Genomic DNA, 57671 nt, shown 5'->3' with positions numbered 1-57671 from the left:
TTCCCTCACCGGTATCGTGATGCTGTTTTTCAGCGAAGAGACGCGCGGCGTGATGCAGTGGGGCAGCGGCTCCCTGGTGCAGGACAGTTGGCGCGATACGTTGGGGCTTTTGTGGCGGATTGCCGTTGCCGCCATACTTACCGCCTTTTTAATCAAACCGTTAAACATCATGAGCCTGGGCGACACGCAGGCGGAATCGGCAGGCATACCGGTGAAGAAAATCCGTCTGCTGTCTTTGGCGGTTGCTGCATTTTTGAGTGCGGGCGTGGTCGGCTTTGTCGGCATGATGGGCTTTGTCGGATTGGCGGCGGCGACGCTGGTGCGGCAAATGGGCGTACGCACGCTGTCCATGCGCCTGATTTGTTCCTTCATCGTCGGCGCACTGCTTTTGATGCTGACGGACAACGGCCTGATGCTGCTGAAACACTACCGCGGCACCGATCTGCCCGCCGGCGCTGTAACTGCCCTCGTCGGCGCGCCGCTTTTGTTGTGGCTGACGGCGAAAGCACCTCCGCGTCCTTCGTTTCAGACAACCTCCAATATTTCAACCGCCGCGCCGCACGTCCCGCGCCTATTGCGTTTTCTGCTGCTTATCGCCGTCGCCGTATCGGTATTGGCGTTTACGGTCGGACGCTATGACGAAACCCTGCGCCTGACCATAGACCCGGAATATTTCGTATTCCGCTACCCGCGCGTGCTGCTCGCCGCCGCCACCGGCACCATGCTCGCGTTGACCGGCGTCATACTGCAAAGGCTGACGCAAAACCCGATGGCGGGACCCGAACTCTTGGGCATCAGCTCTGGAACGGCATTCGGCGCGATGTCGGTAGTGATGCTGTTCGGCATTACCTCGGGCAGCGGCTGGTTTTGGCTGACAGGTATCGTTTCCGCTCTCGTATCCTTGGGGCTGTTGATGCTGTTCAACCGCAAAAACGGATTTACTCCCGAAAAAATCCTGCTTACCGGCATGGCGCTGGCCGCACTCGCCGATGCCGCCATCCGCATTTGGATGGCAACCGGCGATTTCCGCGTACAACTGCTTTTATTGTGGATGTCAGGTTCGACCTATCAGGCAACGCCCGAATCCGCCCTTACCGTCAGCCTCCTCGCCGCCGCCTCGCTCCTCCTCATCCTCACGCTGCAACGCTGGCTCGGACTGCTCAGCCTGAACGCAACAATCGCCCGCTCCGTCGGCATCAACGTCCCCCTCGCACGGCTGGTGCTGATCGTCTCAAGCGCAGCGTTAACCGCCTTATCCACACTGCTTATCGGCCCCTTGAGCTTCGTCGGACTACTTGCGCCGCATCTGGCCCGTATGCTCGGCGCACGCCTGCCCAAACAGCAACTTGCTGCCGCCGCACTCATCGGCGCATCGGTTATGATGACGGCCGACTGGCTGGGCAGGCAGGTAATGTTCCCTTACGAAGTCCCCGCCGGAATGATGGCCACGCTCATAGGCGGCGCATATTTCATGATGATGATGCGCAAGCTTTAATGCGAACGGAGATACAAAAAGGTCGTCTGAAAACAGTTTCAGACGACCTTTTTGTTTAACATGTTTATTCGATAATAAAAATCTAACAAAAATAAAATTTCAATTAATAATAACAATATTAAATTGAAGTCATAGTTCCAATAGTCAAAACCTTTCTGTATAGTTCTTTTCATAGCTTAAACAAAAGGAAAAACAAATGTCGATACAAGAAATTTATGAGAGTCAAGAAACCGGCTACGAATATGCTTTTCGGCAAATCGTTTTATAAATCACTGACCATTTTGCAAAGGAAATCATCATGACCGTCTCTAAATGCCCTGTTACCCACCTGACCATGAACAACGGCGCGCCCGTTGCCGACAATCAAAACAGCCTGACTGCCGGTCCGCGCGGCCCTCTGCTGGCGCAGGATTTGTGGCTGAATGAAAAACTCGCCGACTTCGTGCGCGAAGTCATCCCCGAACGCCGTATGCACGCCAAAGGTTCAGGCGCGTTCGGTACGTTTACCGTAACACACGACATCACAAAATACACCCGCGCCAAAATCTTCAGCGAAGTCGGCAAGAAAACCGAGATGTTCGCCCGTTTCACCACCGTGGCAGGCGAGCGCGGCGCAGCAGATGCGGAACGCGACATCCGTGGCTTTGCATTGAAGTTCTATACCGAAGAAGGCAACTGGGATATGGTCGGCAACAACACGCCCGTGTTCTTCCTGCGCGACCCGCGTAAATTCCCCGACCTAAATAAAGCCGTCAAACGCGACCCGCGTACCAATATGCGTTCTGCCACAAACAACTGGGACTTCTGGACGCTGCTGCCCGAAGCCCTGCACCAAGTCACCATCGTCATGAGCGACCGCGGCATCCCCGCCAGCTACCGCCATATGCACGGCTTTGGTTCGCATACTTACAGCTTCTGGAACGAAGCGGGCGAGCGTTTTTGGGTGAAATTCCATTTCCGCAGCCAGCAAGGGATTAAAAACCTGACTAACGAAGAAGCCGCAAAAATCATCGCCGACGACCGCGAAAGCCATCAGCGCGACCTGTACGAAGCCATCGAACGCGGCGAGTTTCCGAAATGGACGATGTACATCCAAATCATGCCTGAAGCCGATGCGGAAAAAGTGCCGTATCATCCTTTCGACCTGACCAAAGTTTGGCCGAAAAAAGACTATCCACTGATTGAAGTGGGCGAATTTGAGTTGAACCGCAATCCCGAAAACTTCTTCGCCGATGTGGAACAATCCGCCTTCGCACCGAGCAACCTTGTTCCCGGTATCGGCGCCAGCCCCGACAAAATGCTGCAAGCCCGTTTGTTCAATTACGCCGACGCGCAACGTTACCGCCTGGGCGTAAACTTCCGCCAAATCCCCGTCAACCGCCCGCGTTGTCCCGTCCACAGCAACCAGCGCGACGGACAAGGCCGCGCCGACGGCAACTACGGCAGCCTGCCGCACTACGAACCCAACAGCTTCAGCCAATGGCAGGAGCAGCCCGACTTCGCCGAACCGCCCTTGAAAATCAACGGCGACGCAGCGCACTGGGACTACCGCCAAGACGATGACGACTATTTCAGCCAACCGCGCGCCTTGTTCAATCTGATGAGCGACGCACAGAAACAGGCTTTGTTCGACAACACCGCCGCCGCTATGGGCGACGCCCCCGACTTCATCAAATACCGCCACATCCGCAACTGCCACCGTTGCGACCCCGCCTACGGCGAAGGCGTAGCCAAAGCTCTTGGACTGACTGTAGAAGATGCCCAAGCGGCACGAGCTAACGACCCGGCTTTAGGTCAACCTGGTTTGCTGTAAGGAGGCATTATGTGGATAGAAATTGAAGAAATCTTGTCTCAAGCTGTCCGATACAGCCGTTCGAGCAAAAAGTAACGGTTTAGATCATTAAGCAGGCCGTCTGAAACGCAAAATAAAGTTTCAGACGGCCTTTTTTGATGATGAAGTTTATTTGATTGCTTCTGATTCAATAGAACTGGCTACCCTTATTTCTCTGTAAATCATGGCATTCTCCTCACCATCTCATGCCTCTACTGCAAATAAAAAACCGCACGGCTGCTTGCCGTGCGGTTTTGCTTTTTGTCTGAAGGTTTCAGACGGCCTTACATCATGCCGCCCATACCACCCATGCCGCCCATATCAGGCATAGCAGGTTTTTCTTCAGGGATTTCAGCGATCATACAGTCTGTGGTCAGCATCAGGCCAGCGATGGATGCGGCGTGTTGCAGCGCAGAACGGGTTACTTTAGCAGGGTCGAGTACGCCCATTTCGATCATGTCGCCGTATTCGCCGGAGCCTGCGTTGTAACCGTAGTTGCCTTTGCCTTCCAACACTTTGTTCACCACCACGCTAGGTTCGCCGCCTGCGTTGGCAACAATTTGACGCAGAGGAGACTCAACGGCGCGCAATACGATTTGTACGCCTGCGTCTTGGTCGGCATTGCCGGTGTGCAGGTTTTCCAAAGCAGCACGGGCACGCAACAAGGCTACGCCGCCACCTGCAACCACGCCTTCTTCAACGGCTGCACGGGTAGCGTGCAGCGCGTCTTCCACGCGGTCTTTTTTCTCTTTCATTTCGACTTCGGTAGCGGCACCGACTTTGATCACTGCCACGCCGCCGGCCAGTTTGGCAACGCGCTCTTGCAGTTTTTCTTTGTCGTAATCGCTGGTTGCGGTTTCGATTTGTTGGCGGATTTCGGCAACACGCGCTTCGATTTGGGCAGCGTCGCCGAAGCCGTCGATGATGGTGGTGTTTTCTTTACCGATCTCGATGCGTTTGGCTTGACCCAAGTCTTCCAAAGTGGCTTTTTCCAAAGACAGGCCGACTTCTTCGGCAATCACGGTGCCGCCGGTCAGGATGGCGATGTCTTGCAACATGGCTTTGCGGCGGTCGCCGAAGCCCGGAGCTTTAACGGCAACGGTTTTCAGGATGCCGCGGATGTTGTTCACCACCAAAGTCGCCAAGGCTTCGCCTTCTACGTCTTCAGCGATAATCAAGAGCGGACGGCTGGCTTTTGCTACTTGTTCCAAAACAGGCAGCAGGTCGCGGATGTTGCTGATTTTTTTGTCGAACAGCAATACAAACGGATTGTCCAGCGCAGCGATTTGTTTTTCCGCGTCGTTGATGAAGTAAGGGGACAGGTAGCCGCGGTCGAACTGCATACCTTCGACGACATCCAATTCGTTTTCCAAAGATTTGCCGTCTTCAACGGTAATCACGCCTTCTTTGCCGACTTTTTCCATCGCTTCGGCAATAATCGCGCCGACTTGTTCGTCGGAGTTGGCGGAAATTGAGCCGACTTGGGCAATTTCTTTGGAAGTGTCGCAAGGTTTGGCGATGTTTTTCAGCTCTTCAACCAAAGCGGCGACGGCTTTGTCGATACCGCGTTTCAGGTCGGTCGGGTTCATGCCGGCGGTAACGTATTTCATGCCTTCGGCTACGATGGCTTGTGCCAGTACGGTGGCGGTAGTGGTACCGTCGCCCGCTACGTCGTTGGTTTTGGAGGCGACTTCTTTCACCATTTGCGCGCCCATGTTTTCGAATTTGTCTTTCAGTTCGATTTCTTTAGCGACGGTAACGCCGTCTTTAGTGATGTGTGGGCCGCCGAATGCGCGGTCAACCACTACGTTGCGGCCTTTAGGGCCCAAGGTTACGCGGACGGCGTTTGCCAGAGTGTTCACGCCGCTGACCATTTTTTGGCGGACTTCGTTACCGAACTGTACGTCTTTTGCTGCCATGTTATTAAATCCTCATTTAATAAAGTTAGTTATCAAGATATTCCAGAAAAATTTCCACAAACTTTTCATTATCAAAGCTTGAATTAGTCGCTCTTTCAATACGAATTACTCGAGTGAAAATATTTTTATCTTCTGGCAATACCACTATTTTCGTTTTAAAAAAAGGAAAATCTATTTCAAAAGAATTATCTACAAGTTCTTTCCATATTCTGGGTTCTTTGATATTTGGATTTTTCAACTCATCAATAAAAGCAATAGCTTTATCGGTAGATACACATCTCTCTATAACGACAGATGCTTCCATATACTTAGCTACCTTTCCGTTAAATAACTGACTTATTCCACAATGCCGAAGATATCTTCTTCGCGCATAACCAACAGCTCTTCGCCGTCGGCTTTTACGGTTTGACCGCTGTATTTGCCGAAGATGATTTTGTCGCCGACTTTAACATCCAGCGGACGGCGGTTGCCGTCTTTACCGATTTTGCCTGCACCCACGGCGATAACTTCGCCCATGTCGGGTTTTTCAGCGGCTGCGCCCGGCAAGACGATGCCTGATGCGGTTTTCTCTTCAGCTTCCAAGCGTTTGACGACGACGCGGTCGTGTAAAGGACGGATGGTCATGTTTTATGCTCCGATAAATAGTTTGAAAACAATCATCTGCCTTCATCCGGCAGATGCGGTTTGAAAAAGAAGGCGGCAAGTTTGTCAACAAACTTACCTTAACACAGCGGCAAATTAGGGTTCGGCACGATAAATTCAAGGGAAGAAGTAAAAATTTTCTATGTGGGGTCGTCTGAAAACGGGCATAACAGGTTGCGCACCATCACCACCCTACTTTCAATGCTGATCAAGCAGGCAGACATTTTCAGACGACCTTTTACAGACGGCGGGCTTCACATACTTCAATCAACAAAAAACCAGACACTATCGGCACAAATCTATGCACACCTTTACAAAATAATATCCTAGCTTTAAAATAAATAAAAATTATTATTAATAAATAATTTATCGATTAACTGAAACTTATCCAACAGAAGGAAATTTCCATGACTTCGCCCCTGTTCCGCTTCAGCCTGCTTTCAATGGCACTCGCCGCCGGTTTTGCCCACGCGGAAAACGAAGCAAAAGAAAGCGTTACCCTTGATACCGTTACCGTAAAAGGTGACCGCCAAGGCAGCAAAATCAAAACTAATATCGTTACCCTTCAACAAAAAGACGAAAGCACGGCAACCGATTTGCGCGGATTGTTGAAAGACGAACCTGCCATCGATTTCGGCGGCGGCAACGGCACGTCCCAACACCTGACTTTGCGCGGCATGGGTCAAAACTCGGTGGATATTAAGGTAGACAATGCCTATTCCGACAGCCAAATACTGTATCACCAAGGCCGTTTCATCATCGACCCTGCGCTGGTCAAAATCGTCTCTGTACAAAAAGGCGCAGGTTCGGCATCTGCCGGTATCGGCGCAACCAACGGTGCGATTATTACCAAAACAGTCGATGCCCAAGACTTGCTCAAAGGTTTGGACAAAAACTGGGGTGTGCGCCTCAACAGCGGCTATGCCAGCAATGACGGCGTAAGCTACGGTGCAAGCGTATTCGGCAAAGCGGGCAACTTTGATGGCTTGTTCTCTTACAGCCGCAACGATGAAAAAGATTATGAACCCGGCAAAGGCTATACACACAGCAACGGCGGCAAAACCGTACCATTCAGCGCGCTGGACAAGCGTAGCTATCTTGCCAAAATCGGCGCAAACTTCGGCGACCACCGCTTAGTGTTAAGCCACATGAATGATCAACACCGAGGCATCCGTACCGTCCGTGAAGAGTTTACCGCCACTAACAACCCGCGTCTGACCTTGGAACGCCAAGCCCCGACCTACCGTGAAACCAGCCTCTCCAACACCAACTTGGCATGGACAGCGAACAACTTGGGCTTTGTCGAAAAACTGGACGCCAACGCCTACCTCATGAAAAATGAACGCTATTCGGCCGATGACAGTAAAAACGGTTATGCAGGCAACCTGCCCGGCCCGAGTACGACCGTTATCGAAACCAAAGGCGCGAATTTCAATCTGGACAGCCGCATTGGCGAAAACACATTGATTAAATACGGCGTCAACTACCGTCATCAAGAAATCAAACCGCCGGTATTCTTCAGCTCAGCCTTGAGCAATCCGAAGAAAAGCGATGCCGGTATTTACGCTGAAGCCATCCACGACATCGGCGACTTTACCCTCACAGGCGGCTTGCGCTACGACCATTTCGATATCAAAACCCATGACGGCAAATCCGTTTCCGACGGCACAGTCAACCCGAGCTTCGGCGTGATTTGGCAGCCACATGAATACTGGAGTTTCAGTGCCAGCCACAACTACGCATCCCGCAGCCCGCGTCTTTACGATGCACTGCGTCAACATGGACGTAGAAACGCCATCACGTCGATTGCAGACGGCACCAAAGCCGAACGTGCCCGCAATACCGAAATCGGCTTCAACTACAACAACGGCAACTTTGCCGCCAACGGTAGCTACTTCTGGCAAAAAATTAAAGATGCCGTCGCAGGTCCGCAACAACGCCACGATGCTGCTGGCAACCCGATTGCAGGCGTACGCGAAATCGTCAATGCAGGCTACATCAAAAACCAAGGCTACGAACTGGGTGCGTCCTACCGTACAGGCGGCCTGATGGCGAAAGTCGGCGTCAGCCACAGCAAACCGCGCATCTACGACACCCATCCTGAAAACCTGTTAAGTGCCAACCCTGAGTTTGCCGTACAGACCGGCCGTACTTGGACGACTTCCCTCTCCTACCGCTTCCAAAATCCGAATTTGGAAATCGGCTGGCGCGGACGCTACCTGCAAAAAGCCTCCGGTTCGGTATTGGTTCGCGACAAGGGTGAGGTCAAACGCAAAGGCTACGGCGTGAACGATGTGTTCGCCAACTGGAAACCTCTGGGCAAAGACACGCTCAATGTCAACTTTGCCGTCAACAACGTGTTTAACAAGTTCTACTATCCGCACAGCCAACGCGGTGAAACATTGCCGGGTATCGGCCGCGATGTCCGCTTGGGTGTAAACTACCGCTTCTAAGCAATCAGCTTGAAAAAGCCGTCTGAAAACAAAAGTTTTCAGACAGCATCTAGCTTTATAATCCGATACAAGTTATCATTTCGATTTACTTTATTTCCGACTACAGAGAAACTCTATGTTACGTTTGACCGCTTTAGCCGTATGCTGCACCCTCGCTTTGGGTGCGTGTTCACCAAAAGATTCTGCTTCCAATCAGGCGCAAACTGCTTCCGCTTCTGCCGCACAAACCGAAGGTGCAAGCCTGACCATTAAAACGGCTCGCGGCGATGCGAAAGTGCCGCAAAATCCAGAGCGTATCGCCGTTTACGATTTGGGCATGCTCGATACTTTAAACAAACTGGGCGTGAAAACCGGTTTGTCCGTCGACAAAAACCGCCTGCCCTACTTGGACGAATATTTCAAAACCACGAAACCTGCCGGCACGCAGTTTGAGCCTGACTACGAAGCACTCAACGCTTACAAACCGCAGCTCATCATCATCGGCAGCCGTGCAGCCAAAGCGTTTGACAAGTTGAACGAGATCGCACCGACCATCGAGATGACCGCCGAAACCGCCAATCTGAAAGAAAGCTCAAAAGAGCGCATCGACGCACTGGGTCAAATCTTCGGCAAACAGGCCGAAGCGGACAAGCTGAAAGCGGAAATCGATGCTTCGTTTGAAGCGGCGAAAACTGCTGCGCAAGGCAAAGGCAAGGGTTTGGTGGTATTGGTCAACGGCGGTAAGATGTCGGCTTTCGGCCCTTCCTCACGTTTGGGCGGTTGGTTGCATAAAGACATCGGCGTTCCCGCTGTTGATGAATCGATTAAAGAAGGCAGCCACGGCCAGCCTATCAGCTTTGAATACCTGAAAGAGAAAAACCCTGATTGGCTGTTTGTTTTGGACCGCGGCGCGGCCATCGGTGAAGAAGGTCAGGCTGCGAAAGATGTTTTGGACAATCCTTTGGTTGCCGAAACAACTGCATGGAAAAAAGGACAGGTGGTTTACCTTGTTCCTGAAACTTATTTGGCGGCCGGCGGCGCGCAAGAATTGCTGAATGCTTCCAAACAGGTAAGCGATGCGTTTAATGCCGCCAAGTAATTCGGCGCGGGCATAGCCGCCCGTTTCTTTCAGACGGCCTGAAGGATTTGATGACTCACATGGTCAAGTTGCTTGATCTGAAGTCATTGGATTTAGGCCGTCTGAAAATACATGGTGCAAATGGACAATTTTTGCCTGTTTGCATCTGTTTTTATGATGGGCAAACCTGCCTTTTTTGCCAAATACCTTAACCCTTCTTTCAGACGGCCTTATTTTTTCCGAACCATTTTATGTTTCACAAACCTTCATTTTTAAATGCGGTCAACGGTGTGGCGCTGCTGATATTGTTTGCCGTCAGCCTGTCGGTCGGCGTGGCCGAATTCAAATGGTCCGCCCTGTTTTCGCTATCCGACAGTCAACAGGTCATGTTCATCAGCCGCCTGCCGCGTACGTTTGCGATTGTGCTGACGGGTGCGTCGATGGCGGTGGCCGGTATGATTATGCAGATTTTGATGCGCAACCGTTTTGTCGAACCGTCGATGGTGGGCGCAAGCCAAAGCGCGGCTTTGGGTTTGCTGCTGATGACCCTGCTGCTTCCGGCTGCGCCGCTGTTGGCAAAAATGTCGGTTGCCGCCGTTGCCGCGCTGATCGGGATGTTGGTCTTTATGTTGCTGATCCGCCGCCTGCCGCCGACCGCGCAACTGATGGTGCCTTTGGTCGGGATTATTTTCGGCGGTGTGATTGAGGCGGTGGCCACCTTTATCGCGTATGAAAACGAAATGCTGCAAATGCTCGGCGTGTGGCAACAGGGCGATTTTTCCGGCGTGTTGCTCGGGCGGTATGAATTGTTGTGGGCAACGGGGATTTTGGCTTTGTTTGCCTATTTGATTGCCGACCAGCTGACGATTTTGGGTTTGGGCGAAACGGTAAGCGTGAACTTGGGGCTGAACCGGACGGCGATTCTATGGTCGGGGCTGATTATTGTGGCGCTGATTACGTCTTTGGTGGTCGTGACGGTCGGCAATATTCCGTTTATCGGCTTGGTCGTGCCGAACATCATCAGCCGCCTGATGGGCGACAAACTGCGTCAAAGCCTGCCTGCGGTGGCCTTGCTGGGCGCGTCTTTGGTGTTGCTGTGCGATATTGTCGGACGCGTGATTGTGTTTCCGTTTGAAATTCCGGTCTCTACGGTTTTTGGCGTAATGGGGACGGCTTTGTTTTTGTGGCTTTTATTAAGGAAACCTGCTCATGCCGTCTGAAAAAAATATCGGTTTTATGGCAGGAAGCAGCCGTCCGTTGTGGGTCGCCTTTGCGCTGTTGCTGGTTTCCTGCGTCCTGTTTATGACGCTCAACGTCAAAGGCGATTGGGACTTTGTCTTGCACCTGCGTCTGACCAAGCTTGCCGCGCTGCTGATGGTCGCCTATGCGGTCGGCGTGTCCACTCAACTCTTCCAAACGCTGACCAACAATCCGATTCTGACCCCTTCGATTTTGGGTTTCGATTCGCTGTATGTGTTTTTGCAGACCTTACTGGTGTTTACGCTCGGCGGCGTGGGCTATGCTTCCCTGCCGTTGACGGGCAAATTCGGCTTTGAACTGGTCGTCATGATGGGTGGCTCACTGCTGCTGTTCTACACGCTCATCAAACAGGGCGGACGCGATTTGTCGCGCATGATTTTAATCGGCGTGATTTTCGGGATTTTGTTCCGCAGCCTGTCATCGCTGCTTTCGCGCATGATTGACCCCGAAGAATTTACCGCTGCGCAGGCGAATATGTTTGCCACCTTCAATACCGTCCACTCGGAATTGTTGGGCATCGGCGCAATCGTGTTGCTCATCAGCGCCGCCGTAATCTGGCGCGAACGCCACCGCCTCGATGTTTACCTACTCGGTCGCAATCAAGCCATCAATTTGGGCATCAACTACACGCGCAATACCTTATGGCTGCTGTTGTGGATCGCCGCGCTGGTTGCAACTGCGACCGCCGTTGTCGGCCCGGTAAGCTTTTTCGGCCTGCTGGTTGCCGCGCTGGCCAACCATTTTTCCCCGTCGGTCAAACATTCCGTCCGCCTGCCCATGACTTTTTGTGTCGGCGGCATCCTATTGGTCGGTGGGCAAACCATCTTCGAACACTTCCTCGGCATGCAGGCAGTATTGAGCGTGGTCGTCGAATTTGCAGGCGGATTGGTATTTTTATATTTGGTGTTGAAAAAGAAATAAATTAAACGTGCCCAAACGCTCGCAAAAATAAACTCAGGCCGTCTGAAACCTTCAGACGGCCTAAGCAAACCCATAAAGGACAACACTCATGACACAAGAACGCCTCCCTTCATTCTTCGATAATGCCCCAATCATTACCGTCCAAGACGCATTGGCCGACTTCCTCGGCGCGGCCGAAAACGGCATCCTCACTTACTGCTACGCCGATGCCGTGCGCCTGTGCGGCCACTCCTGCCCGACCGTCGCCGGTGCCTACCTGATGGTGGTCAAAGGTCTGAAAGCCCTTTACGGCGCAGAGCTGCCGCAACGCGGCGACATCGAAGCCTTTATGCAGGGCGAGCGTGACGAAGGCACAACCGGCGTTACCGCTTCCGTTGTCCAACTCCTTACCGGTGCGGCACCCGAAACCGGCTTTGGCGGCGTAGGCCCAGCCGGACGCTTTGCCCGCCGCCACCTCTTATCCTTTGGTGCAGGCGAAATCAACGGCACACTCGCACTCCGCCGCCGCGATACCGGCAAAACCGTTGCCGTCAGCCTCAACGCCGCGCTCCAACCCTTTGCGCCGCAAATGCGCGACATCATGCCCAAAGCCGTCAGCGGCAGCGCAAGTGCCGACGAACTCAAACAATTCGGCGAGCTTTGGCAAGAACGCGTCCGCGCCTTCCTGATCGACCAAGCCGACAATCCCGAATTTGTCACCGTCAGCGAAATCTAACCACACCATACAGGAATAAAATTCAGACGGCCTCACGCTGAAAGGCCGTCTGAAACCCCAATTTCCCATTTTCGGACCCGCCTATGATTACCATCCGCAACGTCAGCCACACCATCGGCAGCAACCCCATCCTCAACGACGTCAGCCTCGACATCCCCGAAGGCGGCATTACCGCGCTGATCGGTCCGAACGGCGCAGGCAAGTCCACCCTCCTCTCCTTTATGGCTCGCCTGCAGCCCTTGGTATACGGCAACATCAGCTACGCAGGCAAAGACATCAAAACCACCCCCACCGCCGAACTCGCCCGCACGCTCTCCATCCTCACCCAAGAAAACAGCATCATGAGCCGCATTACCGTGCGCGACCTGCTCATGTTCGGCCGCTATCCCTACCATCAAGGCAGGCCGTCTGAAAACGACAAAACCATCGTCGAAGAAGCGCTTGCCGAGTTCCACCTGCAAGACTTTGCCGACCGTTACCTGACCGAGCTTTCCGGCGGCCAACGCCAGCGTGCCATGATTGCCATGGTGTTCTGCCAGCGCACCGACTACGTTTTGCTGGACGAACCGCTGAACAACCTCGACATGTATCATGCCCGCTCCCTCATGCAAATCCTGCGCCGGCTGACCGATGAACACAAGCGCACCACCGTCGTCGTACTGCACGACATCAACCAGGCCGCCGCCTATGCCGATTACGTCGTCGCCATGAAAAACGGCCAAGTCGCCATGCAGGGCAAGCCCAACGATATTTTCACCGCCGAAAACATCAAAACCCTATTCGATATGGACGTCAACGTCCTCGATTACGAAGGCAAAAAACTGGTTATCCACCATATCTAAATCCGACAAAAAGGCCGTCTGAAACCCGATTGTTCAGGTTTCAGACGGCCTGAGACCTTTGCAAAAATAGTCTGTTAACGAAATTTGACGCATAAAAATGCGCCAAAAAAATTCAATTGACTAAAACCTTCCTGATATTGAGCAAAAAATAGGAAAAATCAGAAAGGTTTTGCATTTTGAAAATGAGATTGAGCATAAAATTTTAGTAACCTATGTTATTTGCAAAGGTCTCGGCCTTTGTCTATTCAAAGCGTTTATTTTTTATCGTACAAACCGCGCACCACACGACCGATCGCGGCAATGCCTTTTTCCAGCGTTTCCGCGTCCTGAGCAATGCTCATACGGATGCATTCGTGTGCGTGCGGATAATCTTGCGTATCGATGCCGACAAAGAAATGCTCGCCCGGAATAATCAGCGTGCCTTCGGCCTTGAGCATTTCGTACAAGGTTTGCGACGAAACGGGCAGGTTTTCAAACCAAAGCCACAAGAAAATCGCACCTTCAGGCTTATGAATTTTCAACGGATACGCGCCCAATTCGCGTTTGAGCAGGGAAACCGCCGTTTGCGCCTGCCGACGGTAAAACGGCTGAATCACTTCATCGGCCAACTGTTTCAGACGGCCGTCATTTAACAGCGGAGCCGCAATCGCCGCGCCGAAACGGGTTGGCGACAGGTTCACAATCGCATTCAAACTGCTGACGGCTTTGACCACTTCCGGCGCAGCAACAATAATGCCGGTACGCACACCGGGCAGGCCGATTTTAGAAAGGCTGAAGCAGAGGATGATGTTTTCGTGCCAGTTGAGCGTTACATCGCTGTAAATAATATTTGGGAACGGCATTCCGTAAGCGTTGTCGATAATCAACGGAATCCCGTGTTCTTGCGCCAAAGCGTCCAAACGCGCCATCTCGCCGTCGGTCAGCACATTACCGGTCGGGTTGGTCGGGCGCGAACAGCAAATCGCACCGATTTTGCCCTCTTTCAATTCAGGCAGGCTCTCCAGCGCGTCAAAGTCCACGCGGTATTTGAAAAATCCCGCTTCGCCTTCGTGTTCGACATTTTCGATTTTCGGTTTTACCGAAATAAAATGCTGCCCCTCGACATGCACGTCGGCATAACCGATATATTCAGGCGCGAGCGGCAACAAAATGGCTTTTTCAGCCGTTTGGCCGTCTGAAAGATTGAATTTGCCGCCGAACAGGTTGAACAAATAGAAAAACGCGTTTTGCGAACCATTAGTCAGCGCGATATTGTCCGCCGCCAGATTCCAGCCGTATTCACGGTTGAGAAACTTAGTCAAAGCCGCAATCAGCGCCGCGTCGCCCTGCGGATTGGAATAATTGCCGATATTCTCAACAGCGTGTTCCGCCGCCAGTTTAGAAAACACATCGGCAAACACCGCATTGACTTCAGCAATCTTCGCCGGATTGCCGCCGCCAAGCATATTGATGGGCTTGTCGCTTTTGAGCGCGTCGCCCAAATCGTCCATCAACTGCAAAATACCGCTGTGTTGTGTGAATTTTTCGCCGAATGCTGAAAACTGCATGGAAACTCCGTTGCTGAGTGTGTAAAAAAATAAACCGCTATTATAAGAACAAAGGCCGTCTGAAAACCAGTTATCCTGATTTTTCAGACGGCCTATTTGACGGAATGGTGGCTTGATACAACCTTATTGGTCTACAGGTATTATTTCTTCCTGCCAAAAATCAGTGATATCACCGACAAGATCAAGAAACCGGCAAATAAAATTTTGGCTATGCCTGCCGCACTACCTGCAATACCACCGAAACCTAATACAGCTGCAATAATAGCGATGATAAAGAAAACGATCGAATAATGAAGCATCATTTTTTCCTTTCGGTTTAATATAAAAACGGTCAAGGGAGATACAACCGTTTATGGTGAAATTCAACGGTCTTAGTTGTTCAACCAATCATCAATTTCTTTTTCAGCTTCATCTTTAGTGCGACCGTAACGCTCTTGGAGCTTACCAGCCAACTGATCGCGCTTACCTTCGATGATTTCTAAATCGTCGTTTGTCAACTCGCCCCATTTTTCTTTGGCTTTACCTTTAAGTTGCTCCCATTTTCCTTTGATAATATCTTCATTCATGGTTATACCATCCTATCTTATTGATTAATATTTAACTCACGGATAAAACCGCTTGCATTTAACCTTACTTGATAATTTTTTAATTTGCAAGCAATGCCAATGCTGATTTTTTAATCAGCTACCCAATATTTTATTAATTTCATAAATAATCAATAAGTTATATAAAATTGTTAAATTTTGAAAATATTAAGATATTATTGATTACCGCCTTTTAAGTGTATTCTTTAAATCAATCGACCTCACTATAAAAAACAGGCCGTCTGAAAATCTTTCAGACGGCCTGTACTATTCAATCTTTCCTTTAACGGCCAAAATTCTCGCGGCGTTCGCGCCAGTCTTGGCGGATGGAGCCGCTTTTGCCGACCGGTGTGTCTTGTTCGACTTCCCAAATAAAATTCGTTCCGCCGCCAATCGGATGCGAGCCGCGCAAACCGATGTGACTGCCTTGGTCGGCAACGGCGGTTCGGCTGTATGTTTGGCCGCCGAAACGGGTTTGCGAGGTTTCGATGCCTCTTTTGATGTTGCCGTAAAGCTGTACGTCGGCGTGTGCGGCAAGTGCGGCGGTGGAAAGTGTGGCAGTGAGGAGAAGTTTCAAGTTCATGGTTTATCCTTTTTTGGAGAGGAATTGTGTGACGATTGTATCGGCCTTGTGCGTAAACAAGTTACAATTCTTGCAAAATCTGACAGGAGTTTTGATGATGCGCTCTTTACGCGCCACCGCTGTGCAAATGGTGTCGTCTACCGACCCCGAAACCAATATTGCCACCATGAGGCGACTTGTCCGCGAGGCGGCCGAACAAGGGGCGGATTGGGTGTTGCTGCCCGAATATTGGCCGCTGATGGGCAAAAGCGATACGGATAAGCTGGCATTTGCCGAGCCTTTAGATGATGGACGCGTTGGCGAAACCTGCCATCCCCGTTTTCAGACGGCCTTAAGCGAAACGGCAAGGGAATGCGGCGTGGTGTTGTTTGGCGGTACGGTTCCGTTGCAAAGCCCAGACGCTAGCAAGGTGATGAACACGATGCTGGTGTATGACCGCGACGGCAACCGAATCGGGCTTTACCACAAAATGCACCTTTTCGGCTTTTCCGGTTTGGGTGAACGCTACGCTGAAGCCGATACGATACTGGCGGGCAACGATGTACCGAAGCTGGGCGTAGACGATGTTCCGCTGGCGGCCGGCGTCTGCTACGATTTGCGCTTTCCTGAATTTTTCCGCGCGCAGCAGCCGTTTGATGTTTTGCTGTTGCCGGCCGCGTTTACCTACACGACCGGCAAGGCGCATTGGGAATTGCTGCTGCGCGCCCGTGCGGTGGAAAACCAATGCTACGTCATCGCGTCGGCACAAGGCGGACTGCATGAAAGCGGCCGCCGCACATTCGGCCACAGTATGATTATCGACCCTTGGGGCGATGTGTTGGCGACGTTGCCGGAAGGCGAAGGCGTGATTTGTGCCGATTTGGATACCGCGCGCCTGCAAAGCGTGCGCACGCGCCTGCCTGCCCTGAAACACCGATTACTTTAAACACGCACTATGTCCCAGTTCCAACCTACACGCATTCTCGGCATCGACCCCGGCAGTCGCGTGACCGGCTTCGGCGTTATTGATGTCCACGGCCGCGAACATCATTATGTTGCTTCCGGCTGTATCAAAACGCCGACCGGCGCGTCGCTTTCCGAACGCATCGCCGTGATTGTCCGCCATATCGATGAAATCATCCGCCACTATCAGCCGCATCAGGCGGCCATCGAGCAAGTCTTCGTCAACGTCAATCCGGCCGCGACTTTGATGCTCGGTCAGGCGCGCGGTGCCGCTATTGCCGCTTTGGTCATGCACGATTTGCCCGTGTTTGAATACACTGCGCTTCAAGTCAAGCAGGCTGTGGTCGGCAAGGGCAAGGCCGCCAAAGAGCAGGTGCAGCATATGGTGGTCCAAATGCTCGCACTTTCCGGCACGCCGCAAGCCGATGCCGCCGACGGACTCGCCGTCGCCCTCACCCACGCCCTGCGCAATCACGGATTGGCTTCGCAACTCAACCCTGACGGCCTACAGGTCAAGCGCGGCCGTTTCCAATGGTAAGCCGACATTCAGGCCGTCTGAAATCGTGTTCCAGCCCGTTTTCAGACGGCCTTTCGGTTATAATAGCCCTTTGCCCACATACAGCGAGCCTGCATGAAAGCCGCCTTCCTTTTTCTCTACCTCATCCGCCTGCTGCCTTTTTGCGTGTTGCACAAAATTGCCGACGCGATCGGTATTCTCGCCTATTACGCAGTCAAACCACGCCGCAAAGTCGGCGAGATCAACCTCAAAAAATGCTTTCCCGAGCTAAACGACAGCCAGCGCACTGCCCTGCTCAAACGCCATTTCCAACACATGGCCAAGCTGATGCTCGAATACGGCCTCTACTGGTACGCGCCTGCGGATAAGCTGCGCTCGTTGGTACGCTATCAATACAAACACCATCTTGACGAAGCCCTCGCCGCCGGCGAAAAAGTCATCATCCTCTATCCGCACTTTACCGCATTTGAAATGGCGGTTTACACGCTCAATCAGGATGTGCCGCTGACCAGCATGTATTCGCACCAAAAAAACAAAGCCCTGGACGAGCAAATCCTGAAAGGCCGCCACCGCTACAACAATGTTTTCCTGATCGGCCGCACAGAAGGCCTGCGCGCCATCATCAAACACCTGCGCAAAAGCGATGCGCCCTTTCTTTATCTGCCCGACCAAGACTTCGGCCGCAACGATTCCATTTTCGTTAATTTCTTCGGCATTCAGACGGCCACGATTACCGGCCTCAGCCGTATCGCCGGCATGACCAAAGCCAAAATCATTCCCGCCATCCCCACGCGCGAAGCCGACAATACCGTAACCCTGCGCTTCTATCCGGCTTGGGACAATTTTCCGACCGAAAATGTCGAAGCCGATACCCAGCGCATGAACGACTTCATCGAAGAGCGGGTACGCGAGCATCCAGAACAATATTTCTGGCTGCACAAACGCTTCAAAACCCGTCCCGAAGGCGAAAACAGCTTTTATTGACTACACTGAATTACAATTTGAATATGAAAAAAGCGGCGAAATCCTTCTTTCGCCGCTTTTTCATTTTAATTGAATCAAACCGAAACTCATGTTTGACTTCAAACAATCAAATAATATTCCGCTTTAAATGCTTTAAAAACAGCTTTTTTATCGCGATTGAAACTCTCAAACAACCCTATATTTTTTCTCAAATGAAAAACATCAGGCCCAATACACTTTTTTCATTTACATATTAAATTTAATTTCTTTTAAAAACAACATATTGCAAAATAGTTCATCTAAAAAAATACATTTTAATCATTCAAAATATGAAATAAAATTAAATTAAAATTTAAAAAAAATAAAATAAATATCTAACTTTTGAACAATTATGAAATATAATTGCAAAAATATGACAAGACCTGAAATTTATACCAAAACAAGCCTTCAGAAAAAAATACTTGGCAAACTGTAAAAATTCGCGTAAATTTCACTACATCAAATTACAAAATATTCAGACGGCCTCGCCGGTTTTAGATACTTTTGTAAGCAGTTTTCTAATATTGCAAGAAGTTGCGGTATTTTAGAGGATTTCGGTGCAATGCCCGAAATGAAAGTTTACTGATGCAGAGTTGAGCTGCATCTGTAAAGCCGCAGGTGAAAGCCTGTATTGTTTGTGAAGCGTAAATCTCTGATTTGAGGTATTGGGGCAATCCTGTGGGGGATTGCCTCTTTTTTTATCTGCGCCGTCATGCCACAATGGCATCATTCCTTATCCAACCCGATCACGCCATGACTCCGATACTCGCCTTCGACATCGAAACCATTCCCGACGTAAACGGCATCCGCCTGCTTTACGATTTGCCTGCCGATTTGCCCGACAACGAAGTCGTCCTGTTTGCCCAACAGCAACGCCGCGCCAAGACCGGCAGCGACTTTATGCAACACCATCTGCACCAAGTCGTCGCCATCTCCTGCTGTATGCGCTGGGGTCAGGACAAAATCCGCGTCAGCACCATCGGTGATCCCGAAGACAGCGAAGAAGTCATGATTGCCAAGTTCTTCGAGGTCATCGAAAACTATACGCCGCAACTCGTCAGCTGGAACGGCGGCGGTTTCGACCTGCCCGTCCTCCACTACCGCGCCCTGATACACGGCATCAGCGCAGCCCGCTATTGGGACATGGGCGACGGCGACTTTGGCGACAGCCGCGACTTTAAGTGGAACAACTACATCAGCCGCTACCACACCCGCCATTGCGACCTGATGGATTTGCTCGCCCTCTACCAACCGCGCGCCAGCGTGCCTTTGGACGATATGGCCAAACTCTGCGGCTTTCCCGGCAAACTGGGCATGGACGGCAGCAAAGTTTGGGACGCTTATCATGCAGGCCGTCTGAAAGACATCCGCGACTATTGCGAAACCGATGCCGCCAATACCTACCTGATGTATATGCGCTTTCGCATGATGAGCGGCGCGCTCGATGCCGACGAATACGAAGTCGAAATCAAACGCATCAAACACTATCTGGCCGTACAAGCCGAAGAAAAACAACACTGGGCGGAGTTCGTCGCTGCTTGGCGTTAAACCAGGCCGTCTGAACAGCTAAACCGGAAAACTAAAAGGGCGTGATCGACACGCCCTCTTTTAATTCCGATAAGCCATGCCCGCTAAGCAGGCAAACGCCCCAGCGTAACCCTGTCCAATCCTGCCAAATCCTGTTCGGTTGCCACTTCGGCAAAACCGTTCTCCAGCATAATGTTCCGCACTGCTTCGCCTTGATCATAGCCGTGTTCAAACAGCAGCCAACCGTTGGCTTTCAGGTATTTGGGGGCTTCTTGGGTAATATGGCGGATATGGCTGAGGCCGTCTGAAAAGTCGGTCAGCGCGTTTTGCGGTTCGAACCTCAAATCGCCTTGCGACAAATGTTCATCGCCATCCTCGATATACGGCGGATTGGAAACAATCACATCGTATCGGCCTTCAGACGGCCTGTCGGTATCAAACCACGAGCCCTGCGCAAACTCCACTTTTGCGCCCAATTCTGCCGCATTTTGACGGGCGGTATCCAAAGCACCGACGCTGATGTCGGATGCGCGAACATCGGCATCAACGCGTTCAAGCGCGACGGTTACGGCAATGGCGCCGCTGCCCGTTCCCAAATCCCACACGCGGCCTTGCGGCGGCAAGCGTTTGAGCACGGCTTCCACCAAATGCTCGGTTTCAGGGCGTGGAATCAGCACATGGGGATTGACGGCAAAACGTCGTCCGTAAAACTCGCGTTCGCCCAACAGATAGGCCATCGGCTCGCCTTTCAGACGGCGTTGCGCCAAAGTCTCCAAGGTTTGCAGGGCAGATTCCGCCAAATCGTCCGTACCGCGTGTAACCAGCTGCGCGCGCGTGTAACCCAGCGCATATTGCAACAACATCCGCGCTTCATTTTTGGGCAGTGCCGATTGGCGCAACCATTCATCAAGCGTCATTTTTCGTCCCATCTGCCAGCGTTGCGGCTTTTCTTTCCTTATTCTTTCCGGTAAACGTGCCGATGGTGGCAACAGCAAATGCGGCATACCACAAATAAAATCCTGCACCGTAACGCACGATATTCGCCGTATTTCCTGCTTCATCGACATGTACGGCTTTCACACTGAAAGCCACCAACGCCAAGCCCCAAAGTGCCGCATGGACAGGCACGACCTTCTTCCGCAATGCCAGCAAAACAATAGCCGCCAACCAAACATAATTCGCATAGGCCGCACAATACCTGATATCCAAAGAAGCAAATATCGACCCCAAAATCAAAACGGTCAAACCCTTCATGCTTTCATGATTGCCCAAATAAAATGCAACATTGGACAAAGACGCCATCCAAAGGGCAACCGACACCAGCAACATCACTATGGGAAAACTTGATTTCCGATTCTCTTCCTGCATGGTTTTATCCTAATGTAAAAGGCCGTCTGAAAACCTTTCAGACGGCCTGCCGTTTAAATCTCGCTACCGCCGACGGTCAGTCCGGCATCAATCCTCAGGGTCGGTTGTCCGACGCCGACAGGAACGCTCTGCCCTTCTTTGCCGCAGACGCCGATGCCGCTATCGAGCGCGGAGTCGTTGCCTATCATGGAAACGTGTTTCAGCACTTCGGGGCCGTTGCCGATGATGGTTGCACCTTTGACAGGGTATTGCAGCTTGCCGCCTTCCACCCACCACGCTTCGGATGCGCTGAACACAAACTTGCCGCTGGTAATGTCCACTTGTCCGCCGCCGAAATTGACGGCGTAAATACCCTTGTCGATGGACGCGATGATTTCTTCCGGCTCATAACCGCCGTTTTCCATAAAGGTATTGGTCATGCGCGGCATAGGTGCGGAAGCGTAACTTTCGCGGCGGCCGTTGCCGGTCGATTGCGTGCCCATCAGGCGGGCGTTGGTTTCGTCCTGCATATAGCCGACCAAAATACCGTCTTCAATCAATACAGTACGGCGGGTTTCATTGCCTTCGTCGTCGATATTGAGCGACCCGCGTCTGTCGGCAATATCGCCTTGATCCACAACGGTCACGCCTTTGGCGGCCACGCGCTCACCGATTCGGCCGGAGAAAACGCTGGTTTCTTTGCGGTTGAAATCGCCCTCCAAACCGTGTCCGACCGCTTCGTGCAGCAACACGCCCGGCCAGCCGTTGCCCAAAACGACGGTCATCTCGCCGGCAGGCGCAGGACGGGATTCGAGATTGGTCAGCGCTTGTTTGACGGCGGAATCGACAAACCGATGCACCAAATTTTCATCGAAATACGCTAAATCATAACGCCCGCCGCCGCCCGCGCTGCCCTGCTCGCGACGCTCGCCCTGCTTGGCAATGACAGTTACGTTCATGCGCACCATCGGGCGGATATCGGCAGCGTGTTTACCGTCCAAACGGGCGATGTACACCATGTCGTATTCGCAGGTCAAACCAGCCATCACTTGCACGATACGCGGATCGGAGGCTTTGGCCAGCGTTTCGACTTTGTTCAACAGCGCAACTTTGGCGGCAGAATCGAGGCTGGCAATAGGGTCAATCGCCATGTGGACAGGCTTACCGTAGGCAGGTGTCGGCACTTTGACGCTGGCCTCGCCGCCGGCCGCACCAATCACGCGCACGGCTTTGGCAGAGCGGTTGATCGAATCGATACACAGGCTGTCGGCGTAGGCAAAAGCAGTTTTATCGCCCGAAACGGCACGCACGCCCACACCCTGATCGATTTGGAAGCTGCCCGATTTGACGATGCCTTCTTCCAAATGCCAGCTTTCATAAGCAGTGCGCTGACAATAGATGTCGGCATAATCGACATGGTTAGCACCGATAATGCTCAGGCTTTGGGCAAGCAAATCGGGGGCAAGATGGTTGGCTTCGAGCAAATCTCGCTGTACCGCGGCGTAGGTTTGTTGCATAATTTTTCAGACGGCCCGACAAGCAGGCAAAGTTAATTTGGCCTTGATTATACGGTATTTTATATGGCTTTGGATATGTTGATTGCTTGGGTTTATGAGTGATTGAAACAAATCAAAAGGCCGTCTGAAATATAGGGTTGAAATGTTTGCCTTACCCTATTTCAACCGGCCTGTTTGTTTGATGTTCAGATAGCCTTTTTAATCACGGCAAAGCCGATACCGCAATTTAATTTTCATACAAAACAAAATATTACAGAAATACCCATTATTTTTTCAATTTTGCTATTGATAATAGTTATTATTAGCGTATAATCAAAACCACTCGGAAGACGTCCTAATCCGAGCCATTAAACAACAGATTTTATCCCCCTCTTCCCCATTATCTCTTGATACTCGGAGTGCGCATATACGAAACATACCTGTTCCCCTTTATATCAGATACTCAAAACCGAAAAACATGAAACCCACTGCCGATACAGTGGGTTTCGTGTTTTGTGTCGCTTGGTTTATCAGGCTTGACCGATTGCTGATCAGGCCGTCTGAAACCGAATAGGCCTGATTATCGGCAGGTTTTCATATTCAACTTACCATAACGGCCGACAATGTTTCTGATGTCTTGGGCATCGCGCTCGTCGACCGCCATGAAGACCACGGTCATGCGCGCTACGCTCAAACCGGTATCGGGTGCGCTTCTGTCTTCCTGCTCGACAATGCGCGCGCCGCCGAAACCTGCGCTGGACAAGCGTGAAATCAAAACTTGGGCGGAAGAGCGGCTGCGTGTTACGTCAATGCTGATTTCGCCGTTGTGAATACTGCCGCTAAAGCCTCGGCTGCCCAAGGCATCAAGCTGGGCGGAAGTGTCGCCGTCGGCAGGCAAAACCACGCGGAAGGTTTTGGAAGCAGTCTCGCCACCGGATGCGCCGTTGCGTTTTTCGATACTGCGGCTGGCCGCATGAGGCCATTTGCCCAACAGGCCTTTGATGCGGTGGTAATCGTCTTCATCCATTACCACGGTGGCGCTGCTGGTACACAAGCGTTCCACGCCGGCTGCACCCATCTCTTCTTCAGCGGCGCGACGCTCTTGCGCCTCTTTCTCGTGGCGCATTTTTTCTTTTTTCTCTTTCAACTGCTGCGCTTCTTGCTTTTTACGCAAGGCTTCCGCTTCTTCGGATTCAGGTTCGGCCATAATCAGGCCGTCTGATTCGACCACCACCCAATCGGGTTGCGATGCCTGCTGCGGCTCGGCTTTGGGCGCGTCCAAAGAAGACGGGCGCAATAATTCGTGCGTACCGCCTTCCAAGGCAGATTCGGGTTTGGCGGTTTTATGTTGTGTCCGATAGGCAACCATGCTGCCAAAAACAATGATGTTGAGTGCGACCAAGACCGCAAACAGCCATTTCATGATGCGTTTTCCTTTTTATTGTCCGTTGCGATGGGCAATCCAATGCAAGAGCCCGTGAATCACGAGATTATCGACGATTTTCACTTGATTGTCATGAACGAATGAGTCCGGCAGCGCCTGCACGACTCTGGCCGCGCCGCCACCCGTGATAATAATATCGACCGGTTTGCCCTCGCCCGTTTTGTCTTTCAGACGGCCATGCATCATCATCAACGCGCCGCAAACGGCATCCATCATGCCGCTGGCAATGGCGTTCGGCGTTGTGGTTGGGAACGGATATACCTTGCCGATGGGGCGGTTGAGGTTGGCGGTTTTGAGCGCCATCGCCTCTTTCATTAAGTGGAAACCGGGCATGATGGTGCCGCCGAGATAATGATTATCTTCCGTCAGCGCATCGGTGGTTACGGCGGTGCCGCAGCTGACGACGACGCAGGCGTTTTGCGTAAAGCGGCGGCTGCCCAGCGCATTAAACCAGCGGTCGGAACCATGTTCTTCAGGGCGGCGGTAATGATTGCGGATACCCAAAGCCTGCGGCATAGAAGACAGCCATTCAACCGGACGGGTTAATTGTTCTTCTACCATCGCTTTTTTTACCGAACCGCACACGGCGCAACCGACAATCTTCACATCGTCATCGGCAAATTGCAGCCATTCTTCACCCAGCTGGGTCAAATCACGATACGGCGCGCGGCCGACTTCGGAAAATGTGCCGTTCTCTACCCACGCCCATTTCAACTGACTGTTGCCGCCGTCCAGCAGCAAAAAGCGTTCCGGTTTCGCAGCGGCAGGTTGTGCCGGGCGGTTATCCGGACGCAAGCTGATCTCGCCGCTGACAATGGTTTTCTCGCCATTGTCGGTCAACAAACGCAACGCGCCTTGCGCATCCACGCCTTTGACTACGCCTTCATGAACAATGCGCCCTTCTTGAAGCAGCAATACCGGCCTGCCTGTGTCACGGTTGGCGGCATCGTATTCGCCGACACATGACGCAAATCCGTTTTGCGCGTATTCGCTCAACAGCGCATCAAGTTGCGCCAACACCGCATTCAACAAGGTTTTGACGCTTACGCCCTGCTTAGAGGCCGTCTGAAACAAGGCCTGCACGGAAGTGGCGTTTTCAACTTCTTTCGGCAATACAAAATTGATGCCGATGCCGATGACGGCGACAGTCTTATTCTCTACCCGAGCCGTTTCAATCAAAATACCGGCCAATTTATCGTTGGCCACGACCAAATCGTTCGGCCACTTGATATTTACGTCCAAACCGATATCGGCAAGCGCACGGCGGCAAGCCAATGCCACCACCAACGCCAGTGAACCCAGCTCATATTGCGGCTTGTCAAACGCCCAGCCCAAGCTGAACATCAGGCATTCGCCTTGTCGGTTGACCCAACTCCGCCCTTGCCGTCCACGTCCTTTGGTTTGGAAATGCGCCACACACAAGGCTTTATGTGCCAAATTTGCAGACTGACGCGCCAAAGCCATAATTTCATCGTTGCTGGACGAACATTCGTGTTTCAACTGCGCACGAAAACCCTGTTTTCCGGCCATTTGTTGCAAAGATTCTTCGGAAAACACAGCCAAAGGGCGTACCAAACGCCATTGCCCGTCATGCTGGCGCAGCAAACCGCGGATATGGCCCGGCATCTGCTGCCAGAATCCGTTTAATTGTTGCGGCTTCATCCCAACCACACGCGCCAACTGAGAAACGTGTTGCGGCAGGCCGTCTGAAAGCGCGGCTAGCAAGGCCCAATGGCGGCTGTTCAAATCCGTCATTCGCCTCCTCCGGCTTCGCGGATTTTCGCCAAAGTTTTGGTGGTCGAAGTCTGGTGTAAAAACGGAATCGAAAACACTTTGCCGCCACGCGCAAACGTCTCGGCCGCACCGACAATCTTATCCACAGGCCAATCGCCGCCTTTAATCAACACATCGGGTTTGACCATTTCAATCAGAGCAGCCGGCGTATCGTCATCAAACCATGTGACCAAATCCACGCTGGCCAATGCTGCTGCCACTGCCGCGCGGTTTTCCAAAGGATTGATCGGACGGTCGTCCCCTTTGCCCTGACGGCGCACCGAAGCATCGGTATTCAACGCCAACACCAAAGCCGCACCGGCCGATCGCGCCTGCGCCAGATACGTTACATGGCCTCGGTGGAGAATATCGAAACAACCGTTGGTAAACACCAGCGGACGGGGCAATGCCGCCAAACGTTCCGCCAGCTTTTCAGGCGGACAGATTTTGGATTCAAATTCTGGAGCTGACCATTCGGACATGATGCGGTTCCTTTGGGAATGAAACAGAAAATAATCAGGGTATTATAAAGGATAACGGCGAAACGCCATAAAAAGATACCGAACGGTACAATATTCGGGCTTGACTGCGTATTCATTGATATTTGATAACACAGCAAACGCCATTTTTGCCGATGCCATGATGAAACGGTTTGATAAATACTTTTTTGAAACCCAATTAAATCTGAAGTAAAATTCGGGTATAAACGGAAAAAAGCCTGCATACAATATGCAGGCTTTCATCTGGGGTGGCTGATGGGGCTCGAACCCACGACAACTGGAATCACAATCCAGGGCTCTACCAACTGAGCTACAGCCACCGTAAAAATTGGCACGCCCGACAGGAATCGAACCTGTAACCCCCGACTTAGAAGGTCGGTGCTCTATCCGGTTGAGCTACGGGCGCTCATGCCGATTCGTGCGAAGAATTTTGTGGTCGGGGCGGTGGGATTCGAACTCACGACCCTCTGCTCCCAAAGCAGATGCGCTAACCGGGCTGCGCTACGCCCCGACTGAAGACCTGAACTATACAGACCCTTTTCAACTCGGTCAACACCTACTTTGCTTTATTTTTTCATTTTTTGATTATCTTATTATTTTTAATCGTTATTTATTTTTATGCTTCACAATCAGGGCTACTCTTTTGTGTCAGGCCGTCTGAAAAATGCGATAATTTAAACGCAATATTTATCCCTATTGAGGAGGAAAAATCATGGCTGCAGAACTTATAGACGGAAAAAAAATCTCCCAGCAACGCATCGAGGCGGTCGCGCAGGCGGTAAAAGCGCGTCAGGAAAAAGGTTTGCACACGCCTTGCTTGGCGGTGGTATTGGTTGGCAACGACCCTGCCAGCGCGGTTTATGTACGCAATAAAAAACTGGCCTGCCAAAAAAGCGGCATCGAATCGCGCTCTTATGAGCTGCCGTCTGAAACCACGCAAGACGATTTGCTGAAACTGGTGGACGAATTGAACGGCGACCCTGCCGTCGACGGTATTTTGGTGCAACTGCCGCTGCCGGCACACATCGACAGCCAAGCGGTTTTGGAGCGTATCGAGCCGCATAAGGATGTGGACGGCTTCCACCCTTACAACGTCGGCCGCCTGGTCGTCAAAATGCCGCTGATGCGCCCTTGCACACCCAAAGGCGTGATGACTTTGTTGGAAGCCTACGGCATCGACCCGAAAGGCAAAAAAGCGGTCGTCGTCGGCGCGTCCAATATTGTCGGCCGCCCGCAGGCGTTGGAATTGCTGCTGTCCCGCGCGACGGTAACCATTTGCCACAGCGCCACGCAAAACCTTGCCGATGAAATTGCTGCCGCAGATATTTTGGTGGTCGGCGTAGGCATTCCGAATTTCGTTAAAGGCGAATGGGTCAAACCCGGCGCAGTCGTTATCGATGTGGGCATCAACCGCTTGGACGACGGCAGCCTGTGCGGCGACGTGGAGTTTGATGTTGCCAAAGAACGTGCTTCCATGATTACGCCCGTTCCCGGCGGCGTCGGCCCGATGACGATTGCCACTTTGTTGGAAAACACGGTACACGCGGCCTCATTGCACGATTAATCGCTGTCATTAAGTTAGGCCGTCTGAACATGGTTTTTCAGACGGCCTGACCTGTTTTTTTTGCTTTTTACCTTATTGGCTTCACATGTCCTTACTCTCTTCCCACTCCGACAACCTGACTTTCCGCAATGCTTCCTATATCCTGATGGGCTTGGCCTTGCTGATTGTCTTGCACTACCATTTTCTGCCGCTGCTGCTGTCGGTTATCCTGACCTATATCTTTATTACGCGCACCAACGGCGTCATCCTCAAGCTCCGCCGCCGTGTTTTGCCGCGCAACACGCGGCTGCATAAATCGCTCAATGCGCACAATATCAACCTGATTTCCACCACGCTGACGCTGGCCATCGTGTTCAGCATCATCACGATGATGTCTTTGGGCATTTACCACCTGATACACGGCGGCCATGTCGGCTTTATGTTGGCGAAGCTGGCGGCGATTTTAGAAGACACCAAAAACAGCCAAGACCTGCCTGCGGCCATTCTCAATATGCTGCCCAACAATATGGCCGAAATCAAAGCCTCGGCAATCAAGCTGATTGAAGAATACCGCGCCGCACTGACCCGCATCAGTAAAAACAGCATCACGTCCTTCGTGTACATCCTCATCGGCATCATCATCGGCGCCATGCTCAGCTTCCACCGCCTGAAAATGCGTAAAAACCGCCGCAAAATGCCATTGTTTAAAGCCGAATTGGTGCACCGCATCATCAATTTTGAAACCAGCTTTGAACGCGTGTTCCTCGCCCAAGTCAAAATCTCGCTGATCGACACCTTCCTGACCGGCCTGTACCTTTACTTGGTTTTACCGCTGTTCGGTGTTGAGCTGCCGTTTAAAATGACCGTCCTGATCGTCGCCTTTATCGTCGGACTGATTCCGGTAGCGGGCAACCTGATTTCCAACACCATCATTATTATTTTGAGCCTCGGCGCATCGCTGTACGTCGCACTCGCATCGCTGGTGTTCCTCGTTGTCATCCACAAGCTCGAATATTTCCTCAACGCCAAAATCATCGGCTCGGAAATCGAATCCAGCGCATGGGAATTGCTGGTGGCGATGGTCGTCTTTGAACGCATTTTCGGCATCGGCGGCATCATCGTCGCGCCAGTTTATTACGCGTATCTGAAAAACGAATTGAAACTGCGAAAATTGATTTAATCAGTTGCATTTATACACATCAAAGGCCGTCTGAAAACGACAATTGGGTTTTCAGACGGCCTTTGCTTTACCTTTTCTTACACTTTACGGCATAATGACAACCACGCATTCCTAGAAGAAAGACAAACAATGTCAACCAAAACCCCATCCCTATTCGGCGGCGCGATGATTATCGCCGGTACGGTTATCGGCGCAGGCATGCTTGCCAACCCGACCGCCACATCCGGCGTATGGTTTACCGGCTCGCTGGCCGTGTTGCTGTACACCTGGTTTTCCATGCTCTCCAGCGGCCTGATGATTTTGGAAGTCAACACCCATTATCCGCACGGTGCCAGCTTCGACACCATGGTTAAAGACCTGCTCGGCCCGGCTTGGAATATCATAAACGGCGTTGCCGTCGCCTTCGTTTTATACCTGCTCACCTACGCCTACATCTTCGTCGGCGGCGACCTGACTGCCAAAGGCATCGGCAGCGCGGTAGGCGGCGAAATTTCGCTCACCGTCGGCCAACTCGTCTTCTTCGGCATTCTCGCCTTTTGCGTTTGGGCATCCGCACGCTTGGTTGACCGTTTCACCAGCATCCTCATCGGCGGCATGGTATTGACCTTTATTTGGGCAACCGGCGGCCTGATTGCTGATGCCAAAATGCCTGTCCTGTTCGACACCCAAGCCCCTACCGGCACCAGCTACTGGATTTATGTCGCTACCGCCCTGCCCGTTTGCCTTGCGTCATTCGGTTTCCACGGCAACGTCTCCAGCCTGCTCAAATACTTTAAAGGCGACGCGCCCAAAGTGGCCAAATCCCTGTGGTCGGGTACGCTGATTGCCTTGGTGATTTACGTCCTCTGGCAAATCGCTATCCAAGGCAACCTGCCGCGCAGCGAGTTCGCACCGGTTATCGCCGCAGAAGGCCAAGTTTCCGTCCTGATCGAAACGCTGTCCAAGTTCGCCCAAACCGGCAATATGGACAAAGTGTTGACCCTGTTCTCCTACATGGCGATTGCAACGTCCTTCCTCGGCGTAACGCTCGGCCTGTTCGACTACATCGCCGACATCTTCAAATGGAACGACAGCATCTCCGGCCGTACCAAAACCGCCGCGCTGACCTTCCTGCCGCCTTTGATTTCCTGTCTGCTCTTCCCTACCGGCTTCGTTACCGCCATCGGCTACGTCGGCTTGGCCGCCACCATCTGGACAGGCATCATCCCCGCCATGCTGCTCTACCGCTCGCGCCATAAATTCGGCGTCGGCAAAAACTACAAAGTTTACGGCGGATTCTGGCTGATGGTTTGGGTCTTCCTCTTCGGCATCATCAACATTGCCGCCCAAATACTGAGCCAAATGGAGCTTGTTCCCGTATTTAAAGGTTAAATTCCCTTAAGGCCGTCTGAAACACCCTCTTTCAGACGGCCTAATTCATTATTTTCCGCTACAATACCCCCTTTCCCCCAACGAACCCCGTCCATGTACGACAATATCCGTTTCCATCTCGACGAAGACTATCCCGACCAGCTCCCGCCCGAAAACGCCGCTACCCACATCGGTATGTACTGGCAGTGGGCGGCGCAGGCAGGCCTCGTCAACCCCGTCTGGCAAACCGCCCCCGAAACCGCAGCCGACTTCGCCGCCATGACCTCGGGCAAAATCAGCGGACGGCACTTCCTGCTCAAACACATGGATGGCGCACTGACGGCGGACGACTTTACCGAACTCGGCCAACGGTTTACCGAGTTCTACTACACCGACGAAGAAGACGGCTACGGCGCATTTATGGAAGACTACGTCCTTGCCCTCGACACGCCCTCGCTCGGCGGCTTCTACCACGTCAAAAACACCCCGGAAACCTTCGCCAAACTGACACCCATTTTTCAGACGGCCTTTGAAAAATGGAAAAGCAGTTTGAAAGCAGAAAAATAAGAGCCCACACCATGAAACTCATCATCCTCGACCGCGACGGCGTCATCAATCAAGACCGTGACGATTTCGTCAAATCCGTTGACGAATGGATTCCCATCGAAGGCAGCATGGATGCCATCGCCTTTTTAACGCAGGCAGGCTACACCATTGCCGTGGCCACCAACCAATCCGGTATCGGCCGCAAATACTTTACCGTGCAAGACCTGACCGAAATGCACGCGAAAATGCACCGCCTTGCCGTTCAAGCAGGCGGTACCATCGACGGCATTTGGTTTTGCCCGCACACCGCCACCGACAACTGCGAATGTCGCAAACCCAAGCCCGGCATGATTATCGACATCATCGAACGCTTCAAGGCCAATGCCGCCGAAACCTGGCTGGTTGGCGACAGCCTGCGTGACCTGCAAGCCATTGATGCCGCAGGCGGCAAATCCGCACTCGTCCTGACCGGCAAAGGCAAAAAAACGCTGGCCAAACACGAACAAGACCTGCCCGAGCACACCCAAGTCTTCGACAACCTGCTGGCTTTCTCGCAATACATCATGCGTGAAAACACACAAATCGAAGAAGCCGCGCAAGCCATCCTATAAACGACAAGGCCGTCTGAAACTGCCGACAACGGCGTTCAGACGGCTTTCAAACGACAGACTTTTCCCCGATATGCTGATTATCCGCAACCTGATTTACTGGTTCATCCTTTCCTCCAGCATTATTTTGCTGTTCCCCTTTATGCTGCTTGCCCTGCCCTTCCAAGGCGGTGCGCACAAAATGGCGCAAATTTGGGTGCGCATCCTCAACTGGTCGCTCAAGCACATCATCGGTTTGAACTACACCTTAAGCGGCGCGGAAAACATTCCCGACCACCCTGCCATCATCTGCGCCAAACACCAAAGCGGCTGGGAAACCCTCGCCCTGCAAGAGATTTTTCCGCCGCAAGTCTATGTTGCCAAACGCGAACTCTTCAAAATCCCTTTCTTCGGCTGGGGCTTGAGGCTGGTTAAAACCATCGGTATCGACCGCAGCAACAGCCGCGAAGCCAACAAACAACTCTTAGAACAAGGCCTTGCGCGTAAAAACGAAGGCTATTGGATTACCATTTTCCCCGAAGGCACACGCCTGCCGCCCGGCGAAAAAGGCCGCTACAAACTCGGCGGCGCGCGCATGGCAAAAATGTTCGAGATGGACATCGTCCCCGTCGCGCTCAACAGCGGCGAGTTTTGGCCGCGCAACTCCTTCCTCAAATACCCCGGCACGGTCAGCGTCATCATCGGCAAACCCATTGCCCACAACAACGGCAATGAAGCCGAACTCATGGCCCAATGCGAGCAATGGATTGAAAACCAACAGCCCCTGATTACCGGACAAGGCCCGTTCGCACCCAAAACCAAATAAATCATTCCATCGGGTGGGCCGCTATGCCCGCCCTTTCCATGCCGTCCCCAATATTTCCATTAAGATCATGTCCCGCCTCCATACCCACACCCTTTCAGACGGCCTCACTATTCATATCCAGCTCAAATGCAGCGCCAAGAAAAACCTCATCTTGCGCCCCGTTTCCGCCGATACCGTCAGCATCAACATCCCTCCGTTTGTTACCCAGCACACCTTTACCCAATGGCTGAACGACAACGAAGCCATCCTGCGCCGTACCCTAAACAAAACACCGGCTCGGCAAACACCCACCGACACGCTTCCCGAATGGATTTGGTATCAAGGCGTTCAGACAGCCTTGTCCGTCCACACGGCAAACCACATCCAAATCAGGCCGTCTGAAATCCTATTGCCAGAAAAAGAAACCACCGCCCAACTTACCCATTTGCACCGCTTCCTGCACGAGCGTGCGCACGAATATCTGCTACCGCGCCTCAAAGGCCATATCCGAACCACACGCCTGACCCCGAGTGCCATTTCCCTTTCCAACGCCAAAACCTTCTGGGGTGTTTGCCGCCACACCACCGGCATCCGCCTCAACTGGCGGCTCATCGGCGCACCCGAATATGTCGCCGACTACGTCTGCCTGCACGAACTCGCCCACCTGCGCCATCCCGACCACAGCCCTGCGTTTTGGGCTCTGACACACTCGCTCACGCCGCATGTCGACCAAGCCGAACAATGGCTGAAGGCGCACGGCAGCGAATTGTTCCGTCTCGGCTAAGTCTTATCCGGCAGCATTTTTCTGCAAGCAAACACCAGCCCAAAGCAAAGAATCAACGCCCTCCAAACAAATCATGTAGTCGCACGTAAAATCAGGTTTATCCGCTTGCCGCCACTCATACCTACCGATAAGATGATGCCATTCTCAAAACCCTTTTCAGAAAGGAAAACCGATGACCAAAGCAAAATCGTTACTGGCCACCGGCATTTTGGCTCTTTTCTCCGCCACGGCATTCGCCTCCTCGCTGCCTTCCGAAATCTACCGTCCGGCAGGCGCGCACACCATCAAAGCCGATTTGGATTTGGACTTGGACCAAAACTAAATCCGACTCGCAAATAAAGGCCGTCTGAAATCCCATCGGGTTTCAGATGGCCTTTTGTCGTCTTTATCAGATATAATGGCACTCGGTTTGTAAAATTTCTGACTCAAAACATTGTACAATCTGCCCACTTATACCGATAACATCCCAAACATTGCCATGAAAAAACGTCTGCTCCTCCTCGCCATCCTTCCCCTTTCCCTTCACGCCGCCGATGTGCCGCCTGATGTGAAACCCGAGCTTCAAGTCAACACAGCCGAACCCCAACAACCCGAAACGCACAACATCCCTGTCGAGCAGACAAACAGGCCGTCTGAAAAAATCATCAACGTCGATGCCGACACCCTGCTTGCCAATACCGAATTACTGGCACGCGCCATGTATTCCGCCGTCGTCGCCCACAACATCCCCGGCATCAAAGCCGTTTTGCCCATTTACGAACAATGGCCAGAACACGACCGCGCCATGGCACGCTATGCCAAAGGTTTGCTTGCCCAATCCGAAGGACGCGCCGCCGAAGCCATCGGCCATTACCGCCGCTTTATCGCCGAGCAACCCGATGCCTCCGCCGTCCGCTGGCAGCTTGCGACCGCCTTGTTTGAAGACAAACAAAACGAAGCCGCAGCCGACCAGTTCGACAAACTACAAACCGAATCCCTCCCGCCTGCCTTGCAAGAACGCATCGAAACCTACCGCAAAGCCCTGCGTGAACGCGACTCATGGCAATTCAATGCCGGCTTGAACATCACGCGCGAACAAAACATCAACCAAGCCCCCGGCCAACGCCGTCTGGGCAACCACCTGAACGATGAACAATGCCACGCCGTGCGCCTTGCCTATCCCGACGACGACTGCTTCCGAGGCTGGACATTCCCCGAACCCATCGATGCCACTGCCATCCATTACCAAATCGGCGCAGAAAAAAAATGGTCGCTGCCCCGCGGCTTCTATGCCACGGCAGGCGCAGACCATTACGGCAAAATCTATACCAAACACACCAACTACAACGACCTCACCACACGCTTTTCGGCAGGCATCGGCTATGCCGACCAGCGCAACGATATCGGCATGACCCCGTTCCATGAACGCCGCTTCTACGGCAACGACCCCTACACCTACACCAACGGCGCACGCCTCCACTACAACCATTGGTGGCAACCCAAGCTGCAAACCCTCAGCGCATTTGAAGCAGGCCGTCTGAAAAACAGCCGCCGTGAACATTCCAACAATACCAGCCAACTGCTCAGCAATTCCATCGTGTACTACCGCAACGCGCGCCAATACTGGGTAGCCGGTATCGACCTCTACCGCGAACGCAACCGCGACGACAAAAGCGACAGCTTCAACCGCTACGCCCTGCGCACCACATGGGGGCAAGAGTGGCCCAAAGGCCTCTCCACCGTCCTACGCCTCAGCGCCGCCCAACGCCGTTACCAAGCCCCCGCCTTCTTCAGCAACGAACAAAACCGCCGCGACAAAGAAGCCTCCGCCTCCCTGAGCGTATGGCACCGCGCCCTCCATTTCAAAGGCATCACCCCGCGCCTGACCATTGCCCACAACAAAACATGGAGCAACGACAAGTTCTACGAATACGGCAAATCCAGAATGTTTGTCGAATTGAGCAAAACGTTCTGACAAGTAGAACCAATCTGTGGATAAAGTAAGAATGCCTGTCCTGCATACTGATTTACAAGGCAGATTCACACTTTTACAGATACCGGATAAATAGGATTTTCAAGGCATAATTCCTCATTAAATTTATATTTATCAAATAGATAAATCCAAGCTAATATTACTTCACAGCGCAACGCACAACACTACATAACGTTACAAAAAATCAGGCCGTCTGAAACCCAACTTGGCGTTTCAGACGGCCTTAGTATTGGTTATCGTATCCGTTTACCTCTTCAACACAACACCGCTGCCAACGCCGAAATCGCGGACGAAGAAACCGTCAAAATCATGAACCCGCTCAACTACATCGGCAAACCGGGCGTAAACCTGCCGCAAAACTGGCGCATCCGCGTCGGCACCAACGACCGCGACACCTCACTGGCAGTCTCCGCCATCTTAACCGCCAAACTGCAAAACAACGGCCAAACCGTCGACTACGCCCTGCCTTGGGATGTTGGCCACAGCGGCGATTATGACTTAGACGAACTGTTTGCCTGGATGAAACAAGTTAGCAATTCTGCAAAATAATTGTTCGCAATATAGATTGAGATGAGATTTGGTATCCTGTTTTAATTAAAGAAAGGCCGTCTGAACTTTTTCAGACGGCCTGTATTTTAATAAAAACTTAAAGCCCTTTATTATATAAATGAAATTTTTAATAGAATTAAATTCTAATTTTTATGAATTAACTGATTTTAAATTCCATAAAATAATTTAAATAAAGAAATTTTAGAATAAAATTGCTAAAACAAAAAATCAAGCCTTGTTTAATTCTGCTAAAACCTGTAACCTGTATCAAAAATAAACAAGAGAGTCCATCATGTCCCAACACCACCCTACCGATGACATTAAGATCAAAGAAGTCAAAGAGTTACTCCCTCCAATCGCACATTTGTATGAGCTGCCTGTTACGCCTCAGGTTGCCAATTTGGTTTATAAAACACGTCATGAGATTTCGGATTTGGTTCACGGCCGTGACAACCGTTTGCTGGTCATCATCGGCCCATGCTCGATTCACGATACTAAGGCGGCGGTAGAATATGCTCAAAAATTGCTGACCTTGCGCAAAAAATATGAGAAAGAGTTGCTGATTGTGATGCGCGTGTATTTTGAAAAACCGCGTACAACCGTTGGCTGGAAAGGTTTGATTAACGATCCGCACTTGGACGGTACGTTTGACATCAACTACGGCCTGCGCCAAGCACGTCAGTTGTTGCTGACTTTGAACGAAATGGGCATGCCTGCTTCGACTGAATTCTTGGACATGATTACGCCGCAATACTACGCCGACCTGATTTCTTGGGGCGCGATTGGTGCGCGTACGACTGAAAGCCAGGTTCACCGCGAATTGGCCAGCGGCCTTTCCTGCCCTGTCGGTTTTAAAAACGGTACGGACGGCAATCTGAAAATCGCCATCGACGCCATCGGCGCCGCCAATCATCCGCACCACTTCCTGTCTGTAACCAAAGCCGGTCATTCCGCGATTGTCCACACCAGCGGCAACCCTGACTGCCATGCGATTTTGCGCGGCGGTAAAGAGCCTAATTACAGCGCAGAACACGTTAAAGACGCTGTTGCGCAACTTCAAAAAGCCGGCGTGAGCAGCAAACTGATGGTGGACTGCAGCCATGCCAACAGCCGTAAAGACTTCCGCAAACAAATGGATGTAGCACGCGATGTTGCGGAGCAGCTGAAAGCCGGTGAAGAAAACATCATGGGCGTGATGGTGGAAAGCCACTTGGTTGAAGGCCGTCAAGACAAGCCTGAAGTTTACGGTCAAAGTATTACGGATGCCTGCATCGGTTGGGATACGACTGAAGAATTACTGGCCCTACTTGCCGAAGCGAAAGGTTACCAAGCTTAAGTGCGAAACCATAAAAAAGACCGGATATGTTCCGGTCTTTTTTGTGTCTGTTATTTTGATTTCCTTGCTCATATTCATAATAAAAACAGTATTTTAAGAAAAAATCAGGCCGTCTGAAACAATTAAAAGACAGTTTCAGACGGCCTACTCAATCCATTTATGCCGCACCAACGCTATACGTTTCGCCCTTGCTGTCCGCTTGGCCGACAATGGCAGCAACGGCAGCGGCCAAGCCGTTACGCGTCATGTATTTTTGCGGAATTTCTTGGGCATTTTGTGTCAAGGTGTAGGCATTATCTTCGCCATCGGCAAGGCCGCAGGGGCGCAAGATGGTCCAATTCAAACCGCTTTGTTTGAGATAGATTTCGGCTTCTGTTTTGGCTCGGACGGCTTCGCCGAGTGCCTGTTTGAACGGCTCGCTCATCATGTCCCATTGTTCACCGCAGCCCATGCTGGTAATCAATACAAAGCGGGCTTGCGGATTGGCGGCTTTCGTCGCGGCAATGATGTTGATATTGCCCAGCGCATCGCTGCGGATACCCTCTTCGTTTTTACCGCCGACAAAACTGATCACGGTATCGGGACGATATTGTGCCAACGCTTTATCGAGCGCGTCGGCATCAAGCGCGTCGGCGACGACGGTTTGAATATTGTGTTCGGTAAAAAAGCTGTCTTCAGACGGCCTTCTCAATACGGCGACGGTATCGGCTGAGTCAGTCAATGTGCGGATATAGGCTCGGCCAGACGGGCCGTTGGCTCCGAAGATGAGTTGCATAGTAGTCTCCTTATATTTTTATATAGATTATATAAACCAAAAATTCTTAAATATTGTTAAAAATAATGACAATACTAATATAGAAGGCCATAATATTTTTTTAATTAATCTATTATTAAAATAACTGCCAATCCTTGATGAAATATATTCTGAAAAATCATCATGTAATATAACTAAAAATATTAAAAAATAAATAATAAATTTTATAACTGCACATAATAACGTAACACTGCCAGAATCAGTAGAAAGAAAAAAATCATGGCATAAACTAAAAATTGTTACTCCTAGAAGATATACAATTGCTATTAATACTAAATCAAATAATTCACTTTTAGTAATAGCAATATATTTTTTTATAACATTAAAATTTGTTATTACTTCTAGCATCTTAAGTAATGATAAGTAAAAAGCCAAAACTAATATACCATTCATACTTACAAAAGTTTCAATTAAATTTTTTATTATTATAGAAGTATCTTTTGAATAAATTATTAGAATCCCAGTTATAAAACCCAAAGGGAAGAAAATAATTATTTTAGAAATAATTCTAATTATTACATTATGATAAATATCATACAATATAGTTGTTAATATACTATTATTTGTATTCATGGCAATATAAAAAACTATTTAAACCTTAGGTAACCATCAGTATCCAAATCTAATTCTAGAAATTAAATCTTTACGAGATTAACTGAAGGTTACCTACCATACTTTAGTTATACTACATTAAACAGTTTTCGCATGGCTTCGATTTGGTGTTGTTTCAACTCACCTGCTTCATCGCGGCCGACAAAAATTTTAAACATGGCGCCGCCGTTGCGGTTGATAAAGTTGAGCGAGCAAGTGGCTTTGCCCATGAACGGACGTTCCAAAAGGTAGATGGATGCGCAGTTTTCGTAATAGATATGACCGTGTACGCCACCATCGGTTTCAGGATGGTCAAAGTTGTAGAAACCGCGGCCGACTTTGCCGCTGGGCAGTTTGCCGCTGACTTCGACGATGGCATCAGGGGTATGGGCGATAAAGGTAACGGATTCATCCCATGCGGCGATGGCTTGGAGAATTTCGACAATGCGGCTGCCTTCGGTTTGGCGCACGTTCTCTTCAGGCAGGCAGCGGATAACGTCTTCAAAACTGCATTGGTTTTGCGCGGCCAGCATTTCCAGCACTTGGCCGGGATTTTTTTCCAATGATTGGCGCAACATAGTTTGTTGTTCGGCTGAAAGTTTTTGCATGGTTTGATCCTTTTCTTGAGTCGGAAGAGTGAGCATGAGTTTGCGGATAAGGGTGGGCGACCAATAACGGCCGCTGGTATTCAAACGGATCAGGCCGTCTGAATCGGGTTCTTTAAAAAGCTGCATTTCCTGCCATTGAGCAATCAGCTTTTGCGCTGCTTTGTTGCCGTCAAACAATAATGGATTCAGACGGCCTGTTTCAATATCGTGCTGGACTTTGCTGAGAAGTGCTTTATTTGGGCTATGACCGCTCATAAATGCGATGTTTTTCTCGCCTTTCGGTGTGGCAAGATAGCTCTCCAAATCGCCCTGCACCTGATAGCTGAAACCGCCAAAGTTACCGCCTGCTCCGGAGCCGAATGCTAAACAGGAAATATCGGATTTGATCAGGGTATTGTAGCGGTTGCGCTCGCCGCGGCCGGGATAGGCGAAGTGGCTGTTGCTGACCTGTTCCCAGCCTTTTTCCAGCAGTGTTTCAACCGTGTAGGCATATTGGTCTGCCTGAATATCAAAGCCCGGCGGTGTCGGAAATGCGCCTTTTTCAATCATGCGGTTGATGGGCAGCATGGGATAAAGGTTGAACGCGTACGTATCCAAACCGGACAGCGGCAGCTCGGCGGCGCGGGCAATATCGTTTTGCCAAACGTCATCGGTTTGATTGGGCAGACCGAACATTAAATCGGCCACAATCACGGCATTGAGTTCGCATAGTTTTGCCAAATATTCAAACGCCTCGTCGCCGCTGTGTTTGCGGCCGAGACGGCGGCGGATGGCGGTATTGAAGGTTTGCACGCCGATGGAAATACGGTTGGCCCCTGCTTCGAGACAAGCCTGTGCTTTTTCCAAATCGAAATGGCTCATGCGCCCTTCGATGGTGAACTCGCAGTCTTCGGCAAGAGGCAAATATTGGTAGCAGGCACGAATCAGACGGACGAGGTCTTCCGTAAGCAACGCGGTCGGCGTACCGCCCCCGAAATAAACGGCTCGGATTTTGCCCTTGCCTGTACGGACTTCAGCTTCAGCGGCCATTTCTTCGATAATTTTGTCGGTGTACACGCTGCTTTGGCTGTCCTTCCACGCATTACGGTAGAAGCCGCAAAAAACGCAATGGTTGGCGCAAAATGGAATATGCAGATAAGCAAGCGCGTCCACATCCGTGGCATGGGGAAGCTTTTTCTTCCAAATGTTCTGCCACTGGGGACGCGGCATTGGAACGCCGCCCCAAACGGGCATTAATGCCTGACGTTCGGGAAATGCCTTGGGCGCGGATTGTTTCGGAGTCCAAACAAGCTGCTGTACCATGATAATGATTAATAAAAATTATTAATGAGATTTATATATTAAATAACCATCATCATTTTCTTGTCAATATTTTTGCGTAATTAAAAATTAGTATTATTTTAAAATATTGTATTCTATAAATAATAAAATGTATTTCTATTTGATGAAAATCGGCATTTTACTTGTGAAATGCGCAAAATTTGGTTCTTCAAGTCGGGAACATCCTCCCATCTCGTTTTATTTTTGAACGATAAAATAAATTTTATTTATCGTTTTTCAGACGGCCTGTTGGCGCTCAGCTTCTGAAATAAAACCCTGCCTCATCTTCGCAACGGCGTATCTGCCAACCGTAAACCGATTCAAGCAAGTCGGGATGCATCACTTCTCCCACCTTGCCTGATGCAACGACTTTTCCCTCATTCATCAAAATAATATGTTCCGCATAACGCGCGGCGAGGTTCAAATCGTGCAATACCATTATTGATGAGGCACGGTTTGAATGCCCGACCAAATACTGCATCAGGCGGTGTTGGTGGCGGATATCGAGATGGTTGCACGGTTCGTCCAAAAGCAAGACCGGCGCGTTTTGCAACAGGGCGCGGATGATGTTGGCGCGTTGCTGTTCACCGCCTGAGAGCTTGCCGATGCGCTTATCCGCCAATGCCGTCAAATCAAAATAATCGAGCAACTCGTCCGCCCATTCATGGTTCAGACGGCCTTTTTGTACGAATGACGCCAACGCAATGTATTCGCGTACGGTCATCGGCATATTGTAACGGCCATGCTGCCCGACCCATGCCACCCTGCCCGTGCGGATTTGCGGCGCAACGGCCTCACCGAAAAGCATGATTCCCCCCTGCCCTGTTTGCCCGATTAAGGCCCGCAGCAAAGTAGATTTGCCTGCACCATTCGGGCCGATAATGACGGTCATGCCCGAAGGTATATCCAGTTGATCAATTTCAAGCAGGGTTTTGTCTTGGACGCGGACGGAAAGATTACAGATTTGAAATAAGGTGTGCATGGCAAAAGATATGGGGCAATGAAGTTTCAGACGGCCTGTTTAGGCATTAACGGCTTTTCAACGGCTTGATAAACAAATACATAAAAAATGGTCCGCCCAATAAGGCAATCACGATACCGACCGGCAGATCGACAGGGTATGTCAGCCAGCGCGCCGCTCCGTCCACCACCATCAAAAACACTGCGCCCAACCAAGCCGACAGCGCAATCAGTTTGCGGCGGCTACCACCGACGGTTTGCGCCAGCACATTGGGGATCATCATGCCGAGAAAACCGATGATGCCCGAAAGCGACACCGCCGCCCCCGTCATCAATGCCGCGCCGATTACGGTTTGTACACGCAATGTCCCGACCGACACCCCCATACTGGCAGCCGTGTCTTCCCCCGTCATCAAAACATCCAGCTGCCTGCCTGCCGACAGCAAAATCAGAAAACCGGGCAACATGACCGCAATTGCCGCGACAGGCGATGAGAAACCGGCTTCGGCAAGGCTGCCCGACAGCCATGTGGTCGCGCTGCGCAATACCAAATCGTCAGACAAAAACAAAATCATGCTGACCACCGCGCCCGAAAACGCGCTCAACACAAACCCCAACACCAGCAATCCCAAAGTACCGCCGCCGAGCAGCTTGTGCACTGCCAAAATCAGCAGGCACACACCCAATGCCCCGAGAAAAGCCGCCACCGGCACACCCATCGCACCGCCACCCAAAGCCAATAACACAATCACACCCAAGGCCGCCCCACCCGACGTCCCGATCAAACTGGGATCGGCCAGCGGGTTCTCAAATAAAGCCTGCAATGCCGCCCCCGAAGCAGATAAACCGGCTCCAACCAAAAGTGCGGTATAGATGCGCGGTAACCGGATTTGGCGGACGGTTTCATCCATCGCCAACGGCGACTCCCACGCACCAAAACCGATGCCGCAGCACAAATAAACGGCGGCGGCAGTAAGCAGCAGGCAGAGGATAAGGGTATGCGGTTTCATGACATCATGCGGTTCAAGCGGATTGAAGGACAGTTTCAGACGGCATTTTTAAGACAGCCGTTTTGCCTCCTCAACAAGAAGGAACAAATCAAGGTCGTCTGAAAACAAAAATCGGGCAGGGTTTTCAAAACAGGCGCGTTTATTTCGCCAAACCGTGCAAACGCTGAATCACTTGCGGCGTATCCAGCCCGTAACGGAACATATCGTTGGCCTTCCACAAATAAATCTTGCCGTTTTTCGCGGCAGGCGAGCCGGCGATTTCGGGGCGTGCGGCAAAGGTTTTGACGTTGCCTATCATGGCGGTGTTGTGGTCGGCAATAATGATGATGTCGGGTTTGGCCGCAATCCATGCCTCACGCGTCATCGGTTTGAGGCCGTCAATGGCGGCTGCGGCATTGATACCGCCGGCGCGGCGGATGATTTCGTCGGCGGCAGTATTCTTGCCCGATACGATGCGCCCGTCGTAGCTGAAGAGGTAGCGTTTGCCGCTGGAAGGCTGCTGTTTCATATCCGCCTGCCACTTACTGGCCAACTTGTCCGCCTGCGCGCTTTTGCCGATAAGCTGGCCGATGTTGCGGATACTTTGCGGATAGGCGGCGATGCTGTCATCGGGTGCAACATTGACGGCTTTAATGCCTGCTTTTTGCAGGTGGGCAAAAATATCGGCAGGCTGCGCCATCCATGAACCGATGGCGATGTCGGGTTTGGCAGCCACAATCGGTTCAACCGTCAGGCGGCGATGAATGCCGATACTGGGCTTGTTTTTCAACGCCGGATTTTGAACGGTCTGATCGCGGCCGACGATTTCGTCCAATGCGCCGAGCGCGGCAACGATGTCTGCCGTATCGGGTGTCAACACGACGATGCGTTGCGCGTGTGCAGTGCCAGCCAACGAAATAAGCGCGGAAAGCAGGAGGAGTTTGAGTTTCATTGTTTTTCCTTGTCGAATGCTTTCAGACGGCCTGCTCGCTTTCTCAGGCCGTCTGAAAACGGTTGAATCACATTAGAACTTCAGTTGTACGGTTGCGGCGAAATTGCGGCCGCTTTCAGTGTACAAGTCCATCACACTGGTACGGCTCATGCCGGCAACGTCTGCGTGCTGCCAGTATTTTTTGTTGCCGACGTTGTAGATGTTTGCGCCAATTTCGAGGTTTTTAAACGGCTTGTACCACGCGCCGACATCCCATACGCCATAACCCGGCGCTTGGAAAACAGTGTCGCTGCTGACGCGGCTGTGTTTTTTCGACCAGCGCAGCTTGGTGCCGACACCCCATTTTTCCTGCGTGTAATCCAAACCCAAAACGCCGTTGAGCGGATAAGCGGAATCCAACGGTTTGCCGTCCTGCTGCTCACCGCGCATCCAAGCGATGCTACCGGAGACTTGCCAGCCCGGCAGGAATTTGTAGGCGGCAGAAGCTTCGGCACCGTAGGTTTTGACGTGATCAAGGTTTTGATATTGGTACTGGATAATCGGGCGTCTGCCAACGGTGGAGGTACCGATTTCAGTGCGGTTGATGAAGTTGCGGTAACGGTTGTAGAACGCGGTGACTTGCGCACGGGCGCGTTCGTTTTTGAACTTCATCCCCAATTCAAAGCTGTTGGAGCGCTCGGATTTGAGGTTGGCATTGGGAATGACGGCATAGCCGTAGGTCGTATTGGCAAACGCCATGGTCGCGCTGTCAAACGGCGGCGTACGGAAGCCTTGTGAATAAGTAGCGAAACCGGTGAACTGCTCACCCATAGGCACGCTCAGGCGCAGGCTGGGCGTAAACGCGGAATCGCTAAAGCGCGTCGCCGTTCCGCCGGGATTTGCGTTGAGATAGGCTTGGTCGGTCGACGTGTTCAGCTTGTCTTTTTCGTAACGCAAGGCCGGGGTCAGGACGATGCCGTTGCCGAAGGTCAGGCTGTCTTGTACGTAAACACTGAACGTTTTGCGCTTACTGTCGGGGAAAGTTTTATTCGGATAGGTGCTGCCTGCATAAACTTTGCTGACGGCGCCGGTCAGATTGTCCACTGTCAGGCTGTCGCGCGGACGGGCGGTCTCGGTGTGTTTGTATTCTGTGCCGGCAACGACGGTTTGTTTGACCGCACCGTCAAATTCCCACACACTACGCCCGTTCAGCCCGCGTATGGTCTGATTGAAACCGTAGTCGGAATAACGGGTCGAGTTACCTAATTGGCGCGCGCCCATACGCGTAATACTCGCATCGACGGCATCGTCTTCCGTACGCAGTTTTTGCTGATAGGCAGTCAGGTTGGCTTCTTTCAGACGGCCTTCGCCAGCGTAGCGGTAGCCCGCTTCGATACGTTGACGGCGGATACGGTCGCGAGCATTGCTCTCGGATGTTGCGATGGTTACCGGCCCGCGCGATTGCGAACCCAAGCCGTTTGCCAACACGGTGTCGTTGGCGTGGTAATACTGTTCGTACAAAGTTTCAAAACGGTGGCGTTCGTTGCCGATATTGCCTTTCGCCAAAATATTGTAGGCATTGTTTTTCTGTGGATTGGTGGCAGTACGCGCAGTCGAGTAGCTGGTATCGCTGCCCATGTTTTCGGTTTCATGACCTTGACGGCGCGTCAGCATCAGCAGACCTTCAGCGTTTTCATGGAAACCTGCCACAGTCGCCGTCACGCCATGGCTGCGGTCGCGACTGCGGTAGCCGTGTTTCAAACCGAAATGCCCGCGTTTGCCCGCATCGACGAAATCACTCGGAGAAAGCGTCACCATGTTCACCACGCCGCCGAGCGCGTCGCTGCCGTACAGCGCGGAATAAGGGCCTTTGACAATATCAACCTGCTTGAGCGTGTCGCTTTCGACCATATCACGTCCCGAAATCGCGCCGTTGGAGCCGCCGCCTGCATAAGATTCGGGAATGCGCACGCCGTCCACCATCATCAGAATGCGGTTGCCGTCTATGCCTCGGATATTGATACCGGCATGACCGCGGCGGTTGTTGTCTGACGGCACGCTGACGCCGGATTCATACATCACGATATCGTCCAAATTCTGCGCCGAGGCTTGATTCAAGGTTTTGCGTCCGATAACCGACACATTCGGCGCGGCTTTATCCAAGGTTTGCGCATTGCGGTCAGCCGTGACCACCACAGGCTCTATTTCTGCCTGAGCCACCGGCATCTGAGCCGCATATAACTGTCCGGAAAAAACCGCCCCTATTACACAGGCAATCGCTTTCTTTTTCATTACATAACCTTATTATTTGAATAATAATGGTTTATATTTATAAAACAAACAGACGGTTTTTGCAAGTTTAAGATATAAACAAAAGGCCGTCTGAAAACCCGATAATTTAGGTTTTCAGACGGCCTGTCCTACTTTTCTTTTCAATTAGAACGTATGTTTAACCGTTGCAGTCACACTACGCGGCGTGCCGTAAACGTGAATATCCGGCATGGGGCGGTAGCGTTTGTTGAACACGTTTTCAAAGTCCAAACCGATGCGGGTGGATTTGCCGATTTTGTAATGCGCGGTCAAGTCCAGCGTAGCGTATGGGCGTTGGGTCAGTGCGGCAGCGGCAGCCGGATTGATATTTTCGGGATATCCATCATCCAGCGTATGAGTGAGGCTTTGCCAGTTGACGTTTGCACCTAAGTTCAAACGGTCGGTTATGTCATACGCAGTGAAGAGCTTGAACAAATGAACAGGATAAGACGCATGCAATTGGTTGCCTTCGCTGTCTTTGATTTTGGAATGTGCATAAGAAGCATTAAGCAACCATCTGTCGTTCAAGCGTCCGCCAATGGCAAGCTCGCCGCCTTTGGTCGTAGTTTTATTGACCGCGCGGAAGTATTCTTCGCCGTTCGGAAATTCTCCTGCTTTAACACCCACATGATCGCGTTTGTTCATAAAGACGGACGCGGAAGCATTCAGACGACCGTCAAACCATGAGGCTTTCAAACCGGTCTCGTAGGTTTTGCCGCGTTGCGGTTCGAGCGCCACGCCGTCTTTGGTCAGGTTGCGCACTTGTGGGCGGAAGATGGTGGTGTAGGACGCGTAGGCAGTCAGGTTGTCGTCTAGATCATAAGTTACACCCAAATAAGGAATGAAAACTTTTTGTTTGTGGCTGCTGTAAGCGAATTTGTTACGGTCAGTGCTGTAACGGTACCGCCAATCTACAAAACGTCCGCCGCCGATAAAGGCAAGCTTGTCGGTCAGTTTGAAACGGGTCGAGCCATAAACCGACAGGTTTTTCATATCGGTAAAACCGTCGCGCAAATACGGCATATCGGGCTGCGCAACATTGCCGTCAAATTGGCGCAAATCAGGAATAATCGATTCGCCTTCCTGATAGAAAGACAGGTTTTCTCGGTTGCCCTGATAGCTGATGCCTGCATTAAATTCATGCGAACGGCCCAGCGCCGGATAATCACCGTCCAAAATCAGGGAAAAATCTTGGTCGCGGTATTTGCTGCGGTCGCGATCTGAAGTGAAAAGCGCAGAGTAGTCGGGTTTGATTACGAATGCACCGGCGATACCTGAAAGGATGTCGCTTTTACCTGTCAGATAGCTGTAATCGCCCGTCAGCCTCCAGCCGTTGGCAAACTCATGGCTGAGGGAAGTGAATACTTCGGCGCTGTTGTCTTTGCCGTATGCCCAGCGTGCAGATGAATTGTTGCGCGGTGAAGATTCAAACGGCTTGAATCCGTCTTTGCGGTTTCCTGCCACGGTCAGATAACTGAAAGGAGAGCTGCCGGTATTGCGGAAACGGTGTATTTCCGTACCAAGACGCCATTGGGTTTGCGGCGTGATATCGTAAGACAAAGTACCGTAGAAAGTGTGATTATGGCGCGAAGTGTTCGGCAGGTAATCGCCGCCGTGGTCGCTGACCAAAATAGCGCGGCCGCGCAAGGTATTGTCTGCATTCAAAGGCTGATTGGCATCAAGGACGAAGCGGTAGTGGTTCCACGAACCGACACCGGCTTCCACGCTGATGGCAGGCTTGGCAGTCGGTTTTTTACGTTCCAAAGCAACCGTACCGCCCGGCTCGCCCATACCGCCGTTGGACAAACCGCTTGCGCCGCGCACGACGACGACTTGGTCATACAATGCGCTGTCCAGATTGTTGGTGCCGCGGCGGATGGCTTTGTAGTCGTAAAGGAATTTGGGCGCGCCGTCCACGGAAATGCTGTCAATCGCCTGACTGCGCGAAATAAATTGGCTGTGGCCGGATACGTTGTTGCCCATTTTGCTGTGGAACACGCCCGGTGTTTGTTTCAACACGTCCTGCAAGGTATCCAAACCTTGGTCGTCCATTTGTTTTTCAGTGACGACAGACAGGGACTGCGGCGTTTCGCGCTGGGTCAGGCGGATACCTGTCGCGGCGGAGGAAGCGGGAATGGTGTAGTTGGAAGTAGTCTGTTTACCGACACCTTGGACGGTAACTGTCGGTAAATCGACACGCTCTTGCGGCTGGGTATTTTCTACTTCGGTTGCGAAAGAATACGCCGAACACAGCGCCAGACTGACGGCAAAGCTTAATTTGCCATAGGGAAATACAGGTAGTGACATAGCCTCTCCAATTAGCTTATCTTTACAATTTGGTCGCAGATTCTATCAAAAAGATGTAGTCCGATGAAACTATATTCTAATCACTATTTCCTAAGTAGTTCGTTTAATTCAAAATATTTATTTTCAATCTAGTACCAATTAACTAAAAAGGCCGTCTGAAACCCATATCATCAGGTTTTCAGACAGCCTTAATCTTTTTATTACAAGGTAATCAATCTGCCAATTTTCGTGCCAATTCTGCCAAACGTTTACCTTGCGCAAAGGCAATATCGTTTTCTTCGGCAGTCAATGCCGTCTTGCTGTCGTGGCCGGAAACATGGCTTGCACCGTAAGGCGTGCCACCGCTTTGGGTATTGCTGAGCGCGGACTCGGTATAGGGAATGCCGCTGATGACCATGCCGTGGTGCAGCAGGGGCAGCATCATGGTCAGCAAGGTGCTTTCTTGGCCGCCGTGCAGAGAAGATGTACTGGTGAATACGGTGGCAGGTTTGCCAACGAGTTCTGCACCGAGCCAAAGGGGAATGGTGCCGTCGATAAAGTATTTCATTGCGGCGGCCATATTGCCGAAACGTGTCGGGCTGCCGAGCGCAAGGCCGGCGCAGTTTTTGAGGTCGTCGGCAGTCGCGTATGGCGCGCCTTCGTCGGGAATGGCTTTTTCAACGGCTTCGCAAACGGTGGAAACTTTGGGAACGGTACGCAACACGGCTTCGCAACCGTCCACGCTTTCGATACCGCGTGCGATTTGGCGGGCAAGGTTGCGCGTGCTGCCGTTTTGGGAATAAAAGAGGACGAGGATTTTCAGAGGATTTGGGTTCATTTGGGGTTTCCGTTACAATGCTGTCAGGTTTCAGACGGCCTTTTAAATACTCAGGCCGTCTGAAAAGAAGAAATTTCAATTTAAAAGTGGGAAAAGGTTATGCCGTTTTCGCAATGGTGGCAAGGTTTTTTAAAGAGTAAAGGCGTGGCGTTCGCTTGGTTTGTCGTGCGCCGTTTTGATGAGGAGCGCGTGCCGCAGGTGGCGGCAAGCATGACGTTTACAACGCTTTTGGCTTTGGTGCCCGTGTTGACGGTGATGGTCGTCATCGCTTCGGCCTTCCCCGTTTTCGACCAATGGTCGGGGGAATTTATCTCTTTTATCAACCGCACCATCGTTCCGCAGGGCGCGGATATGGTGTTCGACTACATCAATGCGTTCCGCGATAAGGCCACCAAGCTGACGGCGATCGGTAGTGTGATGTTGGTCGTAACCTCGCTGATGCTGATTCGGACGATAGACAATGCGTTCAACCGGATTTGGCGCGTCAATTCGCAACGGCCTTGGATGATGCAGTTTTTGGTGTATTGGGCGTTGCTGACGTTTGGGCCTTTGTCTTTGGGCGTGGGCCTGTCAGTCATAATCGGTCAGGTGCAAGTAGTGGGCGGCTCGGAATGGCTGAGGGTCATAACCGCGGTTTCATTTATTACGGTACTGCTGTGGGGCTTATACCGCTTTGTGCCCAACCGTTTCGTGCCTGCCAGCCATGCTTTGGTCGGCGCGGCTGTAACGGCGTTTTGCTTGGAAACGGCACGCTTTTTGTTCACTTGGTACATGGGCAACTTTGACGGCTACAAATCGATTTACGGCGCATTTGCCGCGGTACCGTTTTTCCTGTTGTGGCTCAACCTATTATGGACGCTGGTATTGGGTGGCGCGGTTTTGACCTCGTCCCTGTCCTACTGGCGCGGCGAAGCGTTCCGCCGCAGTCTGGATGTGCGCGGCCGCTTTGACGATGTATTGAAAATCCTGCTGCTGCTCGATTCTGCCCAACAAAACGGCAAGGCATTGCCGGTGCAGGAGTTCAGACGGCATATCAATATGGGCTTTGACGAATTGGGCGAGCTTTTGGAAAAACTGGCGCGGCACGGATATGTCTATTCCGGCCGTCAGGGCTGGGTCTTGAAAATGGGTGCGGAGTCCATCGACTTGGCAGAGCTGTTCAAACTCTTCGTCTACCGTCCGCAAACGCTTAATAAAGACAAGGTCAATCAAACGGTTGACCACATCATGCAGCCCTGCTTGGAAACCTTGAACATGACGCTTGCCGAGTTCGGCGCCCATACGAAAAAACAATCCTCTTAAACCTGACGCCGTCTGAAACCAAAAATATCAAGTTTCAGACGGCCTTTGCTATAATCGGCACACTACTGAATACAATATTCAACCTACAAGGAAAAATAGATGAAAACACCAGCCCTACTCTCTCTGCTCGGTTTGATTCCATCTGCCGCCTTTGCCGCCCACGGCGTAGGCCTTGGCCAACCACCCAAATATCCGGCCAACTTCACCGCTTTCGAATACGTCAATCCCAACGCCCCCAAAGGCGGCACGTTTACCACGCCTTTCCTCGGTGCTTTTGACACGCTCAACCCCTTTACCCTCAAAGGCAACCACGAATACGGCATCAGCATGCTGACGCTCGACACCCTGACCGAGCAAAGCATGGACGAACCTTATGCCGTTTACGGCCTGATTGCCGAAGACATCGCCCTGGCGCCGGACGGCCTTTCCGTTACCTTCAAAATCAACCCCAAAGCCAAATTCCACAACGGCGACCCCGTTTTGGCGAAAGACGTTGCCGCTTCATTTAACATCCTGACCAAAGACAAAGCCGCCGCCCCCATGTACCACTTCTACTGGAGCGACGTGGCCAAAGTGGAAACGCCCAACGATCGCACCGTCGTGTTCCGCTTCAAGCAGCGCAACTCAGAATTGCACATGATTCTCGGCAGCCTGCCCGTCTTCTCGCATAAAAGCTATCCCAAAGGCTTGGCCGCCGCGCCCAACAGCCTGCCCATTGGCTCCGGCCCCTACCGTTTTGCCAAAGCCGAAAACGGCCGCATCAGCGAGTTTGTCCGCGACAAAAACTACTGGGCGCAAAATCTGCCCGTGCGCAAAGGCCGTTACAATTACGACCACATCCGCATCAAATACGTCAAAGACGAAGTTGTCCGCATCGAAGGGTTAAAAGGCGGCCAATATGACTTCGTACAAGAAAACGTCGCCCGCAACTGGGCGCGCGCCTACTCCGACGAAGTCCTCAAAAAACGCAATCTGTCCAAACACGAATGGGTACAAAACAGCACCGCCGGCATGCAAGGTTTCGTCATCAATATGCGCCACAAGCCCTTGGACAATATTTACGTCCGCCGCGCCTTGATTGAAAGCTTCGACTACGAAAGCGTCAACAGCCGCATCTTCTACGGCGCATACCGCCGCACCGACAGCTTCTTCACCAACAGCACCATGGCCGCAACCGGCAAGCCCGACCGTGCAGAAACCGCATTGCTCAAATCATTGGGTACCAAGCTGCCCGAGGGCGTATTGGATCAAGACGTCCCTATGCCACCGGTTACCGACCCCAAACTGGGCGTGCGCCCGAACCTGCTCAAAGCACGCGCCCTGCTTGAAAAAGGCGGCTACCAATATAAAAACGGCAAAGCAGTCGACAAACAAGGCAAACCGCTGACCTTTGAATTCCTCGCCCCAAGCAAAAACTACGAACGTATTACCGCCAAATGGCAGCGCGACCTCGCCAAAATCGGCATTACCATGAACGTGCGCACCGCCGATTCCGCCGTGTACCAAAAACGCATGAACGACTTCGATTTTGACGTAACCACCGGCTACTACGGCAACAGCGAAAGCCCCGGCAACGAGCAATACGACTACTTCAGCTGCGCCGCCGCCAAAACCGAAGGCAGCCGCAACCTGTCCGGCGTCTGTCATCCCGCGGTTGAAAAACTGCTGACCCATTTCAACAGCTTTACCAACCGCAAAGAGCTGCAAACCACCTCGCGCGCGCTCGACCGACTGATCCGCCACCAATACACCATCGTTCCAAACTGGTTCGCCGACCGCTACCGCGTCGTGTACCGTAACGATGTCGGCATTCCGTCCAAGCTGCCGAAATACTACGACCCCATCACCTTCGCCATGACCGCAGGCTGGAAGAAAAAGTAGTCGCATTTCGACAACACGTCCAAGCGTCTGACAAGCCCTTGGCGTGTAGCACTCAGCATATAATCATAAAACCTAGTTGTTTGTTTAAAAACAATCAATCGGCTGATTCCAAACAAACATAAAAGAAAAAACAACTTAAAGCCAAATCAAAGGCCGTCTGAAATATCCGTCAGCAAAATCATCTGCAACGGAATATTTCAGACGGCCTTTTCGTCTCTTTTCAATCCAGTTTCGCAACCGAAGCAAAATATCGAAAATAAACAAAAAAATTGCAAAACAATGCCCTCAAATTTTACAAAACCGTGTACACTGCAAGGTAAGAGTTTGAATTATAAGGTTAATCTTAATAAAAACTACAATCATCCAAATTTAACCCAAATCAAGCATTCATATAACAGACAAAAGGAACAATAATATGGAAATCAAGCGTCTCTCTACCATTCTCAAACTGATTGCCAACCCTGAACGCATGGCCATCCTTTTTCTACTGCTTGACGGCGACCGCAGCATTACCGAACTGGCACAGGCGCTCGACTCCTCACCGACCGGCATCGCCAACCACCTCGCACGCCTGCTCACCGAAGGCATCATCGATTTCACGCGCTACCACCGCATCATCGAATACCGCATCATCTCCGAAGAAGCCACCACCATCCTCAATACCCTGCGCACGCTCAAAGACCAAGCAGAATAAACAAATTATTCCACATCACAACATCAAGGCCGTCTGAAACATCAACTTTCAGACGGCCTGCCACTTTCAGCCCATATCGAAAAATAAACCAATCCGCTATACAATACCGCTCATTCCTACAGGCGCAATCCGCCGCCTTTTCCCCCAACAGCACACACGGAAACATCATGAAAATCGCCACTTGGAACGTCAATTCCCTCAACGTCCGCCTGCCCCAAGTACAAAACTGGCTGGCCGACCACCAAGCCGACATACTCGCCTTACAAGAACTCAAACTCGACCAAGACAAATTCCCGGCTGCCGCCCTGCAAATGATGGGCTGGCACTGCGTCTGGAGCGGCCAAAAAACCTACAACGGCGTCGCCATCATCAGCCGCCAAGAGCCGCAAGACGTACATTGTGGCCTGCCCTCCCTCCCCGATGATCCGCAACGCCGCGTCATCGCCGCCACCATCAACGGCGTGCGCGTCATCAACGTCTATTGCGTCAACGGCGAAGCCCTGGACAGCCCAAAATTCCAATATAAAGAACAATGGTTTGCCGCATTGACCGAGTTCGTCCGCACCGAAATGGCCGCACACCCCAAACTCGTCCTGCTCGGCGACTTCAACATCGCCCCGGCTGATGCCGACTGCTACGACCCCGAAAAATGGTACGAAAAAATCCATTGTTCCTCCATCGAAAGACAATGGTTTAAAAACCTGCTCGACCTCGGCCTGACCGACAGCCTACGCAAAATCCACCCCGAAGGCGCGTTCTACACATGGTTCGACTACCGCGGCGCCATGTTCCAACGCAAACTCGGCCTGCGCATCGACCACATCCTCAGCAGCCCCGAACTCGCCGCTACCCTTACCGACGTCACCGTCGACCTAGAAACCCGCGCCCAAGAACGCCCCAGCGACCACGCACCGGTGATTGCAGAGTTTGACTGCTAACACTTTGAATTAAGAAAAATAAGGCCGTCTGAAAACTGGATTTCAGACGGCCTTTATTCTAAAAGTTTTCAGACGACATTTGAGGTTGTCTGAAAGTTTGAAACAATGGTTTGAACAGCAAAAAACGCGTGCGTGCGTACCGCACACACCCTACACCCCGATTTTAAAGTTTGTGCCACCCGTAGTAGGGTGAGTAGCGAAACTACGCACGCGTTTGGTGGAGATGAAGGCTACGGCTTGCTCAAATTCAATATTTTTTGGAGGGTGGCAATAGATTGCAATGACAGAAATGCTAACGGCTTTATCGGATACAATTATCCAACCTACACTTGTTTATTTCTATCTAAGATATTCTTGATTATTGATTTTGCTACGAGATAATAAGGAATAAAACGAATGATGTCATTATTTGCCCTAACAGCAATTCCAACCCACTCACTGTGTCCATCTATCATTCTCATCACAATTCCACCACTAACACCATTACAATCAAATAAAACATTTTTATCTTCTTTTTCAACAAAAAAGCCTACATCGTCTTTTTTACATTTACCAGCATATATATGCACTTGATGCGATACTTTTTTAATCTTACCATCATCAGTATAATCTATTTCATTATCTGAAAAAGGGAATCCACATACTAAAAGAATTTCATCTTCTATTGGTTCTTTTTCTGAAAACAAATATTTACGCCAATATTTGTTATCAAAATCCAAATATCCGCATGGTATAAGTTTATTTTCCCCAATAATCTCAATAGGTATAAATTCCTCATCAAGCATTAAATCATCATCAATTTTTGAACTACAAAACTCTTTTGTAAATTGCTCAAAATTAGGAAAAAGTACATAATTAGCTACATTAGATTCAGATATAGTTTTGGGATCTATTTCAAGATATGTTTTATATAAAATACTTAACCCATCCAATTTATTTTTTTCAAATTTTCCCTCATTAGACATGCAATGATATAAACAGCAAAAATAAAATTTTTCCTGAAATTTAATAATAAATCCCGTTCCTGAAATAGCTACAAAACTATCTGATATATACATTATCTTTCTGATAGATTTACAACAAATTGACTCATAAACATCTTTCATCTTAATCATTTTTTTACACCCTAAAATAATAAATTCTCTTTAATCCCCCGAATCCTATCCCTCAATACAGCAGCCTCTTCAAACTGCAAATCCCTAGCTGCCTGCTGCATGGCTTTTTCCAGTTTAGCGATTTCTTTAATCGCGTCTTCTTCGTTGTGGATTTCGCCGACTTTAACCTTGTTTTTGCCTTGTCTACGGCCTTTGCCGCCGTCTTCTTCGTGGTACACGCCGTCGATGATGTCTTTGACTTGTTTTTTAATCTGCTGCGGCACGATGCCGTGTTCTTCGTTGAATTTAATCTGTTTTTCGCGGCGGCGTTCGGTTTCGTCGATGGCGGCTTTCATGGAGTCGGTGATTTTGTCGGCGTACAGGATGGCGACGCCGTTCACGTTACGCGCGGCACGACCTATGGTTTGAATCAGGCTGCGGTGGGAGCGCAGGAAGCCTTCTTTGTCGGCGTCGAGGATGGCGACGAGGGAGACTTCGGGGATGTCCAAGCCTTCACGCAAGAGGTTGATGCCGACGAGTACATCGAACAATCCGAGCCGCAAATCTCTAATGATTTCAACGCGCTCTACGGTGTCGATGTCGCTGTGTAAGTAGCGCACTTTGATGCCGAGTTCGCTGTAATAGTCGGTGAGCTGCTCCGCCATGCGTTTGGTGAGGGTGGTAACGAGTACGCGTTCGCCTTTTTGGATGCGGTCGTTGATTTCGCTCATTAAGTCATCGACTTGTGTAGCGACGGGGCGGATGATGATTTGGGGATCGACCAGCCCTGTGGGGCGGACGACTTGTTCGACCACTTGTCCGGCGTGTTCTTCTTCGTATTTGGCGGGGGTGGCGGAAACGAAGATGGTTTGCGGCATGACTTTTTCAAATTCGTGGAATTTGAGCGGGCGGTTGTCACGGGCGGAAGGCAGGCGGAAGCCGTAGTCGACGAGGTTTTGCTTGCGCGATGCGTCGCCTTTGTACATGCCGCCGATTTGGGTGACGGTAACGTGGCTTTCGTCGATGAACATGATGGCGTTGTCGGGCAGGTAGTCCATCAGCGTGGGCGGCGGTTCGCCTTCTTTTTTGCCGGAGAAGTGGCGGGAATAGTTTTCGATGCCTTTGCAGAAGCCCATTTCGTAGAGCATTTCGAGGTCGAAGCGGGTGCGCTGTTCGATGCGTTGTTGTTCGACGGGGCGTTGTTCGCGGGCGAAAAATTCGATGCGTTCGCGCAGTTCTTCTTTGATAGACTCGCAGGCGCGCAATACGGTGTCGCGGGGGGTAACGTAGTGGCTGGACGGGAAGACCGTATAGCGGCCGACGCGTTGAATAAGGCTACCCGAAAGCGGGTCGAACATATCGAGGCGGTCGATTTCGTCGTCAAACAGGCTGATGCGCAAGGCGTTTTCGGAGCTTTCAGCAGGGTACACGTCAATCACGTCGCCTCGCACACGGAAGCTGCCGCGTTTGAAATCCAAGTCGCCGCGTTCGTACTGCATGGAAACGAGCGTGGCGATGATGTCGCGTTGCTCGATGGTGTCGCCTTCTTTAACAGACAACACCATTTGTTGATATTCGGTCGGGTCGCCGATACCGTAAATGGCAGACACGGTGGCGACGATAATCACGTCGTCGCGCGTCATCAGGTTTTTGGTGGCGGAAAGGCGCATTTGCTCGATGTGTTCGTTGATCGCACTGTCTTTTTCGATGAACAAGTCGCGGCTGGGCACATAGGCTTCGGGCTGGTAATAGTCGTAGTAGGAGACGAAATATTCCACCGCGTTTTCGGGGAAAAATTCGCGCATTTCGGCATAAAGCTGGGCGGCGAGGGTTTTGTTGTGCGCCATGATGATGGCGGGGCGGCCACTTTGGGCGATGACGTTCGCCATGGTGTAGGTTTTGCCCGAACCGGTTACGCCGAGCAGGGTTTGATAGGCAAGGCCGTCTGAAAGCCCTTCGAGCAGGCCGGCAATGGCGGTGGGCTGGTCGCCGGCGGGTGGGAAGGGTTGGTGGAGTTTAAACGGAGAATTGGGATATTGAATGACTTCCATAAGACGGCCTGTTTTATGTTCAGGTAAAGAGAAGATTATAACAAAGGGCCGTCTGAAAATTGATAGTGTACCAATCTGACAAGACTAAATATTTCATCTCCTTTCTTAGCTAACTGAGGTTGGTTGTGTTAGCCGGAACAATTAAACTCCCCTCTCCCAGAACGCGCCCCCCACGTCCTTTTTCTTTTGCCCTTTTTTTTATCCCTTCAGACGACCACCCTATGCGCCAAATGGTTTACACTCCGCATCATTGCCCCTAAATATCTCCTCGCCGTCCGTACAGCTGCCCTTCCCCTTCATCTTCCCGCACACCACCGCCGTCAGCGACTCGTTCAAGCGCAATACCCTCGGCTCCGCCTCCCTGTCCAACGCCACCGCCTTCAAAGTAAACTTCCCTTCCAGGATCCCCTTAGCCTGACCGTTCATCCGAATGCAGAAACCGCCCGCCTCCTTGACCGGCAGCTCCGGCCACTTCGTCGACGTCAGCTTAAAGCTGCCCTTTTTCGTATAGAATTGCTCCATAAAGCGCGCATTTTCCAGCAGGGCGGCATGCGCCGCACGCAGGTTGGCCGAGCGGACCGATTCCCGATAGGCCGTAAATGCCGCCGTCGCCAATATCGAAGCCAGCAGCATCACCACCAACAGCTGTATCAAGGAGTAGCCCCTCTGCACAGTTGCCCTATTCCGTTTTCCGTCAAATGCATTTGAGTACATATCTTTATTCCCTTTATCTTTTATATCCCCATCCAACAAGAGGCTATCCGTTTATCCCTTTACCCAATGTAAAGCCCCGCTTTGTCCAAGCTCTCATTCCTGCCCCCCATACAAAGCCGCCCGTCGGCCCGAACCGGCAAACGGTTCAGCCTCGGGGCGGCATACGGCAGTTAACCGTCAGGCTTATTTTTTCACGGCAGGCTGTGCGGCCTTAGGCGCGGCAGGAGAAACCGTCGCCTCCGCCTTCAATTTGTTCAGTACCGCATCACCGATGCCCTTCACGTTTTTCAGCTCCTCCACC

51 protein-coding genes, 3 tRNA genes and 2 pseudogenes (1 of these 56 running past the window's edge) are annotated in these 57671 nt (G+C 51.4%); 27 read left to right on the top strand and 29 right to left on the bottom strand.

The features are described 5' to 3' along the window. Both fhuB and katA read left to right on the top strand, forming a co-directional pair. Positions 1-1495: the 3' portion of a Fe(3+)-hydroxamate ABC transporter permease FhuB gene (fhuB, locus tag ACTHTU_RS04680; RefSeq protein ID WP_440361904.1), read on the top strand. It extends 473 nt beyond the left edge of the window; the window shows 1495 of its 1968 coding nt (coding positions 474-1968); its start codon lies beyond the left edge, outside the window; it ends in the stop codon at positions 1493-1495. A 298-nt stretch (positions 1496-1793) separates the two neighbouring features. After that, a complete protein-coding gene (gene katA, locus ACTHTU_RS04675) occupies positions 1794-3308 on the top strand; it encodes a catalase KatA (RefSeq protein WP_440361903.1) in 1515 nt (504 codons plus the stop codon). Between the two features lie 302 nt (positions 3309-3610). On the opposite strand, the gene groL is transcribed toward katA, so the two are convergent. From groL to groES, 3 genes are read right to left on the bottom strand one after another with little or no spacing between them, the layout of a single operon-like run. Then, positions 3611-5245 carry a chaperonin GroEL gene (gene groL, locus ACTHTU_RS04670; RefSeq protein ID WP_003744506.1) on the bottom strand — a complete coding sequence of 545 codons (1635 nt, stop codon included), beginning with the start codon at positions 5243-5245 and terminating at the stop codon, positions 3611-3613. A 25-nt stretch (positions 5246-5270) separates the two neighbouring features. Beyond that, the gene (locus ACTHTU_RS04665) at positions 5271-5549 is read right to left on the bottom strand and encodes a hypothetical protein (RefSeq protein WP_440361902.1); all 279 of its coding nucleotides are present in this window, start codon (positions 5547-5549) and stop codon (positions 5271-5273) included. Positions 5550-5581: 32 nt separating this feature from the next. Next, the gene (gene groES / locus ACTHTU_RS04660) at positions 5582-5869 is read right to left on the bottom strand and encodes a co-chaperone GroES (RefSeq protein ID WP_003774857.1); all 288 of its coding nucleotides are present in this window, start codon (positions 5867-5869) and stop codon (positions 5582-5584) included. A gap of 425 nt (positions 5870-6294) precedes the next feature. Between groES and ACTHTU_RS04655 the strand changes: the two genes are divergently transcribed. The 6 genes from ACTHTU_RS04655 (at position 6295) to ACTHTU_RS04630 (ending at position 13135) form a co-directional block, all read left to right on the top strand. Then, entirely contained in the window at positions 6295-8340 is a 2046-nt protein-coding gene (locus tag ACTHTU_RS04655; protein WP_440361901.1) for a TonB-dependent siderophore receptor, read from the top strand. 115 nt (positions 8341-8455) lie between these two features. After that, positions 8456-9418, top strand: coding sequence for a siderophore ABC transporter substrate-binding protein (locus ACTHTU_RS04650; RefSeq protein WP_440361900.1), 963 nt, complete (start codon positions 8456-8458; stop codon positions 9416-9418). Between the two features lie 230 nt (positions 9419-9648). Further along, positions 9649-10617 carry an ABC transporter permease gene (locus ACTHTU_RS04645; RefSeq protein WP_036472618.1) on the top strand — a complete coding sequence of 323 codons (969 nt, stop codon included), beginning with the start codon at positions 9649-9651 and terminating at the stop codon, positions 10615-10617. Further along, positions 10607-11578, top strand: coding sequence for an iron chelate uptake ABC transporter family permease subunit (locus ACTHTU_RS04640; protein WP_063068312.1), 972 nt, complete (start codon positions 10607-10609; stop codon positions 11576-11578). Before ACTHTU_RS04645 ends, ACTHTU_RS04640 begins: the two co-directional genes overlap by 11 nt. An 88-nt stretch (positions 11579-11666) precedes the next feature. Next, a complete protein-coding gene (locus ACTHTU_RS04635) occupies positions 11667-12293 on the top strand; it encodes an FmdE family protein (protein WP_440361899.1) in 627 nt (208 codons plus the stop codon). A gap of 83 nt (positions 12294-12376) precedes the next feature. Next, the gene (locus tag ACTHTU_RS04630) at positions 12377-13135 is read left to right on the top strand and encodes an iron ABC transporter ATP-binding protein (RefSeq protein ID WP_107867869.1); all 759 of its coding nucleotides are present in this window, start codon (positions 12377-12379) and stop codon (positions 13133-13135) included. Positions 13136-13389: 254 nt separating this feature from the next. Here the strand turns inward: ACTHTU_RS04630 and ACTHTU_RS04625 are convergent, their stop codons facing one another. From ACTHTU_RS04625 to ACTHTU_RS04610, 4 genes are all read right to left on the bottom strand, one after another. Then, on the bottom strand, positions 13390-14682 hold the full coding sequence (locus ACTHTU_RS04625; protein ID WP_440361898.1) for a valine--pyruvate transaminase: 1293 nt from the start codon (positions 14680-14682) through the stop codon (positions 13390-13392). 140 nt (positions 14683-14822) lie between these two features. Beyond that, positions 14823-14981: a DUF1328 domain-containing protein gene (locus ACTHTU_RS04620; RefSeq protein WP_039862543.1), complete on the bottom strand. Its 159-nt coding sequence runs from the start codon at positions 14979-14981 to the stop codon at positions 14823-14825. 72 nt (positions 14982-15053) lie between these two features. Continuing rightward, positions 15054-15248 carry a CsbD family protein gene (locus ACTHTU_RS04615; RefSeq protein ID WP_440361897.1) on the bottom strand — a complete coding sequence of 65 codons (195 nt, stop codon included), beginning with the start codon at positions 15246-15248 and terminating at the stop codon, positions 15054-15056. A gap of 301 nt (positions 15249-15549) precedes the next feature. Beyond that, entirely contained in the window at positions 15550-15849 is a 300-nt protein-coding gene (locus ACTHTU_RS04610) for a porin (RefSeq protein ID WP_440361896.1), read from the bottom strand. A 94-nt stretch (positions 15850-15943) separates the two neighbouring features. Between ACTHTU_RS04610 and ACTHTU_RS04605 the strand changes: the two genes are divergently transcribed. The 4 genes from ACTHTU_RS04605 to ACTHTU_RS04590 all read left to right on the top strand — a co-directional run bounded on the left by ACTHTU_RS04605 (position 15944) and on the right by ACTHTU_RS04590 (position 19858). Next, positions 15944-16774, top strand: a complete 831-nt coding sequence (locus ACTHTU_RS04605) for a carbon-nitrogen hydrolase family protein (protein WP_440361895.1) — start codon at positions 15944-15946, stop codon at positions 16772-16774. A 9-nt stretch (positions 16775-16783) separates the two neighbouring features. Then, positions 16784-17329 carry a crossover junction endodeoxyribonuclease RuvC gene (gene ruvC, locus ACTHTU_RS04600; RefSeq protein WP_003684216.1) on the top strand — a complete coding sequence of 182 codons (546 nt, stop codon included), beginning with the start codon at positions 16784-16786 and terminating at the stop codon, positions 17327-17329. 78 nt (positions 17330-17407) lie between these two features. Beyond that, positions 17408-18292, top strand: coding sequence for a lipid A biosynthesis lauroyl acyltransferase (locus ACTHTU_RS04595; RefSeq protein ID WP_440361979.1), 885 nt, complete (start codon positions 17408-17410; stop codon positions 18290-18292). Between the two features lie 771 nt (positions 18293-19063). Then, positions 19064-19858 (top strand): 3'-5' exonuclease, encoded by a 795-nt coding sequence (locus ACTHTU_RS04590; RefSeq protein WP_070713811.1) that lies wholly within the window; start codon positions 19064-19066, stop codon positions 19856-19858. An 83-nt stretch (positions 19859-19941) separates the two neighbouring features. On the opposite strand, the gene prmC is transcribed toward ACTHTU_RS04590, so the two are convergent. The 9 genes from prmC to ACTHTU_RS04545 all read right to left on the bottom strand — a co-directional run bounded on the left by prmC (position 19942) and on the right by ACTHTU_RS04545 (position 26908). After that, complete coding sequence (prmC, locus tag ACTHTU_RS04585; RefSeq protein ID WP_070713813.1) at positions 19942-20754, bottom strand: peptide chain release factor N(5)-glutamine methyltransferase; 813 nt, start codon at positions 20752-20754, stop codon at positions 19942-19944. Further along, positions 20744-21205 carry a hypothetical protein gene (locus tag ACTHTU_RS04580; RefSeq protein WP_440361894.1) on the bottom strand — a complete coding sequence of 154 codons (462 nt, stop codon included), beginning with the start codon at positions 21203-21205 and terminating at the stop codon, positions 20744-20746. Before ACTHTU_RS04580 ends, prmC begins: the two co-directional genes overlap by 11 nt. Positions 21206-21258: 53 nt before the next feature. Then, positions 21259-22701 carry a metalloprotease TldD gene (gene tldD / locus ACTHTU_RS04575; protein ID WP_440361893.1) on the bottom strand — a complete coding sequence of 481 codons (1443 nt, stop codon included), beginning with the start codon at positions 22699-22701 and terminating at the stop codon, positions 21259-21261. A gap of 559 nt (positions 22702-23260) precedes the next feature. Next, positions 23261-24103 carry a cell division protein gene (locus ACTHTU_RS04570; protein ID WP_440361892.1) on the bottom strand — a complete coding sequence of 281 codons (843 nt, stop codon included), beginning with the start codon at positions 24101-24103 and terminating at the stop codon, positions 23261-23263. Positions 24104-24118: 15 nt separating this feature from the next. After that, entirely contained in the window at positions 24119-25879 is a 1761-nt protein-coding gene (locus tag ACTHTU_RS04565) for a bifunctional biotin--[acetyl-CoA-carboxylase] ligase/type III pantothenate kinase (protein ID WP_440361891.1), read from the bottom strand. Next, entirely contained in the window at positions 25876-26382 is a 507-nt protein-coding gene (locus ACTHTU_RS04560) for an adenylyltransferase/cytidyltransferase family protein (protein WP_141745162.1), read from the bottom strand. Before ACTHTU_RS04560 ends, ACTHTU_RS04565 begins: the two co-directional genes overlap by 4 nt. A gap of 259 nt (positions 26383-26641) precedes the next feature. Beyond that, positions 26642-26717 (bottom strand) — tRNA-His (locus ACTHTU_RS04555). Between the two features lie 9 nt (positions 26718-26726). Continuing rightward, a tRNA-Arg gene (locus ACTHTU_RS04550) sits at positions 26727-26803 on the bottom strand. 27 nt (positions 26804-26830) lie between these two features. Continuing rightward, a tRNA-Pro gene (locus ACTHTU_RS04545) sits at positions 26831-26908 on the bottom strand. A gap of 201 nt (positions 26909-27109) precedes the next feature. Here ACTHTU_RS04545 and folD point away from each other — a divergent pair. The 11 genes and pseudogenes from folD to aroG all read left to right on the top strand — a co-directional run bounded on the left by folD (position 27110) and on the right by aroG (position 37049). Next, positions 27110-27961 (top strand): bifunctional methylenetetrahydrofolate dehydrogenase/methenyltetrahydrofolate cyclohydrolase FolD, encoded by an 852-nt coding sequence (folD, locus tag ACTHTU_RS04540; protein ID WP_440361890.1) that lies wholly within the window; start codon positions 27110-27112, stop codon positions 27959-27961. 85 nt (positions 27962-28046) lie between these two features. Then, positions 28047-29120: an AI-2E family transporter gene (locus ACTHTU_RS04535; RefSeq protein WP_300480463.1), complete on the top strand. Its 1074-nt coding sequence runs from the start codon at positions 28047-28049 to the stop codon at positions 29118-29120. Between the two features lie 129 nt (positions 29121-29249). Further along, the gene (locus tag ACTHTU_RS04530) at positions 29250-30491 is read left to right on the top strand and encodes an aromatic amino acid transporter (protein ID WP_440361889.1); all 1242 of its coding nucleotides are present in this window, start codon (positions 29250-29252) and stop codon (positions 30489-30491) included. 93 nt (positions 30492-30584) lie between these two features. After that, positions 30585-31037, top strand: a complete 453-nt coding sequence (locus ACTHTU_RS04525) for a DUF7832 domain-containing protein (protein WP_440361888.1) — start codon at positions 30585-30587, stop codon at positions 31035-31037. An 11-nt stretch (positions 31038-31048) separates the two neighbouring features. Next, positions 31049-31627 carry a D-glycero-beta-D-manno-heptose 1,7-bisphosphate 7-phosphatase gene (gene gmhB / locus ACTHTU_RS04520; protein WP_440361887.1) on the top strand — a complete coding sequence of 193 codons (579 nt, stop codon included), beginning with the start codon at positions 31049-31051 and terminating at the stop codon, positions 31625-31627. A 70-nt stretch (positions 31628-31697) separates the two neighbouring features. Then, positions 31698-32429 carry a lysophospholipid acyltransferase family protein gene (locus ACTHTU_RS04515; protein ID WP_440361978.1) on the top strand — a complete coding sequence of 244 codons (732 nt, stop codon included), beginning with the start codon at positions 31698-31700 and terminating at the stop codon, positions 32427-32429. A gap of 67 nt (positions 32430-32496) precedes the next feature. Further along, positions 32497-33192 carry a M48 family metallopeptidase gene (locus ACTHTU_RS04510; RefSeq protein ID WP_440361886.1) on the top strand — a complete coding sequence of 232 codons (696 nt, stop codon included), beginning with the start codon at positions 32497-32499 and terminating at the stop codon, positions 33190-33192. Between the two features lie 172 nt (positions 33193-33364). Continuing rightward, the gene (locus ACTHTU_RS04505) at positions 33365-33514 is read left to right on the top strand and encodes a hypothetical protein (protein ID WP_168163644.1); all 150 of its coding nucleotides are present in this window, start codon (positions 33365-33367) and stop codon (positions 33512-33514) included. Positions 33515-33670: 156 nt separating this feature from the next. Beyond that, complete coding sequence (locus ACTHTU_RS04500; protein WP_440361885.1) at positions 33671-35146, top strand: surface lipoprotein assembly modifier; 1476 nt, start codon at positions 33671-33673, stop codon at positions 35144-35146. A 270-nt stretch (positions 35147-35416) separates the two neighbouring features. Then, a pseudogene (locus ACTHTU_RS04495) lies at positions 35417-35713 on the top strand (subtype B tannase); the annotation flags it as partial. 292 nt (positions 35714-36005) lie between these two features. Further along, positions 36006-37049, top strand: a complete 1044-nt coding sequence (gene aroG, locus ACTHTU_RS04490; RefSeq protein ID WP_440361884.1) for a 3-deoxy-7-phosphoheptulonate synthase AroG — start codon at positions 36006-36008, stop codon at positions 37047-37049. A gap of 157 nt (positions 37050-37206) precedes the next feature. Here aroG and ACTHTU_RS04485 read toward each other — a convergent pair whose 3' ends face one another. The 9 genes from ACTHTU_RS04485 to wrbA form a co-directional block, all read right to left on the bottom strand. Beyond that, positions 37207-37824: an NAD(P)H-binding protein gene (locus ACTHTU_RS04485; RefSeq protein ID WP_070584578.1), complete on the bottom strand. Its 618-nt coding sequence runs from the start codon at positions 37822-37824 to the stop codon at positions 37207-37209. A 27-nt stretch (positions 37825-37851) separates the two neighbouring features. Continuing rightward, entirely contained in the window at positions 37852-38436 is a 585-nt protein-coding gene (locus tag ACTHTU_RS04480; RefSeq protein WP_440361883.1) for a hypothetical protein, read from the bottom strand. A 107-nt stretch (positions 38437-38543) separates the two neighbouring features. Next, entirely contained in the window at positions 38544-40364 is a 1821-nt protein-coding gene (hutW, locus tag ACTHTU_RS04475) for a heme anaerobic degradation radical SAM methyltransferase ChuW/HutW (RefSeq protein ID WP_440361882.1), read from the bottom strand. A gap of 274 nt (positions 40365-40638) precedes the next feature. Next, the gene (locus tag ACTHTU_RS04470; RefSeq protein ID WP_440361881.1) at positions 40639-41364 is read right to left on the bottom strand and encodes an ABC transporter ATP-binding protein; all 726 of its coding nucleotides are present in this window, start codon (positions 41362-41364) and stop codon (positions 40639-40641) included. Between the two features lie 46 nt (positions 41365-41410). Next, on the bottom strand, positions 41411-42352 hold the full coding sequence (locus tag ACTHTU_RS04465; RefSeq protein WP_440361880.1) for a FecCD family ABC transporter permease: 942 nt from the start codon (positions 42350-42352) through the stop codon (positions 41411-41413). Between the two features lie 139 nt (positions 42353-42491). Then, a complete protein-coding gene (locus ACTHTU_RS04460) occupies positions 42492-43283 on the bottom strand; it encodes a heme/hemin ABC transporter substrate-binding protein (protein WP_036490880.1) in 792 nt (263 codons plus the stop codon). Between the two features lie 72 nt (positions 43284-43355). Further along, complete coding sequence (locus ACTHTU_RS04455; RefSeq protein WP_440361879.1) at positions 43356-45554, bottom strand: TonB-dependent hemoglobin/transferrin/lactoferrin family receptor; 2199 nt, start codon at positions 45552-45554, stop codon at positions 43356-43358. A 144-nt stretch (positions 45555-45698) separates the two neighbouring features. Then, complete coding sequence (locus tag ACTHTU_RS04450; protein WP_440361878.1) at positions 45699-47879, bottom strand: TonB-dependent siderophore receptor; 2181 nt, start codon at positions 47877-47879, stop codon at positions 45699-45701. 211 nt (positions 47880-48090) lie between these two features. Continuing rightward, a complete protein-coding gene (gene wrbA / locus ACTHTU_RS04445; RefSeq protein ID WP_440361877.1) occupies positions 48091-48696 on the bottom strand; it encodes an NAD(P)H:quinone oxidoreductase in 606 nt (201 codons plus the stop codon). A 99-nt stretch (positions 48697-48795) separates the two neighbouring features. Between wrbA and ACTHTU_RS04440 the strand changes: the two genes are divergently transcribed. The 4 genes from ACTHTU_RS04440 (at position 48796) to xth (ending at position 53511) form a co-directional block, all read left to right on the top strand. Beyond that, the gene (locus ACTHTU_RS04440) at positions 48796-49998 is read left to right on the top strand and encodes a YihY family inner membrane protein (protein WP_440361876.1); all 1203 of its coding nucleotides are present in this window, start codon (positions 48796-48798) and stop codon (positions 49996-49998) included. A 99-nt stretch (positions 49999-50097) separates the two neighbouring features. Beyond that, positions 50098-51879: an extracellular solute-binding protein gene (locus ACTHTU_RS04435; RefSeq protein WP_440361875.1), complete on the top strand. Its 1782-nt coding sequence runs from the start codon at positions 50098-50100 to the stop codon at positions 51877-51879. A gap of 415 nt (positions 51880-52294) precedes the next feature. Continuing rightward, positions 52295-52573: an ArsR/SmtB family transcription factor gene (locus tag ACTHTU_RS04430; RefSeq protein ID WP_440361874.1), complete on the top strand. Its 279-nt coding sequence runs from the start codon at positions 52295-52297 to the stop codon at positions 52571-52573. A gap of 167 nt (positions 52574-52740) precedes the next feature. Then, positions 52741-53511 (top strand): exodeoxyribonuclease III, encoded by a 771-nt coding sequence (xth, locus tag ACTHTU_RS04425; protein WP_440361873.1) that lies wholly within the window; start codon positions 52741-52743, stop codon positions 53509-53511. 323 nt (positions 53512-53834) lie between these two features. Here the strand turns inward: xth and ACTHTU_RS04420 are convergent, their stop codons facing one another. The 4 genes and pseudogenes from ACTHTU_RS04420 to ACTHTU_RS04405 all read right to left on the bottom strand — a co-directional run. Next, complete coding sequence (locus tag ACTHTU_RS04420) at positions 53835-54626, bottom strand: hypothetical protein (RefSeq protein WP_315092700.1); 792 nt, start codon at positions 54624-54626, stop codon at positions 53835-53837. A gap of 11 nt (positions 54627-54637) precedes the next feature. Then, on the bottom strand, positions 54638-56656 hold the full coding sequence (uvrB, locus tag ACTHTU_RS04415; protein WP_440361872.1) for an excinuclease ABC subunit UvrB: 2019 nt from the start codon (positions 56654-56656) through the stop codon (positions 54638-54640). A 219-nt stretch (positions 56657-56875) separates the two neighbouring features. Next, positions 56876-57370 (bottom strand): type IV pilin protein, encoded by a 495-nt coding sequence (locus ACTHTU_RS04410; protein WP_440361977.1) that lies wholly within the window; start codon positions 57368-57370, stop codon positions 56876-56878. Between the two features lie 183 nt (positions 57371-57553). Continuing rightward, positions 57554-57671: pseudogene (locus ACTHTU_RS04405) on the bottom strand (ComEA family DNA-binding protein); the annotation flags it as partial.

It is taken from the genome of Neisseria sp. P0020.S005, from assembly GCF_051957055.1.
Classification (GTDB): Bacteria; Pseudomonadota; Gammaproteobacteria; order Burkholderiales; family Neisseriaceae; genus Neisseria; species Neisseria subflava_A.
The sequence above is the reverse complement of the archived record's forward strand: the minus strand, read 5'-3'. Positions and strand labels throughout refer to the sequence as shown.

What these genes read in the sequence shown, in the direction of transcription:
- katA (WP_440361903.1), top strand. Translation starts at nt 1,794, where the DNA reads ATGACCGTCTCTAAATGCCCTGTTACCCACCTGACCATGAACAACGGC.
- groL (WP_003744506.1), bottom strand. Translation starts at nt 5,245, where the DNA reads ATGGCAGCAAAAGACGTACAGTTCGGTAACGAAGTCCGCCAAAAAATG.
- ACTHTU_RS04665 (WP_440361902.1), bottom strand. Translation starts at nt 5,549, where the DNA reads ATGGAAGCATCTGTCGTTATAGAGAGATGTGTATCTACCGATAAAGCT.
- groES (WP_003774857.1), bottom strand. Translation starts at nt 5,869, where the DNA reads ATGACCATCCGTCCTTTACACGACCGCGTCGTCGTCAAACGCTTGGAA.
- ACTHTU_RS04655 (WP_440361901.1), top strand. Translation starts at nt 6,295, where the DNA reads ATGACTTCGCCCCTGTTCCGCTTCAGCCTGCTTTCAATGGCACTCGCC.
- ACTHTU_RS04650 (WP_440361900.1), top strand. Translation starts at nt 8,456, where the DNA reads ATGTTACGTTTGACCGCTTTAGCCGTATGCTGCACCCTCGCTTTGGGT.
- ACTHTU_RS04645 (WP_036472618.1), top strand. Translation starts at nt 9,649, where the DNA reads ATGTTTCACAAACCTTCATTTTTAAATGCGGTCAACGGTGTGGCGCTG.
- ACTHTU_RS04640 (WP_063068312.1), top strand. Translation starts at nt 10,607, where the DNA reads ATGCCGTCTGAAAAAAATATCGGTTTTATGGCAGGAAGCAGCCGTCCG.
- ACTHTU_RS04635 (WP_440361899.1), top strand. Translation starts at nt 11,667, where the DNA reads ATGACACAAGAACGCCTCCCTTCATTCTTCGATAATGCCCCAATCATT.
- ACTHTU_RS04630 (WP_107867869.1), top strand. Translation starts at nt 12,377, where the DNA reads ATGATTACCATCCGCAACGTCAGCCACACCATCGGCAGCAACCCCATC.
- ACTHTU_RS04625 (WP_440361898.1), bottom strand. Translation starts at nt 14,682, where the DNA reads ATGCAGTTTTCAGCATTCGGCGAAAAATTCACACAACACAGCGGTATT.
- ACTHTU_RS04620 (WP_039862543.1), bottom strand. Translation starts at nt 14,981, where the DNA reads ATGCTTCATTATTCGATCGTTTTCTTTATCATCGCTATTATTGCAGCT.
- ACTHTU_RS04615 (WP_440361897.1), bottom strand. Translation starts at nt 15,248, where the DNA reads ATGAATGAAGATATTATCAAAGGAAAATGGGAGCAACTTAAAGGTAAA.
- ACTHTU_RS04610 (WP_440361896.1), bottom strand. Translation starts at nt 15,849, where the DNA reads ATGAACTTGAAACTTCTCCTCACTGCCACACTTTCCACCGCCGCACTT.
- ACTHTU_RS04605 (WP_440361895.1), top strand. Translation starts at nt 15,944, where the DNA reads ATGATGCGCTCTTTACGCGCCACCGCTGTGCAAATGGTGTCGTCTACC.
- ruvC (WP_003684216.1), top strand. Translation starts at nt 16,784, where the DNA reads ATGTCCCAGTTCCAACCTACACGCATTCTCGGCATCGACCCCGGCAGT.
- ACTHTU_RS04590 (WP_070713811.1), top strand. Translation starts at nt 19,064, where the DNA reads ATGACTCCGATACTCGCCTTCGACATCGAAACCATTCCCGACGTAAAC.
- prmC (WP_070713813.1), bottom strand. Translation starts at nt 20,754, where the DNA reads ATGACGCTTGATGAATGGTTGCGCCAATCGGCACTGCCCAAAAATGAA.
- ACTHTU_RS04580 (WP_440361894.1), bottom strand. Translation starts at nt 21,205, where the DNA reads ATGCAGGAAGAGAATCGGAAATCAAGTTTTCCCATAGTGATGTTGCTG.
- tldD (WP_440361893.1), bottom strand. Translation starts at nt 22,701, where the DNA reads ATGCAACAAACCTACGCCGCGGTACAGCGAGATTTGCTCGAAGCCAAC.
- ACTHTU_RS04570 (WP_440361892.1), bottom strand. Translation starts at nt 24,103, where the DNA reads ATGAAATGGCTGTTTGCGGTCTTGGTCGCACTCAACATCATTGTTTTT.
- ACTHTU_RS04565 (WP_440361891.1), bottom strand. Translation starts at nt 25,879, where the DNA reads ATGACGGATTTGAACAGCCGCCATTGGGCCTTGCTAGCCGCGCTTTCA.
- folD (WP_440361890.1), top strand. Translation starts at nt 27,110, where the DNA reads ATGGCTGCAGAACTTATAGACGGAAAAAAAATCTCCCAGCAACGCATC.
- ACTHTU_RS04535 (WP_300480463.1), top strand. Translation starts at nt 28,047, where the DNA reads ATGTCCTTACTCTCTTCCCACTCCGACAACCTGACTTTCCGCAATGCT.
- ACTHTU_RS04530 (WP_440361889.1), top strand. Translation starts at nt 29,250, where the DNA reads ATGTCAACCAAAACCCCATCCCTATTCGGCGGCGCGATGATTATCGCC.
- ACTHTU_RS04525 (WP_440361888.1), top strand. Translation starts at nt 30,585, where the DNA reads ATGTACGACAATATCCGTTTCCATCTCGACGAAGACTATCCCGACCAG.
- gmhB (WP_440361887.1), top strand. Translation starts at nt 31,049, where the DNA reads ATGAAACTCATCATCCTCGACCGCGACGGCGTCATCAATCAAGACCGT.
- ACTHTU_RS04515 (WP_440361978.1), top strand. Translation starts at nt 31,698, where the DNA reads ATGCTGATTATCCGCAACCTGATTTACTGGTTCATCCTTTCCTCCAGC.
- ACTHTU_RS04510 (WP_440361886.1), top strand. Translation starts at nt 32,497, where the DNA reads ATGTCCCGCCTCCATACCCACACCCTTTCAGACGGCCTCACTATTCAT.
- ACTHTU_RS04505 (WP_168163644.1), top strand. Translation starts at nt 33,365, where the DNA reads ATGACCAAAGCAAAATCGTTACTGGCCACCGGCATTTTGGCTCTTTTC.
- ACTHTU_RS04500 (WP_440361885.1), top strand. Translation starts at nt 33,671, where the DNA reads ATGAAAAAACGTCTGCTCCTCCTCGCCATCCTTCCCCTTTCCCTTCAC.
- aroG (WP_440361884.1), top strand. Translation starts at nt 36,006, where the DNA reads ATGTCCCAACACCACCCTACCGATGACATTAAGATCAAAGAAGTCAAA.
- ACTHTU_RS04485 (WP_070584578.1), bottom strand. Translation starts at nt 37,824, where the DNA reads ATGCAACTCATCTTCGGAGCCAACGGCCCGTCTGGCCGAGCCTATATC.
- ACTHTU_RS04480 (WP_440361883.1), bottom strand. Translation starts at nt 38,436, where the DNA reads ATGAATACAAATAATAGTATATTAACAACTATATTGTATGATATTTAT.
- hutW (WP_440361882.1), bottom strand. Translation starts at nt 40,364, where the DNA reads ATGGTACAGCAGCTTGTTTGGACTCCGAAACAATCCGCGCCCAAGGCA.
- ACTHTU_RS04470 (WP_440361881.1), bottom strand. Translation starts at nt 41,364, where the DNA reads ATGCACACCTTATTTCAAATCTGTAATCTTTCCGTCCGCGTCCAAGAC.
- ACTHTU_RS04465 (WP_440361880.1), bottom strand. Translation starts at nt 42,352, where the DNA reads ATGAAACCGCATACCCTTATCCTCTGCCTGCTGCTTACTGCCGCCGCC.
- ACTHTU_RS04460 (WP_036490880.1), bottom strand. Translation starts at nt 43,283, where the DNA reads ATGAAACTCAAACTCCTCCTGCTTTCCGCGCTTATTTCGTTGGCTGGC.
- ACTHTU_RS04455 (WP_440361879.1), bottom strand. Translation starts at nt 45,554, where the DNA reads ATGAAAAAGAAAGCGATTGCCTGTGTAATAGGGGCGGTTTTTTCCGGA.
- ACTHTU_RS04450 (WP_440361878.1), bottom strand. Translation starts at nt 47,879, where the DNA reads ATGTCACTACCTGTATTTCCCTATGGCAAATTAAGCTTTGCCGTCAGT.
- wrbA (WP_440361877.1), bottom strand. Translation starts at nt 48,696, where the DNA reads ATGAACCCAAATCCTCTGAAAATCCTCGTCCTCTTTTATTCCCAAAAC.
- ACTHTU_RS04440 (WP_440361876.1), top strand. Translation starts at nt 48,796, where the DNA reads ATGCCGTTTTCGCAATGGTGGCAAGGTTTTTTAAAGAGTAAAGGCGTG.
- ACTHTU_RS04435 (WP_440361875.1), top strand. Translation starts at nt 50,098, where the DNA reads ATGAAAACACCAGCCCTACTCTCTCTGCTCGGTTTGATTCCATCTGCC.
- ACTHTU_RS04430 (WP_440361874.1), top strand. Translation starts at nt 52,295, where the DNA reads ATGGAAATCAAGCGTCTCTCTACCATTCTCAAACTGATTGCCAACCCT.
- xth (WP_440361873.1), top strand. Translation starts at nt 52,741, where the DNA reads ATGAAAATCGCCACTTGGAACGTCAATTCCCTCAACGTCCGCCTGCCC.
- ACTHTU_RS04420 (WP_315092700.1), bottom strand. Translation starts at nt 54,626, where the DNA reads ATGATTAAGATGAAAGATGTTTATGAGTCAATTTGTTGTAAATCTATC.
- uvrB (WP_440361872.1), bottom strand. Translation starts at nt 56,656, where the DNA reads ATGGAAGTCATTCAATATCCCAATTCTCCGTTTAAACTCCACCAACCC.
- ACTHTU_RS04410 (WP_440361977.1), bottom strand. Translation starts at nt 57,370, where the DNA reads ATGTACTCAAATGCATTTGACGGAAAACGGAATAGGGCAACTGTGCAG.